The organism is Zobellella iuensis, from assembly GCF_016746085.1.
GTDB classification, from domain to species: Bacteria; Pseudomonadota; Gammaproteobacteria; order Enterobacterales; family Aeromonadaceae; genus Oceanimonas; species Oceanimonas iuensis.
Genome location: NZ_JAERTZ010000015.1, coordinates 1 through 57671, shown reverse-complemented (window position 1 = coordinate 57671; position 57671 = coordinate 1). Strand labels below are relative to the sequence as shown.

Below are 57671 nucleotides of genomic sequence, written 5' to 3'. Positions count from 1 at the left end.
GGGCGAATACTTCCTGGTGGTGGCCGGTACCCTGCTGCTGCACGCCCTGGTGACCTACGGCCTGATGCTCAAGACCTTTACCGGCCTGAGCCCGCTCACCTTCCTGAAGAAGATGGAAGACGCCATCATGTTCGCCTTTTCCACCGCCTCGTCCAACGCCACCATACCGGTGACCATGGAAACCACCACCCGCCGCATGGGCGTGGAAAACCGGGTTGCTTCCTTCACCGTACCGCTGGGCGCCACCATCAACATGGACGGCACCGCCATCATGCAGGGGGTGGCCACCGCCTTTATCGCCCAGGCCTTCAACATCGACCTGAGCTTCGGCGACTACCTGATGGTGATCCTGACCGCCACCCTGGCTTCCGTCGGCACCGCCGGCGTACCCGGCGTGGGCCTGATCATGCTGGCCATGGTGCTGAACCAGGTCGGCCTGCCGGTGGAAGGCATCGCCCTCATCATCGGGGTCGACCGCCTGCTCGACATGCTCCGCACCGCGGTCAATATCACCGGCGACTCTGTGGTGACCTGCATCGTGGGCAAGAGCGAAGGCGCCATGGACCTGGCCCGCTTCAACGACCCCCATTCCGGCGAGAAGGAAGAACAAATCCGCTTCCCCCGTCGCGACGGCGACACCGCCAGCGAAGCCTCGGCCAGCAAGGCCTGACAGAGCTCCCCGCACAACACCGGCGCCCTAGGGCGCCGGTTTTATTTATGGGCATCAATGCTTGAGACGCACGACCAGCTCGTAGAGTTCGTCGGCCACCGATCTCAGCCCCTTGATGCTGGTTGCGGCTTGCCCCGCCTGCGCCAGGCTTGAATCGGTCAGAGTGGAAATGCTGACCACCTGGCGGTTGATGTCTTCCGCCACATGGGCTTGTTGCTCCACGGCGGCAGCCATCTGCATCGACATGTCGGCAATGTGTCCGACCGAGGAAGAGATACCGGCCAACATCTCTTCGGTTTCCACCACTCGAGCCAGCCCCGCTTCGGCACTGGTTTTACCCCGCTCAGCCACTTGCACGGATGCACCGGCCCGCTGCGCCAGCGCCGCCACTACCTGGTGGATCTCGCCGGTGGAATCCCGGGTACGGCTCGCCAGTTGACGAACCTCGTCCGCCACCACGGCAAAGCCTCTTCCCTGTTCGCCGGCCCGGGCGGCTTCGATGGCGGCATTCAGCGCCAGCAGGTTGGTCTGCTCGGAAATAACCTCGATCATCTGCGCCACCCGCGCAATTTGCGTGCTCTGTTCCGACAACTGCCGCACCGAGCCGCCGATCTCGTCCACTATCTGCTTGAGTTCGGCAATCGCCTCCCGGGTAACCCCGGCCACCGCCCTCCCCTGAGTGGCCAGCTGGTTGGCATTATCGGCCTGAACTGCCGTTTCCTGCACATGGGAAGCAACATCCTTGATGGTCGCGGTCATCTCGTGCATGGCCGTCGCTACCTGCTCGGTTTCCTGTCGCAGGCATTTCATACTTTCACGCGCCTGCTGCGACAACGACAACCCGGCTTGGGAGCGCCCCGCCACCTGTTTCGCGGCATCCTCGATACGGGTGATGATGGTGTTGAGGCGGGCCTTTTCGCTGCGGATGCCGACTTTCAGCCGGCCCAGCATGCCCTGCTCCCGACTATGGGTGCGAACGGTCAGTTCATGGCGAAAGGCATCGCCCAGCAACTCGTCCAACCCCTGCATGGCCTGGTGGTGCCGGTAGCTCACCCAGCCCCCGAAGACCGTCAACGACAGGATCAGCACTGCCAGGGCGGCCGGCGGCTTGCCGCTCAGGAACAGGCCCGCCGCCAGCGCCAGCCCCACGGCCAACACCAGCCAGGGGTGGCCAAGCACATTGGCCCGGCGAGACAGCGGCCCTTTGGCCAGCCGGGCATAGAGCCGCTCGGCACGAAGAACGTCTTCCCGGCAAGGGCTGGAGCGCACCGATTCATACCCGACCACCCTGCCCTGCTCGGTAATGGGAGAAACATAAGCATCCACCCAGTAATAGTCACCGTTCTTGCAGCGGTTCTTCACCATGCCCATCCAGGGGACTCCCGCCCTCAGGTGGTCCCACATCACCCGGAAGGCCTGGGCCGGCATATCCGGGTGGCGCACGATATTATGAGGTTTACCTAGCAACTCATCGCGGCTGAAGCCACTGGCCGCCACAAAGGCATCGTTGCACGCCACTATGCTACCCTGCGTATCGGTAACGGAAATCAGGCGTTCATGCTCGGGGAACAGGCGCTCGCGGGAGCTTATGGGGAAATTCAGTCGCATCGTATTGTCCTGGGTCAAAACCATCTGTTCGGGTGAGATAGCGGCACCCTCTTCGCCGTTGAGCGGCATCACTCACCTCAACAGCGGCTATCCATATCCGGACACCGCCTCAGGCGGGCCCATGTCCGTGTCCGTGTCAGCCCAAGCGCTTTTCCGGGCGAAAGGGCACCACCTCGTGCGGGGAGCAACGTTTGGCAAACCAGGTTTCGAAGTCTTCGGCCGTCATCGGCTTGCCGATAAAGTAGCCCTGGCCCAGGTTGCAGCCCATCTCGAGCAGCATCTGCTGGTGCTGCTCGGTTTCTATCCCCTCAGCCACCACCCTCATGCCGAGCGACTGCCCCAGGCTGATGATGTTCCTGACGATGGCGTAGGCATTGGGATCCTGGTGCATCTTGCCGACGAACATGCGGTCGACCTTGAGTTCACTGAAAGGGATCTGGTAAAGCTGGGTGAAGGACGCGTGGCCGGTGCCAAAATCGTCGAGCGAAAGATCCACCCCCATGATCCGCAGCCGGGTCATGGTTTCCAGCCCCAGCATCAGGTTACCCACCTCGGCCGTTTCCGTCAGCTCCAGGGTCAGCAGGCTGGGATCGAGTTGGTGCTCGGCCAGCAGCCGGCTGGTGATGTCGCACACATCGGTGCGGGAAAACAGCACCGCCGACATGTTGATCGCCATGGTTACCCTGATGCCCGTCGACTGCCAGCGGGCCAGCTGCGACATCGCCATTTCCATCACCCGCCAGGTGATGGGGGCGATGTGACCGTTCATCTCGGCAAAGCGGATGAACTTGTCCGGCGGGATGATGCCCAGATCCGGATCTTTCCAGCGCAGCAGGGCTTCCACCGAGACCGGGGTGGCGGAAGACAGGTCGATCTTCGGCTGGTACATCAGGAAAAAGTGATCATTCTCGAGTGCCGAATTGAGGGAGTCGTTGCTGACCGGGTTGGAAACCCGATCCAGTTGCGCCACCAGGGTGGTCAGATCCGTCAGCTTGAGCGGCTTGGGCAGAAAGCCGATCATGTTGAGGTCACTGGCCTGCCCCACGGTGATCACGCTGTTGGCGGTGCGGACATCGCAGCTGCTGATGATCAGTACGGGCGCGGTCAGCTTGATGCGGTGCAGGTATTGCAGCACCTCCAGCCCGTCCCGCCGGCCTAAATTGAGATCCAGGATCACCAGTTCCACCTTTTCGCTCGCCAGGTGCAGGCTGGCCTCGCCCAGCGACGGGAACAGCTCGACCCTGTGCCCCTTTTTCTCCAGCAACATCCGGGTCAGGGTTCTGATTTCAACGTCGTCGTCGATCACTACGATATTCAGTGCCATAGGGAAAACCTGTATGACTTGATAATAAAGACGAGCCTGGCCAGGTGCGGCCGGCGCTCAGCCGTTTCCGGCGCGTTCCGCCGTGCCGTCAAACCACAGCGCCAGCGACTTTTCCGTTTGCAGCAAAAGCTCATCCAGCTCCTCAAGCAGCCGTTCCAGAGAAAACGCCTGCCGGTGGCCGAGTTCCTCCTCGTAACGCTGCGCCAGCCGACTGATCCCGCTCAGTCCCAGGGTACCGGCGGCGCCTTTCAGCGAGTGCAGCTCGCGGGACAACAGAGGGAAGTCCTCCTCCCCGGCGGCCCGGGTCAGCAGTTGCCGGCGTTCCTCCAGCCGCTCGAAGAACATGGCGATAAGCGCATGGGCACTTTCTTCTCCCAGCTCCCCGGACAAACTCTGCAGCATGTCGCCGTCCAGCAAGGGCGCCATGCCCGGCACATTCGGCCTTGCCGGCGTCGGCCAGGACGCGGAAGGCACCGCCTCCTCTGCGGGGAGCCTGTCTGACGGCACCGCGGTGAGATGGCGAGCCAGCGTGCGGTTCAATACCTGGGGATTGACCGGCTTGCTCAGATAGTCGTCCATTCCCGCCGCCAGGCAGCGCTCCCGTTCCCCGGCCATGACGTTGGCGGTGATGGCGATGATCGGCAACGGCTGACCGCCGAGCTGAAGGCGCAACCGGCGTGTGGTTTCCAGACCGTCCATGCCGGGCATCTGCATGTCCATCAGTACCAGGTCAAAATGCCGTTGCCGGCACAGGGCAAGGGCCTGTTCGCCGCCATCGGCCACCGTGACCTGGTGCCCCTGCTTGCCGAGAATGGCTTTGGCCACTTCCTGGTTGACCGGATTGTCCTCCACCAGCAGCACCCTGGCCGGTGGCGCCGCCGGTTCCTCCGTACTCGCCGCCCGCGCCACTACGCCGTCCGGAGCCACCGCCAACGGCAACTCGAACCAGAAATGGCTGCCCAGGCGGGGTTCGCTGAACAAGCCGATCTCCCCGCCCATCGACTCCACCAGCCGCTTGCAGATGGCCAGCCCCAGGCCGGTGCCACCATGCCGGCGCGAAGAGGATGAATCGGCCTGCATAAAGGGGTGGAACAGCCGTTGCTGCTGGCCGTGCGCAATGCCGCAACCGGTGTCATAGACCGAAAAGCGCAGCAAGCCGGCGGAGGAACTTTCGATCCGCAGGGTAACCCGCCCTGTCTCGGTGAACTTGAACGCATTGGAGAGCAGATTGATCAATACCTGGCGGACCCGATCGACATCGAACAGCAAGCTGTCCGGCACTCCGTTCTCAACGTCGTAGATAAAGTCGACCCGCTCCGCATTGTCCCGGGCGTCGAACAGGGCGGCCAGACCGGCCACCTCGGCACGCAGGGATACCGGACTCGGGTTGATCACCAGTTTGCCCGCCTCCACCTTGGAGTAATCGAGGATGTCGTTGATCAGATGCAGCAGCAATTCGCCGCTGCTTTTGATGGTGGATCCATAGTGACGGCTGCGCTCATCCAGCGGCTGTTCGAGCAGTAGGCTCGACAGGCCGATGATGGCGTTCATCGGGGTCCGGATTTCATGGCTCATGGTGGCCAGGAATTCGGACTTTGCCTTGTTGGCCGAGTTGGCCTGTTCGACCGCCACACTCAGTTGGCCGGTCAGCCGCTCCAGCGCATCCCGTTTCTCGCTGCTGAGTCGGTGCTCCTTGAACAGGTTGCGCAACACCATCACGATGGACAGGCTCATAAACAGCAGTAGGGCGAAGATATAGCCATACAGCCGGATGCTGGTCTCGTATTCCCCGCTTTTCAGCTGGTAGACAAAGCGGTTGGCCTTGAGCAGCAGCATCTCGCTGTCTTTCTGTACCTGGCCCAGGCGCTGCTGTATGCGCCCGATCAGGGCTTCGTCTTCCTCGAAGCCCGAATCCTGCCACTGCAGGAAGTCCTGATCGATCGCCTCTATGGCCGCAGTGATCCCGGCCGCCAGCGCCTGGCCACCATCGACCCGCTCCATCAACCGCGCCACCTGCCCCTGCCTGAAGAGAGCAATTCGGCTGTAGAGGATGTCGAATTGCAGCACCAGATCGTCGGCGGGCAGGTTCTCCCGATCGGTCAACGCCAGCTTGAACTTGGCGAGTTCCCGATCCAGCTGATAGGCCGCCCAGACGCCGTCCTCGATCAAGCGGGACTTGAACTGGTTCTGGTTCCACACCAGCACGCCGCCGATCACCATGACGGTGACGAAACAGATCAGCGCCGCCAGGGCGGAAACTTTGATTCGCAGGGGCAGGGTGCGCATTTATTCGACGACGATCTCTTTGATCTGCCACACCGAGCGGGACAGGATATTTTCGTTCATCAAGGCCGGGTGCTCATCGAAGGGATAGATGATAAACAGGGGGCCGTGCTCCCGCACGCTCAGGGTCTTGCCATCGCGGCTCATCGCCAGTATGACCTCGTAATCGTGAACATCCCGCACCGGCACCTCGGCCTGATAGTCGTTCAGGGCGATCACCCGCAGGGTGCTGCCTTCTGCCCCCACCGCCTCCAGCAGCGCCCGTACCAGAGGGCCGGAGAAGGTCGACGCTTCGTCGTACCAGGGCGTCTTGGTGAGGGTATCGCGCTGGGACAGCGCCAGCAGCATGGTGCGATCGAATTCGGCGGTACCGTCAGTGGTATTGGTGTCGGTAATGGCGCCGGAGACCCTGAGCAACACCGGCCCCCGGGCCGGCTCCAGGGCCAGGGCGGGAATAGAGGAAACCAGCAGCATCAGGCCGGCGGCAAGGGTTTTCAGCATGGGGACGGCTCCGTAAAAACAGGATGGAGCCGTGATTATATAAGCAAGTCCGAAAAAAAAATGTCAACAAATGTGTCCTGGCCCGGCGTCCTGTTCAGCCCTGTTGCTCCAGGCGATAGCCCAGTTGATAAACGGAGCGCAGCTGGAAGCCGAAGTCGCCGTTCAGGCCCAGTTTCTTGCGCAGGCGGGAGACATGAGTGTCCAGGGTACGGGTGCCGATGCTCTCGTCCAGCCCCCATACCGAACGCAGCAACACGTCCCTATGCAGCAATTCACCGATGCGCTGCAGCAGGAGCACGGCCAGATCGAACTCCCGGTTGGTCAGGCGGATGGCCTCGTCGTTGATAAAGAGGCTGCGGGCCTGCAAATCCACTCGGTAGGCCCCCACCCGGTAATGATCCGAGGTTGCCGGCGGCACCACCCGCCGGGCCAGGGCCTGCACCCTGGCCTTCAGTTCACCGGGACGCACCGGCTTGGCGATAAAGTCATTGGCCCCGGCCTCGAAGGCCGACACCAGGCTGGTTTCGTCGTTCCTGGCCGTGATCACCATGGCCAGTACCTGGTGGCCCTGGCGCCGCAACTGCCTCAGCAGATCGATACCGCTGATATCAGGCAGGTTCCAGTCCAGCAGCAGCACGTCCGGTACCGACTGGGCCAGCGAGCGGATAAAGGCGGAGGCATCCCGGTAACCGCTGCACAGATAGTCCGCGCCCAGGCACAAGCGCAGGTAATCGAGCTGATCGGCATCATCCTCCACGATGGCGATCCTGACTGTTCCCTGGTTCGAGCGAGCTTCTTGCACATGACCACCACTGTTGTTAATCGCCGACACACCGGGTGCGGAGCACCATATATCCAATAAAAACAGAAGCTAAGGGAATTCTATCCAAAAGAACAGCAAAATAAGGCAACACTCTTGCCGCATCCTCCATGCTTCCTACATATTGGGATAGCGGGGGCCACCGCCCCCTTCCGGCGCCGTCCAGCTGATGTTGCCGGCCGGATCCTTGATATCGCAGCTCTTGCAGTGCAGGCAGTTCTGGCCGTTGATCTGCAGCCGCTCGCCAGCGGGCCCGGCGACGATTTCATAGACGCCGGCGGGGCAGTAGCGCTGGGCCGGCTCGGCGTACCGGGGCAGGTTGTCGCGCACCGGCAGGGCGGGATCCGCCAGTCGCAGGTGGCAGGGCTGATCCTCCCGGTGACCGACGTTGGCCAGGTGGACGGACGACAGCCTGTCGAAGGACAGCACCCCGTCCGGTCTGGGATAGTCGATTTTGCGGCTGGCGGCGGCCGGCTGCAGCCCCTCGGCGTCGCCCCGGCGGCAGTGCAGGGTAAAGGGCAAGCGGCCGCCGAACAGCGTCTGCTCCGCCCAGTTGAAGGCCCCGCCCGCCCAGGGCCCCAGCCGGCGCAGCGCCGGACCGGCGTTGCGGCCCCGGTACAGCTCGTCGAACAACCAGGAGTCCCGGTAACGGCGTTCGAAGTCGACCAGCTCCCGGCCGCCCTCGTCACCTTCCGCCAGCGCCCGCCCCACCGCTTCCGCCGCCAGCAGGCCCGACTTCATCGCCGTATGGCTGCCCTTGATGCGGGCCACGTCCAGGGTGCCCGCGTCGCAGCCGATCAGCAGGGCCCCCGGCATCGTCATCTGCACCAGTGCATTGAAGCCGCCCTTGGCGATGGCCCGGGCGCCGTAGGCCACCCGCCGGCCGCCCTCCAGTTGAGCCGCCAGCAGCGGGTGGGTCTTGAGCCGCTGGAATTCCTCGAAGGGACTCAGCCAGGGATTGCGATAGTCGAGGTCGACGATCAGGCCCACCACCGCCTGCCCGCCCTCGCCGTGGTAGAGGAAGAAGCCGCCGCCGGCCTCGCCGCCGAGCGGCCAGCCCGCGCCGTGGATCACCCGGCCGGGCCGGTATTTGGCCGGATCCAGCTCCCACAGCTCCTTCAGCCCCAGGCCGTAGTGCTGGGGATCCCGGCCCCGGTCCAGGCCGAAGCGGGCGATCAGCTGCTTGCCCAGATGGCCCCGACAGCCCTCGGCGAACAGGGTATAGCGGGCGCGCAGCTCCATGCCCGGCATAAAGCCGGGCCCGGGCTCGCCGTCCCGGCCCCGGCCCATGTCGCCGGTGACGATGCCGGCCACGGCGCCGTCCTCCCGGTAGAGCACCTCGGCGGCGGCAAAGCCGGGGTAGACTTCCACCCCCAGCGCCTGGGCCTGCTCCGCCAGCCAGCGGCAGAGGTTGCCCAGGCTGACGATATAATGCCCGCCGTTGTGCAGGGACTCCGGCACCAGGGCGGCGGGCAGCCGCCGCGCCCGGTGCGCGTCGCGCAGCAGGTAGAGCTCGTCTTCCGCCACCCGGGTATGCAGCGGCGCCCCCCGCTCGCGCCAGTCCGGGAACAGCTCGTCCAGCGCCCGGCTGTTGAATACCGCCCCCGACAGGATATGGGCGCCCACCTCGGCCCCCTTCTCCACCACGCAGACGCTGATGCCGCGGCCCTCGGCCCTGGCGTCCAGCGCCAGCCGGCAGGCCGCCGCCAGCCCCGCCGGCCCGGCCCCCACCACGACCACATCGAATTCCATAAACTCCCGTTTCATACCGCTCTCCCTGACCCGCCCCCTTACAGCAGCCGTTCCAGCTCGGGCAAGACCTCGAACAGATCCCCCACCAGGCCGTAGTCCGCCACCTGGAAGATGGGCGCCTCCTCGTCCTTGTTGATGGCGACGATCACGCCCGAGTCCTTCATGCCCGCCAGGTGCTGGATGGCACCGGAAATGCCCACGGCGATATACAGCCGGGGCGCCACTATCTTGCCGGTCTGGCCCACCTGCAGATCGTTGGCCACCATGCCCGCGTCCACCGCCGCGCGGGAGGCGCCGACCGCGGCCCCCAGCTGGTCGGCCAGGCGATACAGCAGGTCGAAACTGTCGCGGCTCTGCAGGCCGCGCCCGCCCGCCACCACCACCCGGGCCGCGCCCAGCTCCGGCCGTTCGGACCGGTTCAGCGCCTCGCCGACCACCCGCGACAGGCCGCTATCGGCGGGGCTGTCGATGGCCGTGATGGGGGCGGAGCCCCCCTCTGCCGCCACCGGCTCGAAGGCCGAGGCGCGCACCGTGATCACCTTGACGGCGGCGCCCGAACGCACCGTGGCGATGGCGTTGCCCGCATAGATGGGCCTTTGATAGGTTTCGGCGTCGAGCACGGCGGTGATGTCGGACACGGGATCCACCCCCAGCAGCGCCGCCACCCGCGGCATCAGGTTCTTGCCGTTTGCACTGGCCGGCGCCAGCAGGTGGGAATAGTCCCCGGCCAGCCCGGCGACGAGCGGCGCCAGGTTTTCGGGCAGCGGATGCCGGTGCCAGGGCGCGTCCGCCAGCAGCACCCGGGTCACGCCCGGGATCCCGGCGGCGGCCTCGGCCGCCTCCCGGCAGTCGGCCCCGGCCACCAGCACCTGAATGTCGTCGCCCAGTTGGCGAGCGGCCGCCAGGGTGTTGAGGGTCGCCTCGCCCAGCCGGCGGTGGTTGTGTTCGGCAATAACCAGAATAGCCATCAGATCACCTTTGCTTCGTGTTTGAGTTTGTCGACCAGCTCGGCCACGCTGCCCACCCGGACTCCGGCCCGGCGCGGCGCCGGCGGCTCCACCCTGAGGGTGGTCAGGCCGGATGCCGGCTCGACGCCGAGCCCGGCGGCGGCGAGCACCGCCAGGGGCTTGCTCCTGGCCTTCATGATGTTGGGCAGGGAGGCGTAGCGCGGCTGGTTGAGCCGCAGGTCGGTGGTGATCACCGCCGGCAGGGCCAGCTCCAGGGTCTGCAGGCCGCCGTCCACCTCCCGGGTCACCCGCACCTTGCCGTCGGCGAAGGCCAGGGCCGAGGCGAAGGTGCCCTGGGGCAGGCCGGCCAGGGCGGCGAGCATCTGGCCGGTCTGGTTGTTGTCGGAATCGATGGCCTGCTTGCCCAGCAGCACCAGATCGGGCTTCTCGCGGTCGACCACCGCCTTGAGCAGCCGGGCCAGGGCGAGGCCGCCGAGCTCGGCGTCGGTCTCCACCAGCAGGGCCCGGTCGGCGCCCAGCGCCAGGGCCGCGCGCAGCTGCTCCTGGGCCTGGGCCGGGCCCACCGATACCACCACCACTTCCCGGGCCAGGCCCTGCTCCTTGAGCCGCACCGCCTCTTCCACCGCGATCTCGCAGAAGGGGTTCATGCCCATCTTGACGTTGGCCAGCTCCACGCCCGAGTGATCGGGCCTGACCCGGATCCTGACGTTGTAATCGACGACCCGTTTAACGGTTACCAGTACTTTCATCGCAATACCTCGGTTTCAATCCCAAAAACAGCGGCCGGCCATGCCGGCCCGCGCCATGCCTCAAATCACCGCCTCCGCCCGCAGGCGGCGGATTTCGGCCTCGTCCAGGCCGAGCCGCTCCGCCAGCACCCGGTCGGTGTCGGCCCCGAGCAGGGGCGGCGCGCGCCGGCAGGCCAGCGGGGTGGCGGACAGGCGGATGGGGTTGCCCAGCAGCCGCAGGCCCGGGGCGAGGGGGTGGTCCAGCTCCAGCACCATGCCCCGGTGGCGGAGCTGGGGATCGGCGAACACCTGATCGACGGTGTTGATGGGGCCGCAGGGCACGCCCGCCGCCTCCAGCCGGTGCAGCCAGTCGGCCGTGGTCCGGCCGCGCAGCACTGGCGCCAGCCGGGCGAGCAGTTCCTCCCGGTGCGCCACCCGGCCCCGGTTGCCGGCGTAGCGTTCGTCGCTCGCCAGACCGGGGCAGGCCGCCGCCTCGCAGAAGGCGCGGAACTGGCCGTCGTTGCCCACCGCCAGCAGCAGGTGGCCGTCGGCGGTGGCGAACACCTGGTAGGGCACTATGCTCGGGTGGGCGTTGCCCATGCGCGCCGGTACTTTGCCCCCGACCAGGTAGTTGTTGGCCTGGTAGGACAGCAGGGAGGTGGCCACGTCGAGCAGCGCCAGGTCGATGTGCTGGCCCTCGCCGCTGCGCTCCCGGTGGGCCAGCGCCGCCAGTATGGCCAGGGCGGCGTAGAGGCCGGTGCACAGATCGGTGATCGCCACCCCCGTCTTCATGGGCTCGCCGTCCGCCTCGCCGGTGATGCTCATCAGGCCGCTCATGCCCTGCACCAGCAGGTCGTAGCCGGGCCGGTCGGCGTAGGGGCCGTCCTGGCCGAAGCCGGTGATGGAGCAGTAGACGAGCCGGGGGTTGAGCGCCTTCAGGGCCGGGTAGTCCAGGCCGTAGCGGGCCAGGCCGCCGCGCTTGAAGTTTTCGATGACCACGTCGGAGACGGCCGCCAGCCGGCGCACCAGCGCCTGGCCCTCGGGCCGGGTGAGGTCGATGGTGACCGACGCCTTGCCCCGGTTGGCGCTCAGGTAGTAGGCGCTCTCCGGGGTGGCGGCGCCGTCTTCGTCGGCGAGAAAGGGCGGGCCCCAGCGACGAGTGTCGTCCCCCTCCCCCGGCCGTTCCACCTTGGTCACCTCGGCGCCCAGGTCGGCCAGCAGCTGGCCGGCCAGGGGCCCCGCCAGCACCCGGCTCAGATCCAGTACCTTGAGTCCGTGCAATGCGCTCATCACGCCTCCTTGCCGCCGGCGCTAGAACGCCGCCAGTCCGGTCTGTGCCCGGCCCAGGATCAGGCCGTGAATGTCGTGGGTGCCCTCGTAGGTGTTCACCGTTTCCAGGTTGATCATGTGGCGGATCACCTGGAACTCCTCCGAGATGCCGTTGCCCCCGTGCATGTCCCGGGCCACCCGGGCGATGTCCAGCGCCTTGCCGCAGTTGTTGCGCTTGATCAGGGACACCACCTCCGGCGACCAGCTGTTTTCGTCCATCATGCGCCCCACCCGCAGGGCGGCCTGCAGCCCCAGGGCGATCTCGGTCTGCATGTTGGCGAGCTTCAGCTGCACCAGCTGGGTCGCGGCCAGGGGCCGGCCGAACTGCTTGCGGTCCAGGGTGTACCGGCGCGCCGCCTGCCAGCAGAACTCGGCGGCGCCCATCACTCCCCAGGCGATGCCGTAGCGAGCCTTGTTCAGGCAGCTGAAGGGCCCGCCCAGGCCGCTGGCCCCGGGCAGCAGGTTGGCGTCCGGCACAAAGGCGTCGTCGAGCACCAGCTCGCCGGTGATCGAGGCCCGCAGCGACAACTTGCCCTTGATCGTGGGCGCGCTGAAGCCCTTGGTGCCGCGCTCCACGATAAAGCCCTTGATTTTGCCCTCGTGGGCGTCGGAGCGGGCCCAGACGATCGCCAGATCGGCGATGGGGCTGTTGGTGATCCACATCTTCTGGCCGCTCAGCAGGTAGCCGCCGTCCACCTGGCGGGCCCGGGTCAGCATGGATCCCGGATCCGATCCCGCGTCCGGCTCGGTCAGCCCGAAGCAGCCGATGAGTTCGCCGCTCGCCAGCCGGGGCAGGAAGCGCTGCTTCTGCTCCTCGCTGCCGAAGGTGAAGATGGGGTGCATCACCAGGGAAGACTGCACGCTCATGGCGGAGCGGTAGCCGGAGTCGATCCGCTCCACTTCCCGGGCCACCAGGCCGTAGGCCACGTGGCTGGCACCGGCGCAGCCGTATTCCACCGGCAGGGTGGCGCCGAGCAGGCCCATCTCGCCCATTTCCCGCAGGATCTCGGGATCGAAACTTTCCTCGGCGTAGCCGGCGATCACCCGGGGCGCCAGCCGCTCCTCGCAGTAGTGCCGGGCCGCGTCGCGGATCATCCGCTCCTCGTCGGTCAGCTGTTCATCCAGTAAAAAGGGGTCTTCCCATGTCATGGGTCGCATTGCCGTTCTCCTTGTCTGTCCCTGTTCTGCCCAGCTTGTCGCATTTATCGCCAGACTAAAAAGATATAATTGGTATACGAGAGTTAACAATTTGATCTGGCTCGCCATGGATTTGAGGCAACTGCGTTATTTCGTGACCATAGTGGAATCGGGCTCCTTCTCCCGGGCGGCGGAGCTGCTGTACGTGGCCCAGCCGGCCCTGAGCCGGCATGTGCGGGAGCTGGAGGAAGAGTTCGGCTGCGCCCTGCTGGTCCGCTCGGCGCGGGGCATCTGCCCCACCGACAGCGGCCGGCACCTGGTGCGGCGCGCCAAGGCGCTGCTGGCCGAGGCCGCCGGGCTGCGCGACGAGGTACGCGGCATCGAGGCCAACCCCTCCGGGCCCGTGGTGGTCGGCATTCCCACCTCGCTCGGCCCCCTGCTCAGCGTGCCGCTGGCGCTGCAGGTGCGCCAGCGGCTGCCCGAGGTACAGCTGCGGCTGACCGAAGGGCTCTCGGGCCATATGCAGGAATGGCTGCAGGACGACAAGCTGGATCTCGGCCTGCTGTTCGACTGCGAGGGGCACCCGGGCCTGGCCGCCGAGGAGGTCGCCCGGGAGCGGCTGCGGCTGATCTTCCCGCCCGGCGACGACCGCTTCGCCGGGCGCGACCGCCTGCCCCTGGCCGAACTGCTGGCGCTGCCGCTGATCCTGCCGGGCCGCCCGCACCGCCTGCGGGAAGAACTGGAAAGCGCGGCCCTGCTGCTGCACCGCCCGTTGCGGGTGGTGCTGGAAATGGACGCCCTGGACCAGATCAAGGCCCTGGTCGAGGCCGGTGCCGGCTACTCGGTGCTGTCCCGGCGGGTGGCCGACGCGCCCCGCCCCCTGCCCTCGCTGCCGATCACCGAGCCGGAAATAGAACGCCGCATCTACCTGGCCCATGCCCGCCACAAGCCCCTGAGCGTGGCGGCCCGGGCGGTGCGGGCACTGCTGCTGGCGCTGATTGGCGAGATCCGGGACAGCGGCGACTGGTATTAGCCGCGGCGACACGGCCATAACCGGTCATGGGCCCGATAAGGCGCTAACCTTATCGGAGTGGTGACAAGGCACCCTGTCCAACCCTTTTCCGGAGGTTCCATGAGCAATATCCAATGGTCGGCGAGCTTCGGCTCTTCCCGCGACTGCCCGCTGGTGGAGGGCGAGCGCCAGATACAGCGCATAGCGCCGCGCCTCGCCGACGTGGGCGGCATCCCCGTGGCCCGCGCCGTCCCGTCCAAACAACGGCGGCTGATCGGCGCCTGGTGTTTTCTCGATCACGCCGGCCCCGCCGACTTCGCCCCGGGCGAGCCCGGCATGCGGGTGGGGCCCCATCCGCACATCGGCCTGCAGACCTTTACCTGGATGCTGGAAGGCGAGGTGCTGCACCGGGACAGCCTGGGCCACCGGCAGGTGATCCGCCCCGGCCAGGTCAACCTGATGACCGCCGGCCACGGCATCGCCCACACCGAGGAATCGGTGCCCGGCCAGGGCCGGCTGCACGCCGCCCAGTTGTGGATTGCCCTGCCCGAGGCCGACAAGGACACCCCGCCCCGTTTCGATCACTACCCCAGGCTGCCCGCCTGGTCGCAGGGCGGCGTCGACTTCACCCTGCTGGTGGGCGACTACCTGAGCCACAAGGCCCCCACCCTCAGCTTCTCGCCCCTGCTGGGCATGGATCTGCACAGCCCCCGGGGGGCGGAGCTGAGCCTTCCCCTGCGCCCGAAGTTCGAATACGGCCTGTTCGTGCTGGAAGGCCAGCTGGCGCTTGGCGCAGAACACTTTGCGGAGAACGAGCTGGCCTACCTGGGCCTGCACCGGGAACAGCTCACCCTGACCCTGGCCCCCGGCGCCCGGGTGCTGCTGGTGGGCGGCGAGCCGCTGGACGAGGACATCTACATCTGGTGGAACTTCGTCGGCCACAGCAGGGACGACATCGCCCGGGCCCTGGCCGACTGGAACGCCGGCACTGAACGCTTCGGTGTGGTGCAGGGCTACGACGGCGAGCCATTGCAGGCGCCACCGCTGCCCTGAGGCTGGAGGACGGCATAAGTGGTTCGGTCGAATAAATTCGGCCCTACCACGAAAGCCCATCTGTTATGCGGAACCAACCCCTCAACCCGCCGTTGCGGCCGGCTCAGCCGGCCCGCCGTTTCGGCTCCTGGTGGCAGCAGGCCCGGTTGCGGCCATGGCGCTTGGCCTGGTAAAGCGCCCGGTCCGCCAGCTCGACCAGGGTGTCCATCGCCATCTCCTGCCCGGGCGCCAGGGTGACGGCGCCCACGCTCAGGGTCTGGCGGTCGGAGATGGGGGAAAAACCGTGGGGAATCGCCAGGGTGCGGCAGCGGGCCAGAATATCCTGGCCCAGCTTGTGTTCTTCCCCCGGGATCAGGTTGGAGAACAGCAGCATGAACTCGTCGCCGCCGTAGCGTCCGACCACCCCCTGGTATTCCCCGGCCAGCTCAGCCAGCATGCCGGCAACCGCCTGCAACATGCGGTCACCGGCCGGATGGCCGTAGTTGTCGTTGTATTCCTTGAAATAATCCACGTCCACCAGCAGCAGGGTCACGCCGTGATGGTGCGCCCGCGCCAGCCGCCACTGCCGCTCCAGCAGCCGCCAGATCCCGCGCCGGTTCCAGATGCCGGTCAGGGTATCCCTGTAGGCCTGGAGGGCTTCGCCCCGGGCCTGTTTCTCGGCCCTGATGCTGCTTTTCAACTGGAACAGCTGGAACAGCAGCACGCCCCCGCTCAGCAGCAGGGGCAGCAGCAACACCGACTCGTACAGCAGCAGGGTCCGGCGGTGGCTGCCGTAGTCGTAGTCCACCCCCAGCATGCCCAGGAAATCGCCGTCACTCAGGTACAGGGGGGCATAGGCGGTGAGGTACTTGCCCCAGCGATCCTCGCTGGCGAGCCAGCCGGGCTGGCGCCCGGCAAACAGCGCCCGGTTCCGCTCGCCGAGCAGGCCGTACCTCTCCTTCTCCGGGAAGAGCCGCACCTGCCACGCCGCCTCCTCCTCGGTCACGGCGTCGAGCAGATAGAGGATATCGAGCGGGGTGCCGGCGGCGGCATTGAACACCTTTTCCTCGCCCGGCTCCACCCGGAACGGCGCCGCCGGCCCCAGATCCACTTCCACATAGATGTAACGGATATCGGCCAGCGCCATCAGCTCGCGGGCATCCCGCTCGAATTCCCGGTTCAGCGGATGCTGCTGCAAGGAGGCATAATCCAGGGGCAGCAGCTCCGCCACCTGCTCCCGGCCCAGTACCAGCTGGCGTGCCATACCCGCCGCCAGCGCCATCATGCTCTCCCCCAGGCTGCGTTCGAACTCATGCCGCACCAGCGGCCGGCCCCACACCAGGATCAGGAATACGCACAGCAGCCACAGCCAGAACGGCCACCAGGCTCTTTTCATCGGCTCCGTCTTGATCACCCTGAACAACATCCCCAGTTCCGCATCCTGCCCTCCTCCCTTCAAGGGCCCCCGGCCCTATTGCCGCCCGGCACCATGACAAGGCGGGGGATGATAATACGAACCCCAGCGCAGAACCTTGTCCCACCTCAGATAAATCACACCACAGCTCCGCTTTCATGGGTCTCGGCCATTGCCCTGCGCGGCCGAAACGAGGATGATGAGGCAACCCGCTGATTTTTGAGGAAAGGAATGGATTCAGCCTCAAACCTAGGCCACGGCCGTGGCATAGGCCATAAAATAAGATTCTTTTGGAGCCTTTTTTTGGGCCTGCCGATCTGGTTCAGCCTGGCAACCCCTGTGCTGGCCAGCGAACACCCGGTTGAACTGAGCGCGTCCGAGCGCGCCTACCTCAACGCCCACCCCGGCGTTTCCCTCTGTGTGGATCCGGACTGGTTTCCGTTCGAGGCTATCGACAAGCACGGCCAGCATGTGGGCATCGCCGCCGATCTGATCGCCATGGTGGCGGCCAACACCGGGCTGCAGGTCCGGCTGCATCCCACCCAGACCTGGGAGGAAAGCCTGATCGCCTCCCGGGCCGGCGACTGCCTGGCCCTGAGCTTTCTCAACCAGACCCCGGAGCGGGAGCAGTGGCTGATCTTTACCGAGCCGCTGCTGGAAGATCCGAACGTGCTGATCACCCGGGAGGAGCATCCCTTTATCTCGGACGTATCCAGCCTCACCGGCAAGACCATAGCCCTGCCCTACGGCACCGCCATGGCCGAGTTTTTCGCCCGCGACTTCCCCCATATCGAGATCATCTATACCGACTCGGAAAGCGAAGCGCTGCGGCTGGTGTCGGAGCGCAAGGTGGACATGACCCTGCGCTCGCTGATCATGGCGGCCCATACCATCAAGAACGAAGGCTGGTTCAACCTCAAGGTGTCCGGCCAGATCCCGGGCTACAACAACCGGCTGCGCATGGGGGTGCTCAAGTCGGAGCAGACCCTGCGCGACATCCTCGACAAAGGCATAGCCACCCTGACCCCCGAGCAGCGCCAACAGATCATGGGGCGGCACACCGCCATGAACATGGTGTCGCAGGTGGTGACCGACTACACCCTGGTCTATGCCCTGGGCGGCACCCTGACCGCCGTGCTCGCCACCAGCCTGTTCTGGATGCGTCGGCTGAACGGCCTCAACCGGCAATTGAAGATACTGGCGCAAACGGATCAGCTCACCGGGCTACCCAACCGCCACGCCCTCAACGACATCTTCCACAAGGAGCTGAGCCTGGCCCAGCGCTACCGGCGGCCACTGGCGGTGATCATGCTCGACCTGGACCACTTCAAGCACATCAACGACGAGCAGGGCCACCTGACCGGCGACAAGGTGCTGGTGGATTTCAGCCGCCTGCTGCGGCATAACCTGCGGGAAGCCGACAGCCTGTGCCGCTGGGGCGGCGAGGAATTCATGCTGCTCTGCCCGGAAACCGATGCCGGCCAGGCCCAGGAGCTGGCCGAACGGCTGCTGGCCGCGGCCCGTGGCCATGCCTTTCCCGGCACCGGCAGGGTCACGGCGAGCGCCGGCATCAGCACCGCCACCCCGGCGGACAGCGTCGAAACCCTGGTGCAGCGGGCGGACGCCGCCCTCTACCAGGCCAAGGCCGAAGGACGGGACCGGGCCTGCCTGCGGGTTCACGACGCCGCGGCCTGAGCCGGGGCGGCAATAGCCACACAAACCGTGCATAAAAATGCCCTGAATTTGCTTAAGTCACCATCAATTAGTCGAACCAGTCGACAGAATTCGCGCAACCCCCTTAAGTCTTGTGCGCGAACGTCATACAATGCCTGCCGGAAATTCAATCCAGCGGCGTTGGCCGGCGGCCGGCACCCACCACAAGTGGACGCCACGCCGAGCCGTTGATCCCCCATCTATCAAGCAGGGAAATAGCGAAATAATGACAACTAAAGAATCGACCATCGTCTACACCTTGACCGACGAAGCCCCGGCCCTGGCCACCTACTCCTTGTTGCCCATAGTGCGCACCTTCACCAGCGCCGCCGGCATCAAGGTCACCCTCAGCGATATCTCTCTGGCCGCCCGCGTCCTGGCCGCCTTCCCCGAGTACCTGAGCGAAGAACAGCGCGTGGCCGACGGCCTGGCCGAACTGGGCGAACTGACCCAGGATCCGAATGCCAACATCATCAAGCTGCCCAACATCAGCGCCTCCGTGCCCCAGCTGCGCGCCTGCGTGGCCGAGCTGCAAGCCCAGGGCTATGGCATTCCCGATTTTCCGGAAGAGGCGAAAACCGACGAAGAAAAAGCCATCCGCGACGCCTACTCCAAGATCCTCGGCAGCGCGGTCAACCCGGTGCTGCGCCAGGGCAACTCCGACCGCCGCGCCCCGGCCGCGGTAAAAGCCTTCGCCCGCAAATACCCCCACTCCATGGGCGCCTGGAGCAAGTCCTCCCGCTCCCACGCCGACTACATGAACGGCGGCGACTTCTTCTCCAGCGAACAGTCCGTGACCATGGACAAGGCCCAGACCGTGCGCATCGAGTTCGTGAACAAGGCCGGCCAGGTCGAGCTGAAAAAAACATTGCCGCTGCAGCAGGGCGAGGTGCTGGACAGCATGTTCATGAGCAGCAAGGCGCTGCGTGACTTCTTTGAAGGCACCCTGCAGGACTGCAAGGAAAGCGGCGTAATGTGGTCCCTGCACGTCAAGGCCACCATGATGAAGGTGTCCCACCCCATCGTATTCGGCCACGCGGTCAAGGTGTTCTACCGGAACGTGTTCGAGAAATACGGTGAGCTGTTCGACGAACTGGGCGTCAACCCCAACAACGGCATGAACAGCGTGCTGGAGAAGATCAAGACCCTGCCCCAGTCCACCCAGGACGAAATCGAGCAGGCCATCCACGACTGCTACGAGCACCGCCCGGAAATGGCGATGGTGGACTCCGTCAAGGGCATCACCAACCTGCACGTGCCGAGCGACGTCATCGTCGACGCCTCCATGCCGGCGATGATCCGCAACTCCGGCCAGATGTGGGGCCGCGACGGCAAACAGAAAGACACCAAGGCGGTGATGCCCGAGAGCACCTACGCCCGCATCTACCAGGAAGTGATCAACTTCTGCAAGACCAACGGCGCCTTCGATCCGCGCACCATGGGCACGGTGCCCAACGTGGGCCTGATGGCGATGAAGGCCGAGGAATACGGCTCCCACGACAAGACCTTCGAGCTGACCGAAGACGGCACCATGCGCGTGCTGGACGAAGCCGGCCAGGTACTGATGCAGCACGACGTGGAGAAGGGCGATATCTGGCGCGCCTGCCAGACCAAGGACGCCGCCATCCGCGACTGGGTGAAGCTGGCCGTGACCCGCGCCCGCAACTCCAATACTCCGGCCGTGTTCTGGCTGGACGCCGAGCGCGCCCACGACAACGAACTGCGTAAAAAGGTGGAAGCCTACCTGCAGGAGCACGACCTGAGCGGACTGGACATCCACATCATGTCCTACAACGAAGCCATCCGCTTCTCCATGGAGCGCATGAAGCGCGGCCAGGACACCATCTCCGTCACCGGCAACGTGCTGCGCGACTACCTGACCGACCTGTTCCCCATCATGGAACTGGGCACCTCCGCCAAGATGCTGTCCATCGTGCCCATGCTGGCCGGCGGCGGCATGTACGAAACCGGTGCCGGCGGCTCCGCGCCCAAGCACGTGCAGCAGCTGATGGAAGAAAACCACCTGCGCTGGGATTCCCTGGGTGAATTCCTGGCCCTGGCGGTGTCGCTGGAAGAGCTGGGCATCAAGGAAGGCAACGAACGCGCCAAGATCCTGGCCAAAACCCTGGACAAGGCCACCGAGCTGCTGCTGGACAACGGCAAGTCCCCGTCCCGCCGCGCCGGCGAGCTGGACAACCGCGGCAGCCATTTCTACCTCGGCCTGTACTGGGCCCAGCAGCTGGCCGCCCAGACCGAGGACGCCGGCCTGGCCGCCCACTTCGCGCCCCTGGCCAAGGCCCTGGCCGAGCACGAAGCCAAGATCCTGGAAGAGCTGAACGCGGTCCAGGGCAAGTCTGCCGGGCTGCAAGGCTACTACCATGTCGACCCGGCCGCGGTGGAGAAGGTGATGCGCCCCAGCGCCACCCTCAACCAGGACCTGGCCGCCCTGAACGGCTAAGCCGGAGCAGATCCTGACAAAGCCCGCGGCACTGCCGCGGGCTTTTTTATTTCCCCCTTCCCCACCCCGCTAATCCTCGTCCATGGCGGCGAAGCGTTCGGCCAGGTGGTCGAGCAGGGCCCGTACCGAGGGCAGCAGGCAGCGGCGGGAGGGATAGACCGCATGGATGATCTCCCGCCGCGGCTGCCAGGCCGGCAACAGCCGGACCAGGGCGCCGCCGGCCAGCGGCTCGCGCACCATCATCACCGGCAGCTGCACCAGCCCCACCCCGGCCAGGGCCGCCGCGCGCAGGGCGAGCATGTCGGTGGTCACGAAGCGGGGCCGGTGCAGTATCTGGGCCTGGACCTCGTCCGGGCCGTACAGCTCCCAGCTGTACAGCTCCTGGGGCGCGCCCAGGGCCAGGCTCGGCAACCGCCCCAGCTCCGCCGGTACCCGCGGCTCGCCCCGCTCCGCCAGCAGCGCCGGGCTGGCCACCAGGCACTGGGCCCGGTCGGCCAGGGTACGCATCACCAGTTCGGAGTCTTCCAGCGGCGGCGGCCGCACCCGGATGGCCACGTCTATGGCCTCGCCCACCGGATCGACCCGCCGGTTGGTGGCGTCCAGGTGCAGGGTCACCTGGGGGTAGCGCCCCATGAAGTCGGCCAGCATCTGGCCCACATGGGCGTGCAGCAGGGCGATGGGACAGCTCAGTCGCACCACGCCCCTCGGCTCCGCCTGGGTCGAGGCCACCAGATCCCGGGCCGCTTCCGCCTCCACCAGCATGGCCTTGCAATGCCCGTAGAAACGCTGCCCCACCTCGGTCACCGAGAAGTGGCGGGTGGAGCGCTGCAGCAGCCGCGCCCCCAGCCGCTCTTCCAGCAGGGCGATACGCCGGCTCAGCTTGGACTTGGGGATCCCCAGGGCCCGCCCCGCCGGGGAGAAGCCGCCGTGATCGACCACGGCGGCGAAGTAATAAAGGTCGTTGAGATCCTGCATGGGCCTCTCGCTCCTTTTCTGCCCTATCGTTCCTTATATAGAACACTGATTCTCAAATCCACCCTCTACCGCTTTTTCGTCCCACGACTAGAATTTCCTACATCATCCATTTACGGGAGAGAAGCATGAAACGAGTCGCCGGCATCTACAGCGCGCCGCGCGCCCACTGGGTGGGCGACGGTTTCCCCGTCCGCTCGCTGTTTTCCTACCACAGCCATGGCGCCGAACTGAGCCCCTTCCTGCTGCTGGACTACGCCGGGCCGGCCCACTTTCCCGCGGCCGAGCGGCCCAGGGGGGTGGGCGAGCACCCGCACCGGGGCTTCGAGACCGTCACCATCGTCTATCAAGGCGAGGTGGCCCACCGGGACTCCACCGGCAAGGGCGGCGTCATCGGCCCCGGCGACGTGCAGTGGATGACGGCGGGGGCCGGCATACTGCACGAGGAGTTCCACTCCGAGGCCTTCACCCGCAGCGGCGGCGAGCTGGAGATGGTGCAGCTGTGGGTCAACCTGCCCGCCATGGACAAGATGACGCCCCCCGGCTATCAGGCCATCGCGAACGCCGCCATTCCCGATATCGATCTGGGCGCCGGCCGGCTGCGACTGATCGCCGGTGACTTCGCCGGCCATACCGGGCCGGCCCGTACCTTCAGCCCCATGCAGGTGTGGGATCTGCGCCTGAACCGGGACGGTTACCAGGAATTCAGCCTGCCCGCCGGCTGGACCACGGCCCTGGTGGTGCTGAAGGGCACCGTGCTGGTCAACGGCCAGAGCCTGGCCCGGGAGGCGCAACTGGTGCTGTTCGAGCCCGACGGCGAGCAGATCAGCCTGGAGGCCAACGACGAGGCGACCCTGCTGCTGCTGAGCGGCGAGCCCCTGGGCGACCCGGTGGTCGGCTACGGTCCCTTCGTGATGACCAGCGAGGCCGAGATCCGCCAGGCCATCGACGACTTCAACAGCGGCCGCTTCGGCGCCATGAACTGACCCCGGCGGCGGCAAACGCCGCCGGGCCACACAGTGCCTCAGGGCACACCACCATCGAGGAGCAAGACCATGAGCAAGCCCTACGTTCGTCTGGACAAGAAGGATGCAGCCGTACTGCTGGTCGACCACCAGGCCGGCCTGCTGTCGCTGGTACGGGACATAGAGCCGGACAAGTTCAAGAACAACGTGCTGGCCCTGGCCGACCTGGCCAAGTACTTCGAGTTGCCGACCATACTCACCACCAGCTTCGAACAGGGGCCCAACGGCCCCCTGGTGCCGGAGCTGAAGGAGGCCTTCCCCGACGCGCCCTATATCGCCCGCCCGGGGCAGATCAACGCCTGGGACAACGAGGACTTCGTCGCGGCCATCAAGGCCACCGGCAAGAAGCAGCTGATCATCGCCGGCGTGGTCACCGAGGTGTGCGTGGCCTTCCCCGCCCTGTCGGCGCTGGAGGAAGGCTTCGAGGTGTTCGTGGTCACCGACGCCTCGGGCACCTTCAACGAACTGACCCGCGATGCCGCCTGGGAGCGGATGTCCGCCGCCGGTGCCCAGCTGATGACCTGGTTCGGGGTGGCCTGCGAGCTGCACCGGGACTGGCGCAACGACATCGAGGGCCTGGGCACCCTGTTCTCCAACCATATCCCCGACTATCGCAACCTGATCACCAGCTACAATACCCTGACATCGGGTAAATAACCGGGCCCCGCTCTGGCCGGCGCCGGACTTATCCCTCCGCCAGCCGCTCCGCCAGATCCTGCGCCAGCGCCACCATGGTCATGGTCGGGTTCCAGGAGCCGCTCCTCGGCCAGAGCGCCCCGCCGGTGACATAGACGTTGTCGACCCCGACGGGCCGGTAGTCCAGCCCCACGGGGGCATCCTCGCCGCCGATCCACAGGCTGGAGCCCTCGTGCACCAGCCCCGGCACCCGCCGCTGGGCCACCGCCGGCCGCTCCGTCCGCCACACGCCCTGGTCCGGGCTGCCGTGCCAGTATTCCACCGCACCGGCGCCCTTGGGCGACAACGCCTGCTCCAGCATCTGGAAGGTGCCTTCATCCATGGTGTCCCAGGTGGCATCGTCGACCTCGTTGGCCAGCACCTGCAGGGTCACGTTGGTGGTGGGGTCTTCACCGTCGTTGCGCAACAAGTGGTTGTCCGGATTCTGGTAGTCCATCTCGCCCAGCACGGCGCACACGAACACCAGGTGATCCGGCGAGCTTTCCAGCTGGGCCATGGAGGCGGTGGCCACCACATCCGGTGCGTAGCGGGCCGCCTTCTGGGCATTGACGGCGGGGTGCCGGTCGGACAGCACCGACAGCTGCACATGGTACTGCATGCCCGCCGGGCTTTTGCCCGCCATATAGATGGCGGCCAGCTCGAGATCGTTGAGCTGCTCGGCAAAGGGGTAGTCGCGCCGGGGCACCCGGGCCACGATCGCCGAGATAAAGTGGGCGGTAAAACGCCGCCCGGCCGCCTTGACCTGGGGGAAGGAATTCAGCACCAGGGTGGTGGGCGGCAAGGTGCCCATCGCCAGGATCAATTTCGCATCCCCCACGTTCACCACCCCGCGGCTGGTTTCCAGGGCCGTGGCCCGGCCATCCTGCTGCAGGATGCGCTCAACCTTGCACTGGGTGGCGATATCCAGCGGGCTGCCCTTGGCCTTGCCGGCCAGTTGCCGCTGCCGGTCGGCCAGCTCGAGCAGCTCGCTCGGGGTGGAATACTTGGCGAAGTCGAGCCCTTCCTGGGCCCCGGCCCCCACCGCCAGCGGCGCCGCCATGCAGCGGGTGGCGGATGTTACCCGCTGCAGGTTTTCCTGCAGCCGGGTCTGCAGGGCCTGCTGCATCAGGCCATACACCGGCCGGCTGGCCGACAGCCGCGTCAGGGTCGTCGCGCTGTGCTTCGCATCGATCTGGTCGGCCGGCACCACGTTCAGCAGGGCCTCGGCCGACTCGAAGTGGCGCTGCGCCGCCCGAACCGTTTCCTCCGGCCAGCCAGCCATCTCGTCGTCGGTGGGGCGGGGGCACCAGGCGCTCCACATGATGCTGCGGCCGCCGAAGAAGGGCACCATGCCGTGCTGCCACTGGATATGGCCAGGCGGCTGGTTGATGCTGTTCGCGGACAGAGTCCAGGGAAAGGTCTCCGACAGGCCGCCCAGGGTCTGCTGGTAGGGCAGCGGCAGGTTCTGGAAATGCTCGGGCAGGAAGAAGGGCCCCCGTTCCAGGATCAGGATCCGCTTGCCGGGATCCTTGCGCAGGGTGCGTTCGGCAAAGGCCAGGGCACAGAAACCGCTGCCGATGATGATGTAGTCGTACTGCCGCTCTTCCCGGGCGAGCTTCCAGTCGGTTTCCGACAGGAAAAAGACGTGATCCATCACCTTCTGCGGGGTCGGATCCTGGGGGCCCGGGGTGGGAAAACCGTAGTTGAAGTTAGTCGATGCCGAATAACTCATAGTCTGTACTCCCTGTGCTGTTGTTGTTATGTGAACGCATTTACAGAAATGCATCATTCAGGGTAGTTGCTGCCGGTCAGAAGACCAGAATGAGGCTCAAAAAAGCTTCAACACGCCCTTTCCGGTTCCGGCGCTCGTAGTCGCCACCGTCTTCCTTTCTCCCTACGTCTGCTATGGTTACATCTCACCTTCCCAGGGCGCCTGCCGCGCCACCGGACAGGAAATCCCGACCATGCGCCAGCGTCTTGCCCCCGGCGAAGTCCTCGCCATCGCCCTGATCCTGCTGCCCCTGGCCGTTGCCCTGCCCCGGCTGTGGCTCGGTTATGGCTCCGGCTGGAGCGGCGCCCTGACCCTGCTGGGCCGGTTAAGCGGCATTCTGGGGCTGGCCATGATGCTGGTGACCGCCGCCCTCAGCGTCCGCCTGCCCGCCCTGGACGCCTGGTTCGGCGGCCTGCCCCGGTTGTGGCGGCTACACCGCCGGCTGGGCTTCGGCGCCTTTATGCTGCTCCTGCTGCACGTGCTGCTGCTCGCCTTCGCCGCCCTGCCCCAGTCCCTCGCCATGGCGGTGGCCCTGCTGTTTCCGCCCCCGGCCGACTGGCTCACCTGGGCCGGCTGGCTGGCCCTGCTCCTGCTGGTGATCTTCCTTGCGCCCACCTTCCAGTTTTTCGGGCCCATCCACTACCAGCACTGGAAGCGGCTGCACCTGCTGTCCGTCCCCGCCCTGGCGCTGGCCTTGCTCCATACCCTGCCGCCGCTGGCCAGCCCCTGGCCCTGGTGGCTGCTCGCCGCCCTGGCGGCCCTGGCCCTGCTCTGGCGCAAGGGGCTCTCGCCCTGGCTGGCGAGAAAACCCTACCGGGTTACCGAGGTCAGAGCCCTGGCGCCCGACGTGGTGGAGCTCGCCCTGCGCCCCGAGCGCCGCCCGCTCCGCCACCGGGCCGGGCAGTTCGTCTACCTCAGCCCCCTGGATAAGGGCCTTGCCGCCGGCCGGGGCGAGGAGCATCCCTATACCCTGTCCTCGGCGCCGGGGGCGCCCGAACTGACGCTGGGCATCAAGGCCCTGGGCGATGCCAGCCGGGCGCTGCAGTCCGTCGCCCTGGGCAGCCGGGTGCTGCTGGAAGGCCCCTACGGCGCCTTTTTCGAGCAGGCCGATCCCGGACGGAAACAGCTCTGGCTGGGCGGCGGCATCGGCATCACCCCCTTCGTGGCCGCCGCCCGGGCGCTGGACGCTGGCCCCGGCAAAGAGGAAGAGGTGGTGCTCTGCTACCTGGCCAACCGCCCCGAGCGTGCCTACTACCTGGAGGAGCTGGCCGGCATCGCCGCCCGGCATTCGTCCCTGCGCCTGGCACCCCACTATTTTTCCGAGCAGGGCCCGCTCGCGCTCGACTTTCTGGCGCAACAGTGCCCCGACTTCCGGGAGCGGGAGCTGCTGATCTGCGGCCCGCCGCCCATGATCCACCACCTGCTCCGGCTGCTCGCCGGGGCCGGGGTGCCACGCGCCCACATCCACACGGAGGCCTTCGACTTCTTATGAACCTCAACAAAATAGCCTACACCGCCCTGGTCGCCTTTAGCGCCGCCATCGCCACCCTGGTCATCAGCCATGGCCTGCTCGGCACCCGGGCCGACGCCACCGAACCGCCCCGCGTCGCGCCCATCAGCCGGGAAGAGCTGGCCCGCCATAACAGCCGCGACAGCTGCTGGAAGGCCATCGACGGCAAGGTGTACGACATCACCGCCTATATCCCCGACCATCCCAGCCCGGAAGCGGTGCTGCTGGCCTGGTGCGGCAAGGACGCCAGTGAAGGCTGGCACAACAAGCGGCCCGGGGTAGCCCACAGCGGCGCCGCTTCCCGGCTGCTGGCCGGCTACCTGATCGGCGAGCTGGAAGGGGGCCCCGCACCGGAGCCCGGCCTCCCGCCCGCTCCGGTCGGCCGCGCCGCCCACCCGGACGGCAAGCTGCTGCTCGAGCTGGCTCCCGGCACCTACCTGGACGGCCGCTACCGGGGCAGCTTCCTCGATCGGGGGGAAATGCAGGTGGGAATGCAGTTCGATCTGCGCGACGGCCGGCTGACCGCCCTGGAATACCGGCACCTGGCCTACGGCGGCATCGACTACCTGGCCCTGGCCGAAGACGCCCCCCTCTCTCCGGTGACCCGCCAGTACCGGCAGGTGGCCGACTACCTGACCGGCAAACCGCTGCACCATATCTTCGATCTCTACCAGCCGGAACAGGTGGTAACCGACATCGACGGCTACACCGGCGCCACCCTGCGCACCAGCAAGGTGATCTCGGCCATCCGCGACGGCCTTAACCGGGGGGTCTATCAGTGGCCCGGGGAATAAGGATGGGACTACCGTCATCTCCGCGAAGGCGGAGATCTATGACATCTTGCACTGGACGAAGTGGCCGAGACGCTCTGACGCCGACGACGATCAGCGCCGGGCCCGGCGTACATTGACCAGCATGGGGCTGCCGTTGGCCGGATCCTGGGTGATGTCGCACTCTATCCCGTACAGCTCGCGCACCAGGGCCGGGGTGAGGATATCCCGGGGATGGCCGTGGGCGATGATGCGGCCGTCGCGCATGGCCACCAGCTGATCCGCGTAGCGGCAGGCGCTGGCCAGATCGTGCACCACCATGGCCACCGTCTTGCCCCGCGATGCCAGGGCGCGGATCAGCTCGAACACCTCTATCTGGTGGCCCAGATCCAGCGCCGAGGTGGGTTCGTCCAGCAACAGCAAAGGGGTGGACTGGGCGATGGCCATGGCAATCCAGGCCCGCTGCCGCTGGCCGCCCGACAACTGGTCCAGCACCCGCTGCTCCAGCTCCTCGAGATCCGCCGCCGCCAGCGCCTCGCTCACTATATTCCGGTCTTCCTCCGACCATTGGCTGAGCCAGCCCTGGTGGGGCTGGCGGCCGAAGCGCACCAGATCCAGCACCGTCATGCCCTCGGGCGCCGAGGTGTGCTGGGGCAGCAGCGCCAGCCGGCGGGCGATCTCCCGGCTGGGCCGGCGATGGATGTCGGCCCCGTCCAGCAGTATGCTGCCGCCGCGCGGGCGCAGCACCCGGGCCAGGGCATTGAGCAGGGTCGACTTGCCGCAGCCGTTGGGCCCCACTATGGCGGTGACCTGGCCCGGCGCCAGTTGCAGCTCCAGGCCGTCGATGATCACCTGGCGGTCATGGGCCACCACCAGCTCATGGGCCGACAGCGTGGCCTGCTGTTCATGGCCGAGCAGGGATTGCAGGGGGACGGCAGCATTCATCAAGGACGACTCCTGAAGGAAGGATTCAACAACATCCACAGCAGGTAAGGACTGCCCACCACGGCGGTAACAATGCCGACCGGGATCTCCAGCGGCGCCAGCAGCAGCCGCCCGGCCAGATCCGCCAGCAGCATCATCAGGGCGCCGGCCAGGGCCGAGGCCAGCAGGGGCACGCCCCGGTGGCGGCACAGCATGCGGGCGATTTCGGGGCCGAGCAGCGACACCAGCCCCACCGGGCCGGCCACCGCCACCGCCAGGCCGGTGAGCCCCACCGACAGCGCCAGGCACTGGCCGCGCACCCGTTTGAGATTGAGGCCGAGGCCGATGGCCACCGGCTCGGACAACTGCAGCACTTGCAGTGCCCGGGCCAGCCGCAGCGCCAGCATAAAGCCCAGCAGCAGGCCGGCGCCGAGCAAGGCCGTGGCCTCGGGCGAACGGGCGTTGAGGCTGCCCACCGTCCAGGGAAAGGCGACGTTGGCCTGATCGATGGCCACCCGGCTCAGCATCAACTGGGTGACGGCGCCGGCGATGGCGCCCACCCCCAGACCGACGATGATAAAGCGATAACCCCGGGTGCCGCTGCCGCCGGCCAGGCCGAATACCAGCACGGTGGCGGTCACGGCGCCCACCAGGGACATGGCGGAAGGCGCCAGCGAAGTCACCAGCCCCACCACCGAGGCCACCGCGAAGGCGGTGGCCGCGTTGTCGATGCCGATGATGCCGGGCGTGGCCAGGCGGTTGCCCGCCAGGGTCTGCATCAGGCAGCCCGCCAGGGCGAAGGCCGCCCCCGTGGCCATGCCCGCCAGCACCCGCTGCAGGCGCAGCTCCTGCACCACCAGCCGGTGCAGGGGCGGCGCCTCGCCCCAGAGGGCGGCCCAGACTTCGGCCGGGCTCAGGGTCACGTTGCCGAGGCCGAGCGCCGCCGTGGCGGTGGCGGCCAGCAGCACCAGCAGCACCAGGTTCACCCAGAGGCCGCGGCGGGAAAGCAGCAGGCTGAACTCGCGCCCGCCTGACCGCCAGCTCAGGGGCCAGTGGTCATTGAGCAGCAGCGTCGATACCTTTGGCCTGAATTCCAGATTCATGCAGCATCCTAGGTTACAGAGAAGGCAGGCGCCGGCCGCGCACCACCGCCAGCAGCACGGGGGCGCCGATCAGCGCGGTGAGCACGCCGATGGGCAGCTCCGCCGGCGCCACCAGCAGCCGCGACAGGGTGTCGGCGGTGATGACGATGATGGGGCCGAGCGGCAGGCAGAGCCAGAGGGTACGGCGAATATCGGGTCCGGCCAGGGCCCGGGCCACGAAGGGCACCACCAGGCCCACGAACAGGATGGGCCCGGCCACGGCGGTGGCCGAGCCCACCAGCAGCGCCACTATCAACACCGCCAGCAAACGCACCCGCCCCGGCTTGTGGCCCAGCCCCTGGGCCACGCTTTCTCCCAGGGCCAGTGCCGCCAGCGGGCGCACCACCACCAGGGTGAGCGCCAGAGCCAGGGCAAGGGAAGGGAGTATTTGCCACAGGTGCTCCAGGCTGCGCCCGGCCACGCTGCCGATGACCCAGAAGCGGATTTCGTCGGCGGTGCGCTGGTCGAACAGCAACAGCAGGGACGTCAGCGCCAGCAGCAGGCTGGAGAGGGTGGCGCCCGCCAGCACCAGACGGATGGGGTCGTTGCCCACCCCGTTCAGGCGGGCCGCGCTCAGCACCAGCAGGCAGCCGGCCAGGGCGCCCGCCTGGGCCACGTGCACCGTCAGGGTGGCGGTACTGGCCCCCAGCATCAGCGCCAGGGTCACGGCAAAGCCGCTGCCGGCGCTCACCCCCAGCAGGCCGGGCTCGGCCAGGGGATTGCGGGCCAGGGTCTGCATCAGGGCGCCGGCAGAGCCCAGCGCCATGCCCACCACCAGCCCGACCAGGGTGCGCGGGCCGCGCAGTTCGGCCACCACGAAACGGGCCTCGTCCGAACCGGCCCCGAACAGCACGGCCAGGGCCTGGCCCGGGCCGATGTTACCGGCCCCCAGCAGCAGGCTGGCCAGGCACACCAGCAACAACAACAGGCCCGCCGCCAGCATCACCGACAGCAGGGGACGCCGGGCGGCAGCGACAACGGCCACGGACTCAGCGCGCCGCTTGCTCGAGCGCACGCTCGACGTCGTCGAGAATGGCGTGGGCCGCCAGCGGACCGGTGGCGCTGGTCCAGATCTGACCGTCGACCGGGAACACCCGCTGCTGTTGCACCACCTTCAGGCGAGCGAAGGCGGGCGACTGCTCGGCGGCGGCCAGGGCCTCACGACCGTCGTGGTTCAGGGTGGCCAGGAACAGCCAGTTGCCGTCGACAAGCGACAGGTTTTCCTGGCTCAGGGGCGAGCTGTGGGGCAGGCCCTCCTTGACGATGCCGCCATCCTGCATGTCGAAACCCACCGCCTTCAGCAGGCTGGAGGTGAACAACCGGGACGACATCATCATGGCTCCCTGGGGCATCCAGCGCGCGAGCGACGCCTTGCGCCCGTCGGCCGGCACCGACTGCTCGAACCGTTGCGCCAGGCCGGCGGTGCGCTGGTCCAGCTCGGCCAGCACCTTATCCAGCTCCGCCTCCCTGTTCAGGGCCCGGGCGAACAGGCGGGCTTCCTCTTTCCAGGCACCGTCCTGGAACATGTCGACATCCGCTACCACGGTCGGGGCTACCGCCGACAGCAGGCGGTACTGCTCTTCCGGCAGGGAGGAGGAAGCCAGGATCAGATCGGGCTGCAGGGCGATGACCGACTCCAGGTTGATCTCGCGGGCGGTGCTCACGATGGCAACGCCGTCGGCCTTGTCTTGCATATAGCTGGCCACGCCATCGCCGCCCCGGGTGGCCACGGCGCCCAGGGGCGCAATCCCCACCGCAAAGCTGGTGTCCAGGGCCCCTTCGTACAGGGTGACCACCCGCGCCGCCTCGCCATCGATGCTGAGCTCGCCGAAGCGGGTGTCCAGGGTGCGTGCCTCGGCCAGGGCCGGATTCGACAGCAGGGTGCCCAGCACCAGGGCGGCCGCCTTGAAAACTCGGGCAGAAGGCGCGGGAAGAATTCCTGACATAACGTATCTCCAACAAGACAGGGTGAGCAAAGATGGCCGCAGGACCGGACTCAGCAGGCGCCGAACATAAAAAGCCGGATAATGATAATGGTTTGCGTTAACAGTTCAAGGGGAAAATCTGAACAAGGGGTTCCAGATCTGGAACGGAGCGGTAGCCCTCAGGAGCCGGACTCTACCTGGCCGCCCGGCCGGCAACGCGGGCGAGCAGCGCCCTGAGCCAGCCCTCGCCGCTGACCAGCACCACCCCGGCGATCACCAACAGGGCGCCGGCCAGAAACTCCGGCTCCAGCGGCTCCCGCAGCAGCCAGGCGCCCAGCGCCACCCCGAACAGCGGCGTCATAAACGACAGCACCACCACCCGCGAGGCCAGGTAATGGCGCAGCAGCCAGAACCAGATCAGGAAGGCGGCGAAACACACCACCACCGACTGAAAGGCCAACCCGGCCAGGGCCCGGGGCGTGGCCGAGAAGTACAGCTGATCCAGCAGCAGGGCGCTGGCCAGCAACAGCACGAAGGCCACCACCAGCTGATAGAGCAGGGTCTGACTGGCCGACGCCAGCGCCAGCCGCGAGGTGCGGATCACCACCGTGGTGGCACCCCAGGCGGCGCCGGCCAGCAACGCCAGCAAATCGCCGGCCAGGCTGCCCTGCCCGCCCCCGGGCCCGAGAAAAGCCAGGGCGATGCCGCCCAGGGCCAGCAGTATGCCAGCCCACTGCGGCGCCGACAGCCGCTCCGACGCCACCAGGAAATGCAGCGCCAGGGCGGTGAACACCGGCGAGGTGTAGAGGAACACCACCGCGTGAGAGGCGGAGGTAAAGCGCAGCGCCTCCCCCAGGAACAGGTATTCCAGGGCGAACAGCACCCCCACCACCAGGCCCGGCTTCCAGTTGCCGTCGGCCAGGGCCGGCCGCTCCCTGCTCCAGAGCATATAGAGCAACACCAGCACGGCGGCGATGCCCGAACGCAGCGCGAGCTGCAGCACCGGGGAAATATCCCCGGCGGTGGCCTTGATCACCACCTGCTGCAAGCCGAGGCAGAGACAAAAGGCGATCATCAGGCCGACCGCCTGCGGGTCCAGCGGTTTACGGGTATCCATGGGGGCTCCGGGGTATAAACAATCCGACCCCTATTGTGGCACTGTCGGTTTCAATGGATATAGCTAGAATATGACATAAGATAACGGTAACCCGACAAGACCCCAAAGCAAGCGACGCGGAGTCACGGGGTTAAACTCCATCCGCAAACCATGGACCCCCGCCTTCGCGGGGGTGACAAGGAAGACTCGGGGGTGACAAGGAATACTCGCGAGTGGAACAGACTCCGTCATGCCCGCGCAGGCGGGCATCCAGGGCAGGCGACGCGGAGTCATGGGGTTAAACTCCCGCCACCACACGGTAGAGGTAACAGCCAGATGGAAAAATACGGGAACAACCAGGGCGCGGGTCCGCCGCCGGCCGAACGGCAGTTGCACCAACCGCCATTCAGCGAGCGCTTGCCCGCCCCCATCTACTTTCGCGCCGCCGCCATGCCGGCGGCGGCGAGTTACCCCCAGCACCGCCACCCCTGGGGGGAATTCGTCTATTCCTACAGCGGGGTGATGGAAGTGCGGGTGGGCCATCGCCAGTACCTGGCACCCTCCCAATACGGGCTCTGGCTGCCGCCCAAAGTGGAACACCAGGGCTTCAACCGCCAGGAAGCCTGCCACTGCTCGCTCTATGTATCGGCCGAACTGTGCCGGCGGCTGCCGGCCGTCCCCTGCGCACTCACGGTGACCCCGCTTATCGGCGCCCTGCTGGAGCAATTGCGGCAACGGCCGCCCCGCCAGCCCTATTCGGAGGAAGACAGCCGGCTGCTGCAGGTACTGGTGGACCAGTTGGCCGCCACCGACTGCGCCGGCAGCTATTTGCCCGGCTCGGACGATCCCCTGCTCGGCCGGGTGCTGGCCATGCTGGAAGCCGAGCCGGGCGACAACCGCCCGCTGGCGGAGCTGGCCCGGGCCGTGCACAGCACCGAGCGCACCCTGCTGCGCCGCAGCCAGAAAGAGCTGGGCATGTCCCTCACCGAATGGCGGCAGCGGCTGCGAGTGATCCGGGCCATGACACTGCTGGAAGAAGGCCGCAAGGTGGAGAGCATCGCCCTGGAGCTGGGCTACGCCGGTGCTTCGGCCTTTATCGCCATGTTCCGCCGGCTGATGGGCATGACTCCGGACGAATACCGCAAGAGCCTCAGAACCGGGGGCTAAGGCAGCGGGCCACGCCCACTCGGTGTTGAAAAATAACCCAAGGCTGGCGATATGGCCGGTTTTTGATACTCTTCTTAACCCCAGGTTAAATCCAGAACAACAAGGAGCTGACGCCCCAGAGGCGCAGACATAACAATGAAGAGAGCACTTATTTCCACGGCGGTGGCGGCCGCCGTGGCAGCCAGCCTTTACACCGCAAGCCAGTATTATATCGGTACCCAAATCAGCGCCCAGGTGGACGCATGGCGGCAGCAGGCCGCCGCCCACAAAGAACTCTGGGTGACCCGGCTGAACTATGAACAGGGCCTGGGCGGCGGCACCCTGCACTACGACATCAGCTATCGCCCCCTGCCCGGCAACCCCCTGCACGAACTGCTGGCCGAATGGCAGCCCACGCCCGAACTGAGCCTGCAGGGCAGCCTGCCGATTGAGCACGGCCCCTGGCTGGGCGCCGAGGGCCCGGGGCTGGCCCGGCTGGAATACCAACTGCCCCTGCCCGACGCGGCTCGCCCCTGGCTGCCCGACTACCCGGGCCAGGCCGCCATGCTGACCCTGACCGGCGTACAGCAGTGGGATGGCAACAGCAGCCTCCGGCTGCAGCTCATCGATTACCGCGGCCATCTGGCCCAGCCCGGCGCCGGCGGCCAACTGGATCTGGCCCTGGCCGACAGCCACCTCAACGCCCACTGGCAGCCGCGGCAACAGCGGCTGCAACTGCAGGGCCAGATAGGCGAGTTCGCCCTCGGCCTGCCGGCCAGCGCCGAGCGCTTCAGCCTGCAGCAACTGAGCCTGAGCATGGATGCCACCGCGGCGGGCCGATACCTCTGGCTGGGCGACAGCACCCTGGCCCTGCAACAGCTCAGGTTCAGCAGCCAGGAAGCGCGCTTCGGCCTGCAGGATGCCCTGTTCCGCACCCATACCACGCAAGAGCAGCAGCACCTGAACAGCCACACCGAGATCGCCCTGGGCGGCCTCAGCCTGCCCGCCCAGCAACTGGGCCCGAGCCGGCTGCGCTTTACCCTGAACCGGCTGGAAACGGCCCCCTACCAGGCCCTGCTGCAGCGCCTGGAACAGTTCGATCCCAACCAGGATCCGGACGCCGAATGGCAGCATATCCAGCCCCTGCTGGAACGCCTGCTGGCCTACCAGCCGGAGTTGGGCATAGATGAATTCAGCCTGTCGCTGGCGGCCCCCTACGACACCACCGCCAACGCCACCCTGCGCTACACCGGCACGGGCAAGCTGGATCCGGAGCAACTGCCCCGGCAGTTGCAGTTTTCCGCCCGGGCCCAGGCCAGCGACGCCGCCTTTCAGCAGTTCCTGAGCTTTATGATTGCCGAAGAATCCCCGGGCCTTTCCGCCCAGGAACAGCACCAGCTACTGGCGGCCAGCACGACGCAGATGAAGGCGCTGCTGCTGCAAACCCCCTTCGTGGTGCAGCAGGCCGAGCAACTGCAGGCGGAGATAGTGCTGGAAAACGGCGAGGTCAGCGCCCACGGCCAGCCGGTCATGACTGCCGACCAGTTGCTGGAAGCCTCCGGCCTGGGCAACGGCTAGGGCACCGTTCGGCCTGCTGCAACTCCTGTCGGCGCCCGTTTAGGTGGCGCCGATTCGTTTATTTTACTAAACATCTTAACGACAGCGACAACAAGGAGCCGTTATGTCCAAAAGCCTCGAGGATGTGATCGTCATGGGCCGCCACGCCGTGCCGGCCGAGACCATTACCCCCAACCCGGACACCCTGCTCGCCGGCCACCCGGTGCAGAGCCTGGCCAACCACTACAGCAGTGCCGACGACCGTTTTCACGTGGGTACCTGGAGCAGCGAGCCGGGCCGCTGGCGCGTGAACTACACCGAACACGAATACTGCAAACTGCTCAGGGGCCTGGTGATACTGCACGACCAGGCCGGCAGCAGCCTGACGCTCACCCCCGGCGACGACTTCATCATCCCCGCCGGCTTCCGGGGCGAGTGGGAAACGGTGGAAGCCTGCGAAAAAATCTACGTGATCTACCAGCCCTGATGGCCAGGGTGGCGCGACCGAACAAGCAGGAATCGGCGTAACGATAACATTCGGTTGGCGGAAGAAAGGCGGGGGTGGCCCCCCGCCGGGGGTCAGAAGATACTGGCCGGCGGCCAGTTGGGATTATCGGTTTCGTCCTCTCCCACGTCCGAGTCGAGATGGGCCGCAATCGCCGCCGGCACATCGGTTTTCTCCAGCGTCACCTCAACCACGTAGTTCTGCGCCGGGTTGGCCCGGATCTCCGCCATCACCGAGGCCAGCTGATCCAGGCTGCCGACCTTGTGTCCCTTGCCGCCGAACACCTCGGGCAGCTTGCTGTAGTCCCAGGCGGGCAGCTCATTGTAGGGATAGACCTTGTTTTGCAGCGGATCCGGATAGTCCTGCCGGCCGTCGCCCTGACGGAACGGGTTCGGGTTCACCAGCTTCTGCTCTATGCCGTAGATACCGTTGGCCAGCACGAACACCACGGTATTCTGGCCATAGGCATGGTGATCCGACACCGCCTGGCAGGTTTCGTGAAAGGCGCCGTCGCCCACCACCACCACGGCCCTTTTGTCCGGACAGGCACATTTCACCCCGGTGGCGGCGGCCACCGAATAGCCGATGGCCAGCCAGGCCGCCTGGGCGACGAAGCCACTCTGGGCGGCGATGGGTACGCTTTGTGCGCCGATCAGCGGAAAACCGGCATCCACCACCAGCACGTCGTCTTCGGTCAGCCAGCCGCCCAGGGCGTCGAAAAAGCTGTCGTAGCCCAGTTGCACCGGGCCCGCCTGCATGCTCGCCTGTACCCTCCGGCTCAGCCGCAAGCCGCTGAGGTGACGGCTGGCGGCCCGTTGCTCCAGGGCCTGGATCAGCCGCTCCATGTAGGCGCCCAGCAGCACGCTCGGATAATACTCGGCGCCGACGAAGAGGCTGTTCTGGCAGGCCAGCAGCGTTCGGTCACCGCGGATATTCTGGTTCCCGGTATCCTTGCCGATGGTATTGGCGCCCACCCCGAGCAGGACGCCGTCGCTGCCGACCAGGCTATTGATCTGCTCCATGGTCAGGGTATAGCAGCCCTCGAAATAGGGGTGCCGCTCCGACAGCACCGACTTGCTCCAGGCGCTGGTCACGAAATGGATGGGGTGCCCCGGGGTGGCCAGGGTCCGGTTGAGGACCTCCATCAGCCGGGCGAAGCTGTCCTGCAGGCCGTAACGCTGCAGCTCTATCCCCGCCCAGACGATGGCCTTGTCGGCCTTGACCAGTTTGTCCAGGGTCGCCGCCACGGCGGCGTCGACCTCGCTGACCGTGATGATGTCTTCCCGCCCGGAGCCCAGCCGGCCGACCGGTGCCCGGCAGGGCGCGCGCCAGACATCCTCGCAGATTTCCAGGTAGCCGGGGCGGTGCTCCGTCAGCATGGCGGTCAGTACCGAGTCTATCTGGTAGATGGCCTGCCGGGCATTGGTGATCCGCTCCGCCGCCACCGTGATGGGGCGGAACATGTTGATGTCGACAAACTCGTAGCCCGTGGTATGGGAATAGAGCAGCCCCGTGTTCTTTTCCGTGCTGTCCTCCTTGTTGGTCGGCGCACCGTTGATCAGCAGCACCGGCACCTGCTCCACGAACGAGCCGGCAAGGGTGTTGAGAATGCTGAAGGCGCCCACGCTGTAGGTGACATAGGCGGCGGCGAACCCCGTCAGCCGGCCATAGGCATCGGCGGCATAGCCGGCGCACAACTCGTTGGCATTGCCCGAAATGCGTATCGGCGAATTATCGTCGGCCAGAATGGTATCCAGCAGGGGGGCGGTGTAATTGCCCGCCACCCCGAACATCTGCTTCAGCCCCAACTGCTCCAGCCTGAGCTTGAGGTAGCGGGCGACCGTTATATCCTGTTCCATTCCCGCCTCCTATTGCTTGACCATGGTGTTGATGGTGACGTGGGGCCAGGTGATCAGGTTATTCGGATCCGCCTGGCCAAACTTGAGGTGGAAGACGAGATCGATGATCTGGGTGTACTGCAGCTGATCGAATTCCTGCCCCGTTTTGGTGTTGCGGACCTTCTCGAGCCAGAACACCGCCTGCATCCGGGTGGCGTTGGCATGCTGGACGATAAAGGGGATATTGTTGATGCCGCCGGCCTGGGCCGAGTCCAGCACCAGGGTCTTTGTTTCCAGGATCTCGAAGCCCTCGCCGGCCTGGATTTCCAGATCATGGCGCAGGGTCGCGTTCGGGTTGCCGACATTGATGCCCGGCTGCGGCGCCAGGTAAGGGTCGAGATAACCGAGCGGCGCGCCCTGGCCGATATCCGGGGGCAGGCTGGAGATATCCGGGATCGCCGGTGCCCCCTGGTCGACGAAGGGCGGCTTGCCGAGCAGCATGATGGAATCGCCGTGGGGAATGGTGCCGCTGCGCGCAACGTTGAATTCGGGCGGCGGCTGGGTCTGGCTGCTGTTGTCGACGAGCTCGGACAAGTTCATGAACATACCATTTTCAACATGCAGGGCTTCGCCCGTGTCCTTGTTGAACACCCGCTGCCGGTATTCCGCCGCCGCGATGAACTGGTCGACGCTGCCGCCCCGGTTGCGGGCGGGCGCCCCCGCATTGCGCACCTCCAGGGTCTCGGCATAGGGGAGGACCAGCAGCCTGAAGGCCCCCTGGCTTTGCGGGGTGGAACCTTTGGACGGCAGCGCTATGATGTTCCAGCCCTTGTTGCCGAACCAGCTGCCTTCGAGGTCGTTGAAAAACTGCGTGGTGAGCTGGGACGGCGTCAGGCTGGCGACCGGCGCCTGCGCCAGCAGCTGCTGGCCCAGATCCTGACTCAGCAGCCGGCTGGAGGCGCCGCCGAGGCGCTGAAACTCGTTGGTATCGAATGGTTTCATGGTGACCCCCTTATTGCTGATCGAAATAGCTGAGGGTGACCGCCCCCACCAGATTTTCGGCACCGGCCGGCCGCTCGCTGCGTTCACGGGCCTGGCCGCGGCCCGGCTCGAAGCCGGGATCGATATATTCCCTGATCAGGGCCGTGGCCCGTTGCTGGTACGCCTCCCGCACGGCGCAGGATGGCGACTGGCCGTGTTGTTCTTCAAACACCTGGCTGACGGGGGCCAGGCCGAAGGCCTTTTCCAGCACCAGGTTGGCCGAACGCAGCGCGCCTTCCACCCAGCCCTGGTAGTCCGAAAAGGCTTCGCCGCAGGTATAGATGTTTTCGATGGGCTCGCAGAGGAAGGCCATCACCTCCCGATCGTCGGCCCCCACCGCCCACTGGTGCACGCCAAAGCCGAACGCCTGGCTCGCGTTCACGTTGAAACGGGTGGTGCCGCTCCAGATCCGGGCGCTGGTCAGGATGGGCGTGGGCACATAGTGGGTGTTGAAGAGCTTGCCGAACAGGCGGGTGGCCTGCTCCACCACCGCCTGCGAGGCGGCATACAGGGTTTGCGGCCGGCGCTCGGTGAATTCCCGCTGCAGCGGCGAGTCGAACAGGGCCCCGTTGCCCTGCAGCGTTTGCCAGTAGTTGATGTTCAGGTAGTCGCAGTAAATGGTGAGCGCCGCCGGCCGCTGGTAGCGCGACTGGGTGATTTTTTCGAGTTTCTCGGCCACCTCGGGCGACGGCTGTTCACCCTGCTGTTGCAGCCAGTCGCTGTATTCCAGCGCGGCGAAGCTGGCCTGATCGATGGCGTAAAAGGGGTACACCGAGCCCAGCGGGGTGTCCGAGAAGTTGGGGCCGAACGCCACCTCGGGCTGGCCGCTCATCTTGTTGCCCCACCAGGCCTTGTCGTAGTAGAGGTTGATCTTGAGCAAGGGCTGGTTGCTGCTCGTCTGCAGGGTGTTCCACAGCTTTTCCGACTGTTCCGGCGGCAGTTCGTTAAGCAGGTTGGAGCCCACGAAGAGTTTTTCCAGGGCGAGCCGGGGCAGGCCCAGAATGACCTTGTTGGCCGTCATCTCGCCGAACCTGACCTGGTTGAACTCGTCGGTGGTCTGGTACTTGAGCAGGTAGCCCTGCCCCGACGCCGGCCTGCCGATGCTCAGCAGCTGGGTTTTGAGGTAGATGCGCTCCTTGCCGACTCGCGCCACCAGGGCATTGGGCAGGGTGCTGAAGCCGTTCGCCAGGGTTCTGAACTGGGGATCCGCCGGAAACTCTTCCAGCAGCTGGTAGGCGACGCCGGCGTTCATCTCGGAGAGAAAGGTGCCGTTGAAGCCGGCCGCCCGGTAGAGCATGGTGATGCATTCGTTGGAATAGCCCATGTCGCTGAACAGGTTCCACAGGGTCCAGTCCTTCATCTTGATGCCCTTCCACTGGCAATCCAGGCGGAACTGCTGCCAGAACTCGGGGCCCCGCTGTTCGGGCCTGGCGCTGAACTCCGGGTTGGCCTCCAGGATGCGGTTGAACACCGTATTGATGATGGCGCCGGGGCTGGTTCCCTGCTCGGCCGGCTCCAGGTTATACAGCTGCGACCAAATGGCAAAATCGTCCTCGGCCGACTCCGCGTTGTTGAAGCTGTGGCCGCGGAACAGCAGCCGGTTATTGCCGCCGCTGTTCATGGGAAAGGGGACAATCTGGTCATCGATATTCAGCATCATGAACAGGCTCATCAGATTGTCCATTTGATCGAAGGTAAAGCGCATTCCCCCTTCTTCTTCCTTCACCTCGGCGTCGCCAATTTTCACCACGTCGGAATCCAGCCGCCCTCCCGTGCGGTTGGCGCTGTCGATAATAAAAACATCGGCCTGGGGATCGGCGTCCAGAATACGCCAGGTGGTATAGAGGCCGGCCATGCCAGCGCCGACGACCAGCGTATCGGCATGGGTGGGCATGGGATTGCCGTGCAGAAGATCACGTAGGGTAAAGTGTGTCATAAGATAGCTCCCGGCTTTTTTATTGGATGAATTGGACGGATAGAGCCTGGCCTGCAAAAACGCGGGCCAAACCCGTTCGTCCGGAATATTCCGAAAAAACTCACCATGGTTGGATTACGGCTTACTTCCGGCGACTTGACGGAAACGAATTAAAATACAGCCTGCAACACCGTTTTGACGGCAGCGTGAACACAGCAAACTGTATTTTATCAGGGGGAAATACAGGCAATTCGAAGAACGATAAGACGGCCTCTCCCTGTACATGACATATTTGTATAGGAAGGATTTTTGAATAGCGCAAATGGCCGCTTATATTAAAAAGTTATATTAAGCGAAGACACCTGGTTCGACCAGCGGCGGACCTTGTCCCCTCATACCGGCCTGTACCGGGAGTGAATGCGGTTATACCGCCGGCCCGATCCGCGACAACAGAGGAAAAGATCCGTTCGAAACCACCCCTACCCTAAAAGCGCCGGGCACGCCCCGCCGCCGCTTGTGCCCGGCCTCGAATCGGTCCAAACTGCGGTATCCAGGCGCGATCCAGGCAATGGACGCCGCCGCGCTTGTGCCAACATCCACCAAAGGACGTAACCATGGATGAACGCTCTCTTCCCGCCGGACAGACAGGCGGGGCAGCCAAGGCCCCTCCGGCCGGAGGTGACGCGGCCCCGATGACAATCATGCCCCATATCTCCCTGAACAACTTCACCGACCTGCTGGTGGATGCCATCTGCGTGGTTGATCCCCAGGGCAATTTTCTGTACGTGAGCGCCGCCGGAGAACAGATTTTCGGTTACCGGCCCGACGAAATGATCGGCAGGAACATGCTCGACTTCATCCATCCCGGCGACAGGGAAAGAACCCTGAACGCCGTGGACGACATTATGGCCGGCCAGCCCAAGCCCCATTTCGAGAATCGCTACCTGCGCAAGAACGGCAGCACCGTCCACATCATGTGGTCCGCCCGCTGGTCGGAGTCGGATAAGATCCGGGTGGCCGTGGCCCGGGACATCACCGAACGAAAACGCGCCGAGTCCCGGCAGGCGGCCATCTACGCCATTGCCGACGCGGCCAACATTCTGGGCGATTTGGACGGGCTGTTCCGGCGCATCCACCAGGTGGTGGACGACCTGCTCTGTGCCAGCAACTTTGCCGTTGCCCTTTACCACGCCGACACCCGGCAACTGGACTTTCCCTACCGGGCCCATCCCGATGGCATGGCGCCCGAGGTGACCGCCCTGATCAGCCGGGTGCTCAAAGAGCGGGTGATAGAGCGCGGCCAGAGCCTGCTGCTGAGCGCCGACGAGCTGCGATCCCAGTTTCACGCGCCCGTAGGCCCGAACATCGCCCATTGGCTCGCCGCCCCGATCCAGTCGAACCACAAGATACTGGGGGCGCTGCTGGTGTTGGGGCCGGCCGAACATGCCTGCTTCAGCGAGCAAGACAGGGAGCTGCTCCAGTTTGTAGCGGTGCAGGTGGCCACGGCGATGGAGCGCAAAAAAAACCTGCTCCGGCTGGAGCACATGGCCCGGTACGATCCGCTGACCGACCTGCCCAATCGCACGCTCTTTCTGGAACACCTGCAAACGGCGTTGAAAAAGGCGCACAGAGCCAACACCAGGCTGGCGGTGTTGTACCTGGATCTCGACAAGTTCAAGCAGGTGAACGACACCCATGGCCACATGGCCGGCGACCGGCTGCTGCAGGAAGTGGCGCGTCGGCTGGCCGCCTGCGTGCGGGAGGCGGATACCGTGGCCCGGCTGGGCGGCGATGAATTCGTGGTGCTGCTGGAAGACATTCAGCAACCCGAAGATGTCGCCCCGGTCACCCGCAAAATTGAGCAGGCCCTGGCGGCCCGCTACGAGCTGGCCGATGCCTCGCTGCATATTTTCCCCAGCATCGGCATGGCCATCTATCCGGACCATGGCAACTCGGAGCTGGAGCTGATGGGTCACGCCGACGGCGCCATGTATAGAACCAAGAAAGGGGCGGCGGCCAACAGCCGGCCGGCAGCGGGCAACTGAAGGCCCACACCCTTACCGTGTATTTCGCCGCGCGCGACCCGCGCATGCCAATGGCGGTGCGGGCCCTGGCGCTGCTGGTGGCCGCCTATGCGCTGAGCCCCATCGATCTGATCCCGGACTTCATCCCGGTGCTCGGCTACCTCGACGATCTGCTGCTGGTGCCGCTGGGCCTGGCCCTGGTGGTGCGGCTCACGCCCCCGGCGGTGCTCGAGGCCGCCCGCGCCCGCGCCCGGCAGGCCGCCGACAAGCCCATCAGCTACACGGCGGCGGCCGTGATCATCCTGCTGTGGCTGGGCGCCCTGTGGCTGGCGGCCCGCTGGGCCATGGCGGCCATGGGCATCTGACCCATGGCCCGCCGTTGCTGGCGGTGGTCGCCATCGTGTTCCAGCCCCTGAGCGGCTACACAGCAATAGCGCTGCCTGATTGGTAAACTAGAGGGTGTCGTAGGGTCGACTTCAGTCGACCGAACCACGGCACCGGTGCGGGATGAGCCCATTGACATGAACCTTGTTACGGAGCTCCGATCGGCCCTGCCGGCAAGGTCGTTGTTTGGCATGACCTTTTTCCATCATAATTACATCACTTGAGCATTGGCTTTCACTTCAAAGAGCAGCGTTATCCCGTGGATAGTTTTATTCAGATGTTCAGCAATCCGGCCCTGATATGGACACTGGGCATTTTCAGCCTGGTGTGCTTTATCGGCTCCTTGATTGTGATCCCCTGGCTGGTGCTGCGGATCCCGGCGGATTACTTTTCCGACGAGTACCGCCACCGGGTGCCTTGGGCCGAGCAGCACCCGGTGATCCGCTGGGTGCTACTGATCCTGAAGAATCTGCTGGGCCTGGTGCTCCTGCTGATGGGCATCGCCATGCTGGTATTACCGGGGCAGGGCTTGCTGACCATACTGATCGCCCTGGTGTTTTTGAACTTTCCGGGCAAGTACCGGCTGGAACGCCGGATTTTTATGATGCCTTCCGTGCGCCATGCCGTGGGCTGGCTGCGCCGCCGGGCCGGACGCCCGCCATTGGTTTTTAAGGATTAGGCAGCAGAGAGCGCGACCTTAACCTTCACCCTTCTGCCCCTTGTTTGCTCCCCCAGCCTTGCGCCGGTTTGTGCCAGCCTGTGCGCCTCTCAAGGGCGGATACGGAGCCGGCTGTTTCCCTGATCACAGTCCCACTACCACCCAAGGCAAAGGGACTATTTTGCATTGCCTTTTGCAGCACTGGCGGTTAACAATAAGAGCCAAACGGGGAAGCAGGGATGCGCTATGCCAAGATCAGCGACGGGCGGTAGCGTGGAAAATTTTAACAACTTATACAGTGTTAATGACAGAAAATACTGTATCTGTCTCGATTACACTCATCGGATGTCTTGTTTTCTCCATCACGATTTATAAAACCCATTTTAGATCATAAGCTTATAATTTAGCCTTGCACGTAAATGCGCCTGATGATGGAGTTATTGAGCCGTCCCGATTCTTACAGCAAGCTGGATACGAAAAACCTATACTTTTCTTTTAATATCAACACATTAGAATCGCTTAGGAAAACTGGACCGATGAGTAAAATCGTGCCAGGTCAATATACAATTGTTATGCAGTCAACAGGAAGGAGCATTGATGGCAATTTTTGACCTATTTTCGAAAAGGCAAAAAGCCCTAAGGGGTGATGTCCCTGATGTTTATACCTACGATGACTTGCCAGATGCTTTGAGGGTGCAGATCGTTCACATTTGGTCAGATGCGCTTGGTAGTGATGAAAATTATTATGACCAATATGGATGTGGCCCTAACGTACAATCGGCTTACAAATTTATCGTAGATACTCTGTGTAGAGAATATGGGATGTTTCAACTCCCTACAGCTGAAAAGCATCGTGGGAGAATGTATTTAACTGAATTAGCCAATTACCTACTGCAAGTTGACGATATTGAAAAGCAGCTAGATATCGTGGAGTTGAGCTTTAGGTACATTGATCGTCTTACACGAAAATATGAATACTTAAATAAACGGAATGCCTCCGAAAGTGTGGATGATGCAATCAATGAACTAAATGCTAGATTCAAGGAGCATGGAATAGGGTTTCAGTTTGTTGAAGGTGAAATTGTTCGAGTAGATTCTGAGTTGCTCCATTCTGAAACTGTAAAACCAGCACTGCGGTTGCTCAATGAGAAAAACTATAAAGGTGCCCAGCAGGAGTTTCTAAGTGCGTACGAGCATTATCGGCATGGTAAGAATAAAGAGGCGCTAAATGATTGTTTAAAATCATTTGAAAGCACCATGAAGGCCATTTGTGATAAACGAAAGTGGCCATATCAGCCCAATGCTACCTCGAAGGTGCTAATCCAGGTGTGTTTTGATAATGGTCTCGTCCCATCTTTTTGGCAGCAGCAGTTAAGTTCATTACGAAGTATGCTGGAAAGTAGTATCCCAACTGGCCGAAACAAGCTAAGCGGCCACGGTCAAGGAACAAACCCAACAACCGTGCCCGATTATCTGGTTGCATATATGCTGCATATGACAGCGTCAACGTTGGTATTTTTAACCACAGCCGAGAAGAATCTTGCATAATCGGGTAGCCGAGGGTTTCTAACCCTCAGCCCCCACAACACCCTGCATGCGGGTCCGCACAGGGCGTTTCACTTGGAATGGTGAAGCTTGATCCATCCATCACGCAACGCATATAAACCCTGGGATTTCAGGTAGGCGTTGTTCAGCGCTTCCTGTATTCCCGGTGTCTTTGAGCTGCGCCATGGGCCTTTGCTGGTGATGCCACACGCCACTGCCGACTGTACGCGTACGCCGAGTTTCATCAGTTGCCGTACCTTGGTGCGTGGCTTGCGCCACTGACGCCAGTACGCCATCCGTACCCGACGCCGGATCCAGTTATCCAGATCGACGCAGAGCTGATAGCAGTTGGCGATGCCAAAATAGTTTATCCAGCCCCGCAGGTACTGGCTGACTTTGAACAACCGATAACGCATCGATACGCCCCAGTTGCGGTTCGTTAACCGTCGAACCTGCTGCTTGAACTTCAGCAGGGTTTTTGGGTGCCACTGAATGCGTCCGGCCCGGAAGGTAAACCCCAGGAACTGGCTTTCAGTGGTGTTAACGACACGGCTTTTGGTTGGGTTGACCACCAGTTTCAAACGGTGTTGCAGGAAGTGGCCGATGCTGCGCAGCACCCGCTCGCCGGCACGCCGACTCTTCACCAGAATGGTAAAGTCGTCGGCATAGCGGGCGAACCGGTGGCCGCGTTTCTCCAGCTCTTTGTCCAGCGGATCGAGCATGATGTTGGCCAGCAGGGGAGACAGTGGTCCACCCTGTGGCACCCCTTCTCGGCTCTCGTGATGGCGCTGGTTGTCGACAACCCCGGCTCGCAGGTAGCGGCCAATCAGATCCAGTAAACGTTTATCCTGGATCTTGCGGCCAAGACAGCACATCAGTAGGTCGTGATTGACCCGGTCGAAGAACTTTGACAGGTCAACATCCACGGCGAAGCGCCGTCCTTCCTTGATGATGCCCTGCACCTGCTTCACCGCCTGCTGCCCATTGCGACCCGGACGGAATCCAAAGCTGTGCTCCGAGAAGCCGGGATCGAAAATGGGCGTGAGGATCTGGGCGATGGCCTGCTGGATCACGCGGTCGATAACGGTGGGGATCCCCAGTTGGCGTTTGCCGCCATCCGGTTTGTCGATCTCCACCCGCCGTACCGGAGACGGCCGATACCGACCGGTTTCCAGTTCGGTGACCACGCTTTTCCAGTGACCGGATTTGGCCCAGGCGGGGAACGCCTCGATGGTCATGCCATCGATACCCGGCGCGGCTCGCAGCTTTGCGCTCGGGCTTCCTTCAGACCCCGCCTCGCGGCAGAGCCCTTGCCTTCGGCTAGTAGTTATCGTTCAATGGATGAAAGTGAAGGAAATCAACCACTCACAGGGAACAGTATGATCAGCACAGCTCTCCATCGACGTTGGTTCTCCTACAGGGGACTTTCACCCCATCAGTTCATGCCCATGCCGGGCGTACACAAGTTGCTGCACGCGGAAAAATTACTCGCTGCGCTCGCTATTTTCCGGTGAGCAAGGCGTTAAACGTCAAAAAACGATACAGGAGATTCAGGATGATTAACCGTTCTTTCCTTTTAGAAAAAGCTCATGACGTGAGCGTAGTAGAAAATGAATCTTGGTTTTATGATAATCAGGCTGATATTAATACCATTCCTGTAAACGGAAAAAGTACGCCAGTATGCATGTCTTCTGCAATGGTTACCGGCTCGAAAACCGAGGCGGCACCCGGTGATGATGATCCAGATCCTGATGTAGAATTTATGTACTAATATTCAGGGGAAAATTTATGAGTCTCCTAAATCAATCATTTCTCCTGTCAAGATCTGTTTCCTTGCTTCCAGAGATGGATATGGGGCGTTCTTATGATAAGGAACTAGATCTTAATTATTATTCTGTAGATGGCAAAGATATTCCAGCAGTGCTACTAAGTGGCAGCTTGACTACTCAATCTAAGACATTTGCCGCCCCAGGCGACGATGATCCTGACAGAGAGGCAGAAAGTTGCTATTAATCGTATCGAATAAAACTGACCTTGCCACTGATTACTTGATTGTTCGCCTGCATGAGAGAGGTATTCCATTTTTAAGAATAAATACCGAAGACTATCTATTGTCGTGGGATGTATGCTTTTCAATAAAGGAAAGTGCGACTCATGTAGAGATAAGAAAAGATGGTCAAGAATCACTGCCGGTGGAATGTTTTACAGGAGCTTATATCCGGCAACCTAAAATACCTGATTTAAATATAGCTGATGGTGATAAGGAGTTTGCGAAGAGAGAGGTAGGAGAGACACTAAAGTCTATATGGCGAGCAATAGACGATAGTATTTGGCTAAATGCACCGCGCAGACTTTTGCTGGCTAGTAACAAGCCAGAGCAGCTCACTATAGCCAATTCCATTGGTTTTAAGGTTCCTGATACCTATGTGGGAGCCAACTACGAAAGCATTAAAAAATTCTACCAAGCACATTCAGGCAAAATAATTGCAAAAGCAGTTAAGCATGGATTTGATTTTGATGGGTATAAAGCGCGAGTTGCGGCAACTCAGAAGATAGATGAAGCGTCATTGGCTAGCATTAAGTGCTACGCTACTATACCAATGATTTTTCAAAATCATATAGAAAAAGAGTATGACATAAGGGTTATAGTTGTCGGTAGCGATGTCTTTGCTACGGCAATTGAATCTCAAGACCATGAAGAAACAAAGACCGATTGGCGACTATCTGATTGTTACAAAATACCGTTGAAGCAGTATAAAATTAATTTGCCACAAAAAATTGTAAGTTTGTGTTTGGAAATGACTGAGAAGTTCAATTTAAGGTACTCGGCTATTGATCTGGTCCTTGGGAAGGATGGCGCTTATTATTTTCTGGAGTTAAATCCAAATGGCCAGTGGGCTTGGGTTGAGCAGCTGGGAATACATAATATTAGAGATAGTATTATTGATGCGTTGGTCGTTAATAAAGGTCGCATGTGAATGAAGTCAATAAGCACTATAAGAGAAATGCTGTCATCTGACGATATTAATGTTGTTCGGAAGTGCCAAGAATTTGTGGATGAGAGGGCAAGCTTAGAGCGTATTCGTGGTGAATCTGCAGAGCGAAGAGCAAATATTATATTAAGTACTCTCGGCGCCTCTTCGGCATTCTTGGTTTTTATGGCTTCTAATCTTTTAGGTGATCCGGAGAAGGTCGGATGGATCGCTATTATACTGTATGCGGCTGCTGCATTGTGGGTCTCTAGATCAGTTTGGTATTGCATAAAAAGTATACGCACCCAAAGTCGCTACAGGTTAACAGAGGAAAGTGTGTTTGAGGTTCAGGATAAAAATGAGATTGATGCCATTAAGGATTTTCTAAGCGGCAAAATATGGGAGCTTCAGTGCTCAGTTCAGCCAAACACTGAGCGGCTTTTTTATGTTCAAAGAGCACAGCGGGCCTTAATAGTCTTTGTAGGTATTCTTTTACTTCTTGGTGTGGTGGTGATTGTCCGAAATTACTTATCCATTCAGCCTGGCCCTTGTGTTTTATTTTTTGTTTCAGCGCTTGGTGTCATTTTTTGGTTCTTTGGAGACTATTTTATTGAGAAAAGTGGAATATGGAATCATGGAAAATAGGTTTGCCATTGCAACGTTTAACAAAGCATTGCAGCGGACAAGCCGCTGAATGCGACGTTAAGCATCAAAGCGAACATGTGCGATGAATAGAGAAAAATTTGAAAATGAGTTAAAAATCCAACTATCAAGTAATAGCGTTGATATTTCATTTTTAAGAAGATGGTTTGATAAAACTCTGGAAAGTCTGCGATCTATTTCTGAACAACGGTCGGAGATTTCTCATCCTCGCCATAGAGGCGATGCTAGAGAAATAGATATACAAGGTGTTTTTGAGAAAATATTTCCTGACGCACTTCCCCTTAGAAAAGGGTTCGTTCTGAATAGTCATACGACAGTGAGTCGAGAGCAAGACATAATAGTAACCAGCGGTGATACTGCTGGAACCTTGATTCAAGCGGGAGAAGTATCATATTTCCCCATTGAGTCTTGCTTGGCATCAATTGAAGTCAAATCAAACTTAACCTTGCCAGAAATTAGAAAAAGTATAATAAGCTGCGTAAGTGTTAAGAAACTCTTATATGGCGATGGATTCTCAAATGAGAGAGCGGATGAACAAAAAGATGAATTTTGTTATGCCATATTTTCCTATGGATATTCCAAAAGCCTTTCTCATGCAGCAGAGCAATTTAACACTTTGTTGAGTGATGTGCCTTTCCATCTTCGGCCAAATTTAATCTATATTTTGGGGAAAGGCCTGCTTATACCTGGTCACGAGGCAGGCCTAGAGCTGAAATATGAGCAAATGTTCTATCAAGGAGAGTTCCGTGCTTTGCCAAGTCTTGGGACCGCGTTCATCAAAAAAACGGAATCCTACGCATTCCTCTGGTATGTCACCAGTATTATTGATCACTGTTTAAATGAAAAGTCTAATAGGAAACCACCTTCGTATCTCTCATACATCGTTAACCCTATTTGTTTTCAAAGCTTATTCGAACGGAAGATCAAGGAAGAAAATCATGAACAATATCAAAGCATAATCAAGAATCTGACTGAATCCGGAGAAATATAAATGCTTAATCGGGTAGCCGAGGGTTTCTAACCCTCAGCCCCCACAACACCCTGCATGCGGGTCCGCACAGGGCGTTTCACTTAGAATGGTGAAGCTTGATCCATCCATCACGCAACGCATATAAACCCTGGGCTTTCAGGTAGGCGTTGTTCAGCGCTTTCTATATTTCCGGTGTCTTTGAGCTGCGCCATCGGCCCTGGGCAGCTCTTGTTTTTTGCTCCGAACTCTCGTCAAAGAAGCAAAAGGAAGGACCTACCCCCTTACCATACTTACCCATACCGGCATTATTAACAAAAAGTAGATTAGGGGGTTGACTTTGATTCCCTACATCACCAAATATTACTGTCTCAACATGACCTTCACTTTGGGGAAAACGATGGCAACAACAATTTATGCGATGTACAACAACAAAGGCGGCGTTGGTAAAACAACACTTGGATTTAACTTGGCCGCTGAGTATGCAGCTCGTCATCCCAAAACCCAAGTGCTAGTGATCGACTTATGCCCGCAGGCAAATATCTCTCAATATCTACTAGGTGGAGGAGACAAGGGGTACGCTCGAAACCAGCAACTACAATCCAAAAGAACACGTAGCAACGTAGTTGGTTTTTTAGACTGGTTGCTTGCAGGAAATTCAGGATTTACTAGTATACCTCAGTCGTTCAAAACTAGAGTTCATACTTTCAACGATGTGATCAGTGATAATTTATTCTTAATTGCAGGAGATTCGTTTCTTGAATCGCTGGCTCTGTCATTAAACTATGCCGTGATTAACCCTGCAAACAGGCAGGCATGGCAGCAGTACATGACTGCATTTCGTCGGCTTTGCGATCTTGAACATGAAGCCGACTATGAAGATCTCGTAGTTTTCATTGATTGTAATCCGAGCTTCTCAATATACACTCAAATGGCTCTTGTTTCATCAGACAAGCTTATCATTCCAATGATGGCGGACTACTCTTCTTTGGAAGGTTTGAAGGGTATTATGACTCTTCTGTATGCACATTATCCAACCGCAGCCGCACAAACTTACGCTGAGAAATTTATAACGTTCCATTCTCAAGTTTCTGAAAATAAGTTGTCTCTTCCTCAGATGGAACGATTTGTTTTTAACAATTACACAACTAACAATGGTGTTGCAACTGCATATGATGCAATCAAAGATGCTTTGTGTGATTTTGCATACAAGCAATTTGTCAAACATCCCAACCTGTTTTCGTCACCAGTTAATCCAGTTAACAATGTGGATGACTGGAAGGTGTTGTATTTATCTGAAGTGAAAGACTTCCATACCTCAGGAAAAGTCTCGGCAACACTAGGTATCCCTTTGTTGAATTTACCTGCACAGACGCATTACACAATGCCAAACGGGGAAATTGTACAGGTTGTAAGGGCGCGTTACGAAGAGGCTCGGAGTCACATTGATGACTTGGTTAATTGGTTCTAACCATCAGTAATCTTGGTTATCTACGTAGGGGCGCAGCCCCTTTTTCATGGTTCTTTCAACAAAAACACAGGTCCTGAGGTCCTGGGCTCTGGTCTTGCTTTTGACTATACCCCCCAGCCCCGGATCCTTTATCCAGCGGGCATAACCTGAGTTCTCGATATGTATATCGGCTATCTATCAAAGCAAACCGGTGCATCGCGCAAGGCGATTTATCTCTATGAAGAAATGGGTCTTATCCCGACTCCCCTGCGCAAAGGCAAGTATCGTGTCTATGCGCCGGAGGTCGTCGAGATCGTCAAGACCATCAAGTGCGCGCAGTCGCTTGGCTTCAAATTGAAGGAGCTGGCTGAAATACTTCAGAGCACCTCCGCCCGGCAGTGGCCGAACCTCGAGGGCATTGCCGAACAGCTCGATTGGAAACGACGCGCCCTGCAAGAGCAGATAGATTCCGCAACAACACAGATCAGACTGTTGGACGAACTCCGGCAACGCCTGGCGGAGTCGCCTTCTGTATGGGAATGCGAAAAAAGCCGTTGACTCTTCCCCTAGGGGCAAGCCCTAGACTGCTGTCTCTACCAGATAAGGAGCCAGCATGAACAAACGTATTCTCGTCATCCTCGGACATCCCTTGGAAGATAGCCTTTGCGGTGCCCTCGCCCAGGCCTACTCCAAGGGTGCCGAGGTATCGGGCCACGAAGTCAGAACCCTCTCCCTGGGCAAACTGGTATTCGACCCTATCCTCCGCGACGGCTACGCGAAAATCCAGGAGCTGGAGCCCGATCTGCTGGCGGCTCAGGAAGCGATGTCCTGGGCGCAACATATCGTCTTCGTCTACCCGATCTGGTGGGGTTCAATACCCGCCCTGCTGAAGGGCTTCTTCGACCGCATCTTCCTGCCGGGATTCGCATTCAAGTTCCGCGAGGGCTCGCTGATGGTGGATGGCCTGCTGGCCGGCCGCTCGGCGCACCTTCTGGTCGCCATGGACACGCCCCCCTGGTATTACCGATGGATATACCGGATGCCGGGGCACAACCAGATGAAGCGCACTATTCTCGAGTTCTGCGGCATCAAGCCCGTTGCTGTTACAAGTTTCGGCCCGGTGAAAGATTCAAGGCCCAAGGTGCGGGAGCAATGGTTATCCAGGGCCTTTACCTATGGTTCGAATGCCTAACCCATCATCCCACCCAACTCCCCCTCACTTCATCCCCAATCGTTTCGCCAGTTTATGCAGGTTGCTGGGGTCTATTTCCAGCAGGCGGGCGGCGGCGGCCCAGTTATGGTTGCTGGCGTTTAGCGCCTGTTCTATGGCCTGGCGCTGGGCGTGGTTGGTCGCGTCCTGCAGGCTGGCCGGGGGCCGGGTCGGCGCCTGGCCGGCCGGGGCCGCCGCTGGCGTGGTGGCGTTGTTCTCCGGCCGGTGCAGGTCGCCGGAAAGGTCCAGCAGCTCCGGCTCCAGGGTGATGATGTCTTCCCGCGCCGCACCCCGGCCCAGGGCCTTGATGGCGGCGCGGCTTATTACATGCTCCAGCTCGCGCACGTTGCCGGGCCAGCCGTACTGGCACAGGGCCTGCTCGGCGGCGGGGGAAAGCCGCAAACTGCGCACCCCCAGTCGGCCCCGGTTCAGCTCCAGGAAGTGGCCGGCCAGCACCAGCACGTCACTGCCCCGCTCGCGCAGCGGCGGTATCGGCACCGGATACACCGACAGCCGGTGATACAGGTCGGCACGAAAGTGGCCGTCGCGCACGCTGTCGTGCAGCTGGCGGTTGGTGGCGGCAATCACCCGCACGTTCACCTTGCGCGGGGCGTCCTCCCCCAGCCGCTGGATCTCGCCGTTCTGCAGGGTGCGCAGCAGCTTGGCCTGAATGCCGAGCGGCAGCTCGCCCACCTCGTCCAGGAATAAGGTGCCGCCGTCGGCGGCCTCGAACCGGCCGGGCCGGGCGTTGCCGGCGCCGGAAAAGGCACCCTTTACATGGCCGAACAGCTCGCTCTCGGCCAATGATTCGGGCAGGGCGGCGCAGTTCACCTGCACCAGCGGCCGGTCGCGCCGGCGGGATTTCTGGTGCAGCCGGCGAGCGAACAAGTCCTTGCCCACCCCGGTTTCGCCGGTCAGCAGCACCGGCAGCTCCGAGTCCGCCACCAGATCCAGCTCCTGCAGCAGCCGCTTCAACTGGCTGCTCTGGCCCAGTATCTCCCCTTCCATCCGCTCGCTCTGCAACGCCGGGGCGTCTTGCCGCGCCAGCCGCAGGCCGCGGATGTCCTGCTCCAGCCGGGTCACCCGCACCGCCGCCTCCACCGTCAGCGCCAGCCGCTGTAACTGCTCGCGGGCATCCCGGTCGAAGGTGCCCGCCTCCAGGGCGTCCAGGGTCAGGGCGCCCCATAAATCCCCTTCCAGATACAGGCTGATGCCCATGCAGTCGTGCACCGGCAGCGCCTCGCCCACATGGTGCTCCAGCAGGCCGTCGTAAGGGTCCGGCAGGGTCGAGTCGGGCGGAAAGGCCACGGTGCCGCGGCTGGCGAGAATGGCCGCCAGCCGCGGATGCTGGGCCACCACAAAGCGCCGGCCCAGGGCCTCGCGTACCAGGCCCTCCACCGCCACCGGGCTCAGCACCTCCTCCTGCAGCTTGAGCAGGCACACGGCGCCGCAGCGAAAGTGTTCGCGCAGGGTGCGCACCAGGCTTTGCAGCCGTACCGCGCTGGGCAGTTCGGTGGTGAGGTCGGCGAGCAGGATGTCGTAGAGCATGGGTATTTTTTACCTTAACAGGGTTTTATTTACCCTAATTGAACAGGGTATTTTTTACCATCAAAATATTAATTACTTAAAAATCAATAAATTAAAAACTGGCACAGGCATTGCTAAATAGGTAGCCATAATACCTCAATCAAGGAGCAATACCATGAGCCTGCTTGACCATTCCCTCGGCTCACTGGCCAGGGACATCCCCGGCGCCACCCGCGTCTTTCACCAGTACCGGCTGGACTTTTGCTGCGGCGGCCACACCCTGCTGCGCGACGCCCTGGCCGAGCGCGGCCTGAACGCCGCCGAGCTGCTGGCCCGGCTGGAGGCGCTGCCGGCGCACCAGGCCGGCGAGTGCAACTGGGCCGAGGCCGACACCGATGCGCTGATCGACCACATCCTGGCCCGCTACCATGATGTGCACCGGGAGCAGTTGGTGGAGCTGCTGCGTCTGGCCCGCCGGGTGGAAGCGGTGCACGGCGACAGCCCCGACTGCCCCAACGGCCTGGCCGATCATCTGGACGCCATGCGCCAGGAGCTGGAAAGCCACATGCAGAAGGAAGAACAAATCCTGTTCCCCATGCTGCGCCGGGGCCTGTTCGATCCGGCCCGCGGCCCCATCAGCGTGATGCGCATGGAGCACGACGACCACGGCCAGGCCCTGGCCCGGCTGCTGGCGCTGACCAAGGATCTCAGCCTGCCGGCGGAGGCCTGCAATACCTGGGAGGCGCTCTACACCGGCCTGGAAGAGCTGCACACCGATTTAATGCAACACATCCATCTGGAAAACAACATCCTGTTCCAACCATCCCCGCGCCAGGAGGTGCACCATGGCTAACTATCGTCGCCTGTGGACGATACTGCTCGTCGTTCTCGGCTTTACCTTCGCCATTCTCGGCTATTTCGGCCGCGAAGTTTACCGGGTGGCGCCGCCCATCCCCGCCCAGGTGGTCACCGAGAGCGGCACCCTGCTCACCACCAAGGACGGCATTCTCGACGGCCAGACCGCCTGGCAATCGGTGGGCGGCATGCAGCTCGGCTCCATCTGGGGGCATGGCGCCTACCAGGCGCCGGACTGGACCGCCGACTGGCTGCACCGGGAGCTGGAAGCCTGGCTGGAACTGGCCGCGCAAGACGAGTTCGGCACCGCCTTCCATAACCTGGAAGACGAACAGCAGGCGCTGTTGCAGCACCGGCTGAAGCGGGAATACCGGTTCAACAGCTACGATGCCGAGGCCGACGTGCTGGTGGTGTCCAACCGCCGGGCCGCCGCCATGGCCGACACCGCCGCCTATTACGACAAGCTGTTCAGTGACGATCCGGCCCTGCGTGGCACCCGCCAGAGCTTCGCCATGAAGGAGAACACCCTGCCCAGCAGCCAGCGCCGGGCGGACATGAACAACTTCTTCTTCTGGACCGCCTGGGCCGCCGCCACCGAACGCCCCGGCAGCGAGGCCACCTACACCAACAACTGGCCCCACGAGCCGCTGATCGACAACAAGCCCACCGCCGAGAACATCATCTGGTCCATCGTCAGCGTGGTGCTGCTGATCGCCGGCGTGGGCGGGCTGATCTGGGCCTGGGCCTTCCTGCGCAAGGAAGAGGAGCACGAGCCGGCCGCCCCGGCCCGGGATCCGCTCACCAGCTTCAAGCTCACCCCCTCGCAAAAATCCCTGGGCAAATACGTGTTCCTGGTGGTGGCCCTGTTCACCTTCCAGGTGCTGATGGGCGGCCTCACCGCGCACTACACGGTGGAAGGCCAGCATTTCTACGGTTTCGAGCTGTCCAAGTGGCTGCCCTACACCCTGGTGCGTACCTGGCACCTGCAAAGCGCCCTGTTCTGGATTGCCACCGGTTTCCTCGCCGCCGGCCTGTTCCTGGCGCCGATGATCAACGGCGGCAAAGACCCCAAGTTCCAGAAACTGGGGGTAGACGTGCTGTTTTGGGCCCTGGTCGCGGTGGTGGCGGGCAGCTTTATCGGCAACTACCTGGCTATCGCCCAGATCATGCCCGCCAACCTCAACTTCTGGCTGGGTCACCAGGGCTATGAATACGTGGATCTGGGCCGCCTGTGGCAGATCGGCAAGTTCGTGGGCATAGTGCTGTGGCTGGTGCTGATGCTGCGCGGCATAGTGCCCGCCCTGCGCCAGCCCGGCGACAAGCACCTGCTGGCCCTGCTTACCGCCTCTTGCGCCGCCATCGGCCTGTTCTACGGCGCCGGCTTCTTCTACGGCGAGCGCACCCATATCTCCGTCATGGAATACTGGCGCTGGTGGATAGTGCACCTGTGGGTGGAAGGCTTCTTCGAGGTGTTCGCCACCACCGCCCTGGCCTTTATCTTCTGCAGCATGGGCCTGGTGTCCAAGAAAATGGCCACCACCGCCAGCCTGGCCTCGGCCTCGCTGTTTATGCTGGGCGGCATTCCCGGCACCTTCCACCACCTGTACTTCTCCGGTACCACCACCCCCATCATGGCGGTAGGCGCCACCTTCAGCGCCCTGGAAGTGGTGCCGCTGGTGGTGCTGGGTTACGAGGCCTGGGAAAACTGGCGCCTCAAGCACCGCGCCCCCTGGATGGAAAACGTGAAGTGGCCGCTGACCTTCTTCGTGGCGGTGGCCTTCTGGAACATGCTCGGCGCCGGCGTACTGGGCTTTATGATCAACCCGCCCATCGCGCTCTACTATATCCAGGGCCTGAACACCACGCCCACCCACGCCCACGCGGCGCTGTTCGGGGTGTACGGCTTCCTGGCCCTGGGCTTCGCCCTGCTGGTGCTGCGCTATATCCGCCCCAACCTGGTGTTCAACGAGTCGCTGATGAAAACCGCCTTCTGGTGGCTGAACGGCGGCCTGGTGCTGATGCTGTTCACCAGTGTGCTGCCGGTGGGCATCATCCAGTTCGTGGCCAGCGCCAGCGAAGGCCTGTGGTACGCCCGCAGCGAGAGCTTTATGCAGCAGGGCCTGCTGCAAACCCTGCGCTGGGTGCGCACCTTCGGTGACATCGTGTTTATCATCGGCGCCCTGGCGGTCAGCTGGCAGGTGGTCATCGGCCTCTGGCCGCGCAAGGCCGAAGCCGAAGGCGTGACCGAGCTGGCCAAGTAAACGGAGGCGTCGACCGACGTCGCCCCTGTAACAGGCATAAGCCTCAAAACCAAGCCCCGGCGCCAATGGCGCCGGGGCTTTTTATTGCGGGCGGGGCTTGTAGGGTCGAATTTATTCGACCAACCCCCGGAGCCGTTGGTGGATTGGTCCACTAAAGTGGACCCTACATCAGACCAAACCACGGCGCCGGTGGCGGTGGCGGTGGCGGTGGCGGGATGGTCCATTGATATGGATCTACGGCGGGGCTTGTAGGGTCGAATTTATTCGACCGAACACGGCGCCGTTGGTGGATTGGTCCACTGAAGTGGACCCTACATCAGACCAAACCACGGAGCCGGTGGCGGAATGGTCCATTGATATGGATCTACGGCGGGGCTTGTAGGGTCGAATTTATTCGACCGAACACGGCGCCGTTGGTGGATTGGTCCACTGAAGTGGACCCTACAACGGACCAAACCCCGGCGGCGGTGGCGGGATGGTCCACTAAAGTGGACCCTTGTATGTTGAAGCGAGATGAACTGATAGAGTTAAAAACAGTTACCGGGGAGGCCGTTGGACCCTGGAGGCAGCATTCGCTGACCTCGCACGTAGAGT

The 57671-nt window shown here is 62.9% G+C and carries 48 protein-coding genes (1 of these 48 running past the window's edge); 25 read left to right on the top strand and 23 right to left on the bottom strand.

The window, feature by feature from the left end:
• A protein-coding gene (locus JKV55_RS06520; protein ID WP_202083414.1) for a dicarboxylate/amino acid:cation symporter crosses the window boundary here: on the top strand, window positions 1-670 show its final stretch. It extends 671 nt beyond the left edge of the window; the window shows 670 of its 1341 coding nt (coding positions 672-1341); its start codon lies off the left edge, out of view; it ends in the stop codon at window positions 668-670.
• A 54-nt stretch (window positions 671-724) separates the two neighbouring features.
• Here JKV55_RS06520 and JKV55_RS06515 read toward each other — a convergent pair whose 3' ends face one another.
• From JKV55_RS06515 to JKV55_RS06470, 10 genes are all read right to left on the bottom strand, one after another.
• Complete coding sequence (locus JKV55_RS06515; RefSeq protein ID WP_202083413.1) at window positions 725-2278, bottom strand: methyl-accepting chemotaxis protein; 1554 nt, start codon at window positions 2276-2278, stop codon at window positions 725-727.
• Between the two features lie 136 nt (window positions 2279-2414).
• Window positions 2415-3602 carry an EAL domain-containing response regulator gene (locus JKV55_RS06510; protein ID WP_202083412.1) on the bottom strand — a complete coding sequence of 396 codons (1188 nt, stop codon included), beginning with the start codon at window positions 3600-3602 and terminating at the stop codon, window positions 2415-2417.
• A 57-nt stretch (window positions 3603-3659) separates the two neighbouring features.
• Complete coding sequence (locus JKV55_RS06505) at window positions 3660-5888, bottom strand: response regulator (RefSeq protein WP_202083410.1); 2229 nt, start codon at window positions 5886-5888, stop codon at window positions 3660-3662.
• The gene (locus JKV55_RS06500) at window positions 5889-6386 is read right to left on the bottom strand and encodes a putative pterin-binding protein (RefSeq protein ID WP_202083408.1); all 498 of its coding nucleotides are present in this window, start codon (window positions 6384-6386) and stop codon (window positions 5889-5891) included.
• A gap of 94 nt (window positions 6387-6480) precedes the next feature.
• Complete coding sequence (locus JKV55_RS06495) at window positions 6481-7143, bottom strand: response regulator transcription factor (RefSeq protein ID WP_202083406.1); 663 nt, start codon at window positions 7141-7143, stop codon at window positions 6481-6483.
• 180 nt (window positions 7144-7323) lie between these two features.
• Window positions 7324-8973: an electron transfer flavoprotein-ubiquinone oxidoreductase gene (locus JKV55_RS06490; protein ID WP_202083404.1), complete on the bottom strand. Its 1650-nt coding sequence runs from the start codon at window positions 8971-8973 to the stop codon at window positions 7324-7326.
• A gap of 23 nt (window positions 8974-8996) precedes the next feature.
• Window positions 8997-9926: an electron transfer flavoprotein subunit alpha/FixB family protein gene (locus JKV55_RS06485; protein ID WP_202083402.1), complete on the bottom strand. Its 930-nt coding sequence runs from the start codon at window positions 9924-9926 to the stop codon at window positions 8997-8999.
• Window positions 9926-10675 carry an electron transfer flavoprotein subunit beta/FixA family protein gene (locus tag JKV55_RS06480; protein WP_202083401.1) on the bottom strand — a complete coding sequence of 250 codons (750 nt, stop codon included), beginning with the start codon at window positions 10673-10675 and terminating at the stop codon, window positions 9926-9928. Before JKV55_RS06480 ends, JKV55_RS06485 begins: the two co-directional genes overlap by 1 nt.
• Window positions 10676-10735: 60 nt before the next feature.
• Window positions 10736-11944, bottom strand: coding sequence for a CaiB/BaiF CoA transferase family protein (locus JKV55_RS06475; protein ID WP_202083399.1), 1209 nt, complete (start codon window positions 11942-11944; stop codon window positions 10736-10738).
• A gap of 21 nt (window positions 11945-11965) precedes the next feature.
• A complete protein-coding gene (locus JKV55_RS06470; RefSeq protein WP_202083397.1) occupies window positions 11966-13141 on the bottom strand; it encodes an acyl-CoA dehydrogenase in 1176 nt (391 codons plus the stop codon).
• A gap of 106 nt (window positions 13142-13247) precedes the next feature.
• On the opposite strand from JKV55_RS06470, the gene JKV55_RS06465 reads away from it, so the two are divergent.
• Together JKV55_RS06465 and JKV55_RS06460 are read left to right on the top strand one after the other, a co-directional pair.
• Window positions 13248-14153 (top strand): LysR family transcriptional regulator, encoded by a 906-nt coding sequence (locus JKV55_RS06465; protein WP_202083395.1) that lies wholly within the window; start codon window positions 13248-13250, stop codon window positions 14151-14153.
• A gap of 99 nt (window positions 14154-14252) precedes the next feature.
• On the top strand, window positions 14253-15185 hold the full coding sequence (locus JKV55_RS06460; protein ID WP_202083393.1) for a pirin family protein: 933 nt from the start codon (window positions 14253-14255) through the stop codon (window positions 15183-15185).
• Window positions 15186-15288: 103 nt separating this feature from the next.
• On the opposite strand, the gene JKV55_RS06455 is transcribed toward JKV55_RS06460, so the two are convergent.
• Window positions 15289-16560 (bottom strand): GGDEF domain-containing protein, encoded by a 1272-nt coding sequence (locus JKV55_RS06455; RefSeq protein WP_202083391.1) that lies wholly within the window; start codon window positions 16558-16560, stop codon window positions 15289-15291.
• Between the two features lie 321 nt (window positions 16561-16881).
• On the opposite strand from JKV55_RS06455, the gene JKV55_RS06450 reads away from it, so the two are divergent.
• Together JKV55_RS06450 and JKV55_RS06445 are read left to right on the top strand one after the other, a co-directional pair.
• On the top strand, window positions 16882-18273 hold the full coding sequence (locus tag JKV55_RS06450) for a diguanylate cyclase (RefSeq protein ID WP_202083389.1): 1392 nt from the start codon (window positions 16882-16884) through the stop codon (window positions 18271-18273).
• A gap of 244 nt (window positions 18274-18517) precedes the next feature.
• A complete protein-coding gene (locus JKV55_RS06445) occupies window positions 18518-20749 on the top strand; it encodes an NADP-dependent isocitrate dehydrogenase (RefSeq protein ID WP_202083387.1) in 2232 nt (743 codons plus the stop codon).
• Window positions 20750-20818: 69 nt separating this feature from the next.
• Here the strand turns inward: JKV55_RS06445 and JKV55_RS06440 are convergent, their stop codons facing one another.
• The gene (locus tag JKV55_RS06440) at window positions 20819-21724 is read right to left on the bottom strand and encodes a LysR family transcriptional regulator (protein ID WP_202083385.1); all 906 of its coding nucleotides are present in this window, start codon (window positions 21722-21724) and stop codon (window positions 20819-20821) included.
• A 125-nt stretch (window positions 21725-21849) separates the two neighbouring features.
• On the opposite strand from JKV55_RS06440, the gene JKV55_RS06435 reads away from it, so the two are divergent.
• Both JKV55_RS06435 and ycaC read left to right on the top strand, forming a co-directional pair.
• Window positions 21850-22707 carry a pirin family protein gene (locus JKV55_RS06435; RefSeq protein ID WP_202083383.1) on the top strand — a complete coding sequence of 286 codons (858 nt, stop codon included), beginning with the start codon at window positions 21850-21852 and terminating at the stop codon, window positions 22705-22707.
• A 69-nt stretch (window positions 22708-22776) separates the two neighbouring features.
• Window positions 22777-23403: an isochorismate family cysteine hydrolase YcaC gene (gene ycaC / locus JKV55_RS06430; RefSeq protein WP_202083382.1), complete on the top strand. Its 627-nt coding sequence runs from the start codon at window positions 22777-22779 to the stop codon at window positions 23401-23403.
• Between the two features lie 28 nt (window positions 23404-23431).
• Here the strand turns inward: ycaC and JKV55_RS06425 are convergent, their stop codons facing one another.
• Entirely contained in the window at window positions 23432-25153 is a 1722-nt protein-coding gene (locus JKV55_RS06425; RefSeq protein ID WP_202083380.1) for a GMC oxidoreductase, read from the bottom strand.
• Window positions 25154-25385: 232 nt separating this feature from the next.
• On the opposite strand from JKV55_RS06425, the gene JKV55_RS06420 reads away from it, so the two are divergent.
• Together JKV55_RS06420 and JKV55_RS06415 are read left to right on the top strand one after the other, a co-directional pair.
• The gene (locus tag JKV55_RS06420) at window positions 25386-26684 is read left to right on the top strand and encodes a ferredoxin reductase family protein (protein ID WP_202083378.1); all 1299 of its coding nucleotides are present in this window, start codon (window positions 25386-25388) and stop codon (window positions 26682-26684) included.
• Window positions 26681-27496 (top strand): cytochrome b5 domain-containing protein, encoded by an 816-nt coding sequence (locus JKV55_RS06415; RefSeq protein WP_202083376.1) that lies wholly within the window; start codon window positions 26681-26683, stop codon window positions 27494-27496. The genes JKV55_RS06420 and JKV55_RS06415 overlap by 4 nt, the downstream gene beginning before the upstream one ends.
• Before the next feature lie 90 nt (window positions 27497-27586).
• Here the strand turns inward: JKV55_RS06415 and JKV55_RS06410 are convergent, their stop codons facing one another.
• The 5 genes from JKV55_RS06410 to JKV55_RS06390 all read right to left on the bottom strand — a co-directional run bounded on the left by JKV55_RS06410 (window position 27587) and on the right by JKV55_RS06390 (window position 32580).
• Window positions 27587-28417 (bottom strand): ABC transporter ATP-binding protein, encoded by an 831-nt coding sequence (locus tag JKV55_RS06410; protein WP_202083374.1) that lies wholly within the window; start codon window positions 28415-28417, stop codon window positions 27587-27589.
• Window positions 28417-29499 carry a FecCD family ABC transporter permease gene (locus JKV55_RS06405; RefSeq protein WP_202083373.1) on the bottom strand — a complete coding sequence of 361 codons (1083 nt, stop codon included), beginning with the start codon at window positions 29497-29499 and terminating at the stop codon, window positions 28417-28419. The genes JKV55_RS06410 and JKV55_RS06405 overlap by 1 nt, the downstream gene beginning before the upstream one ends.
• A 13-nt stretch (window positions 29500-29512) precedes the next feature.
• On the bottom strand, window positions 29513-30523 hold the full coding sequence (locus JKV55_RS06400) for a FecCD family ABC transporter permease (protein WP_369409625.1): 1011 nt from the start codon (window positions 30521-30523) through the stop codon (window positions 29513-29515).
• 4 nt (window positions 30524-30527) lie between these two features.
• Window positions 30528-31484, bottom strand: coding sequence for an ABC transporter substrate-binding protein (locus JKV55_RS06395; protein WP_202083371.1), 957 nt, complete (start codon window positions 31482-31484; stop codon window positions 30528-30530).
• 172 nt (window positions 31485-31656) lie between these two features.
• Entirely contained in the window at window positions 31657-32580 is a 924-nt protein-coding gene (locus JKV55_RS06390; protein WP_202083369.1) for a DMT family transporter, read from the bottom strand.
• 315 nt (window positions 32581-32895) lie between these two features.
• On the opposite strand from JKV55_RS06390, the gene JKV55_RS06385 reads away from it, so the two are divergent.
• The 3 genes from JKV55_RS06385 to JKV55_RS06375 all read left to right on the top strand — a co-directional run bounded on the left by JKV55_RS06385 (window position 32896) and on the right by JKV55_RS06375 (window position 35749).
• Window positions 32896-33726 (top strand): AraC family transcriptional regulator, encoded by an 831-nt coding sequence (locus tag JKV55_RS06385; protein WP_202083367.1) that lies wholly within the window; start codon window positions 32896-32898, stop codon window positions 33724-33726.
• A gap of 135 nt (window positions 33727-33861) precedes the next feature.
• Complete coding sequence (locus JKV55_RS06380; RefSeq protein WP_202083365.1) at window positions 33862-35283, top strand: YdgA family protein; 1422 nt, start codon at window positions 33862-33864, stop codon at window positions 35281-35283.
• Between the two features lie 103 nt (window positions 35284-35386).
• Complete coding sequence (locus JKV55_RS06375; protein ID WP_202083363.1) at window positions 35387-35749, top strand: cupin domain-containing protein; 363 nt, start codon at window positions 35387-35389, stop codon at window positions 35747-35749.
• A gap of 92 nt (window positions 35750-35841) precedes the next feature.
• Here JKV55_RS06375 and JKV55_RS06370 read toward each other — a convergent pair whose 3' ends face one another.
• From JKV55_RS06370 to JKV55_RS06360, 3 genes are read right to left on the bottom strand one after another with little or no spacing between them, the layout of a single operon-like run.
• Window positions 35842-37626 (bottom strand): alpha-keto acid decarboxylase family protein, encoded by a 1785-nt coding sequence (locus JKV55_RS06370; RefSeq protein WP_202083361.1) that lies wholly within the window; start codon window positions 37624-37626, stop codon window positions 35842-35844.
• A gap of 9 nt (window positions 37627-37635) precedes the next feature.
• The gene (locus JKV55_RS06365) at window positions 37636-38607 is read right to left on the bottom strand and encodes a heme-binding protein (protein WP_202083360.1); all 972 of its coding nucleotides are present in this window, start codon (window positions 38605-38607) and stop codon (window positions 37636-37638) included.
• Between the two features lie 10 nt (window positions 38608-38617).
• Window positions 38618-40582, bottom strand: coding sequence for an FAD-dependent oxidoreductase (locus JKV55_RS06360; protein ID WP_202083358.1), 1965 nt, complete (start codon window positions 40580-40582; stop codon window positions 38618-38620).
• A gap of 671 nt (window positions 40583-41253) precedes the next feature.
• Between JKV55_RS06360 and JKV55_RS06355 the strand changes: the two genes are divergently transcribed.
• From JKV55_RS06355 to JKV55_RS06340, 4 genes are all read left to right on the top strand, one after another.
• Window positions 41254-42606 carry a diguanylate cyclase domain-containing protein gene (locus JKV55_RS06355; protein ID WP_202083356.1) on the top strand — a complete coding sequence of 451 codons (1353 nt, stop codon included), beginning with the start codon at window positions 41254-41256 and terminating at the stop codon, window positions 42604-42606.
• Between the two features lie 44 nt (window positions 42607-42650).
• Window positions 42651-42950: a DUF1232 domain-containing protein gene (locus JKV55_RS06350; protein ID WP_202083347.1), complete on the top strand. Its 300-nt coding sequence runs from the start codon at window positions 42651-42653 to the stop codon at window positions 42948-42950.
• A 278-nt stretch (window positions 42951-43228) separates the two neighbouring features.
• On the top strand, window positions 43229-43648 hold the full coding sequence (locus JKV55_RS06345; protein WP_202083345.1) for a PGPGW domain-containing protein: 420 nt from the start codon (window positions 43229-43231) through the stop codon (window positions 43646-43648).
• A 576-nt stretch (window positions 43649-44224) separates the two neighbouring features.
• Entirely contained in the window at window positions 44225-45175 is a 951-nt protein-coding gene (locus JKV55_RS06340; RefSeq protein WP_202083343.1) for an abortive infection family protein, read from the top strand.
• Window positions 45176-45243: 68 nt separating this feature from the next.
• Here JKV55_RS06340 and ltrA read toward each other — a convergent pair whose 3' ends face one another.
• The gene (ltrA, locus tag JKV55_RS06335; RefSeq protein WP_255511246.1) at window positions 45244-46437 is read right to left on the bottom strand and encodes a group II intron reverse transcriptase/maturase; all 1194 of its coding nucleotides are present in this window, start codon (window positions 46435-46437) and stop codon (window positions 45244-45246) included.
• A gap of 290 nt (window positions 46438-46727) precedes the next feature.
• Here ltrA and JKV55_RS06330 point away from each other — a divergent pair, with 290 nt between their 5' ends.
• The 7 genes from JKV55_RS06330 to JKV55_RS06300 all read left to right on the top strand — a co-directional run bounded on the left by JKV55_RS06330 (window position 46728) and on the right by JKV55_RS06300 (window position 52416).
• Window positions 46728-46943: a hypothetical protein gene (locus JKV55_RS06330; RefSeq protein WP_202083340.1), complete on the top strand. Its 216-nt coding sequence runs from the start codon at window positions 46728-46730 to the stop codon at window positions 46941-46943.
• A gap of 232 nt (window positions 46944-47175) precedes the next feature.
• Window positions 47176-48150: an MvdC/MvdD family ATP grasp protein gene (locus tag JKV55_RS06325; protein WP_202083338.1), complete on the top strand. Its 975-nt coding sequence runs from the start codon at window positions 47176-47178 to the stop codon at window positions 48148-48150.
• Window positions 48151-48789: a hypothetical protein gene (locus tag JKV55_RS06320; protein WP_202083336.1), complete on the top strand. Its 639-nt coding sequence runs from the start codon at window positions 48151-48153 to the stop codon at window positions 48787-48789.
• An 82-nt stretch (window positions 48790-48871) separates the two neighbouring features.
• The gene (locus tag JKV55_RS06315) at window positions 48872-49798 is read left to right on the top strand and encodes a DUF6602 domain-containing protein (RefSeq protein WP_202083334.1); all 927 of its coding nucleotides are present in this window, start codon (window positions 48872-48874) and stop codon (window positions 49796-49798) included.
• 376 nt (window positions 49799-50174) lie between these two features.
• Complete coding sequence (locus JKV55_RS06310) at window positions 50175-51245, top strand: ParA family protein (protein WP_202083332.1); 1071 nt, start codon at window positions 50175-50177, stop codon at window positions 51243-51245.
• Between the two features lie 159 nt (window positions 51246-51404).
• The gene (locus JKV55_RS06305; RefSeq protein WP_202083330.1) at window positions 51405-51782 is read left to right on the top strand and encodes a MerR family transcriptional regulator; all 378 of its coding nucleotides are present in this window, start codon (window positions 51405-51407) and stop codon (window positions 51780-51782) included.
• Window positions 51783-51837: 55 nt separating this feature from the next.
• The gene (locus tag JKV55_RS06300) at window positions 51838-52416 is read left to right on the top strand and encodes an NAD(P)H-dependent oxidoreductase (RefSeq protein ID WP_202083329.1); all 579 of its coding nucleotides are present in this window, start codon (window positions 51838-51840) and stop codon (window positions 52414-52416) included.
• A 24-nt stretch (window positions 52417-52440) separates the two neighbouring features.
• Here the strand turns inward: JKV55_RS06300 and norR are convergent, their stop codons facing one another.
• Window positions 52441-53982, bottom strand: a complete 1542-nt coding sequence (gene norR, locus JKV55_RS06295) for a nitric oxide reductase transcriptional regulator NorR (protein ID WP_202083327.1) — start codon at window positions 53980-53982, stop codon at window positions 52441-52443.
• Window positions 53983-54136: 154 nt separating this feature from the next.
• Here norR and ytfE point away from each other — a divergent pair, with 154 nt between their 5' ends.
• Both ytfE and JKV55_RS06285 read left to right on the top strand, forming a co-directional pair.
• Window positions 54137-54814 (top strand): iron-sulfur cluster repair protein YtfE, encoded by a 678-nt coding sequence (gene ytfE, locus JKV55_RS06290; protein ID WP_202083325.1) that lies wholly within the window; start codon window positions 54137-54139, stop codon window positions 54812-54814.
• On the top strand, window positions 54807-57077 hold the full coding sequence (locus JKV55_RS06285; RefSeq protein WP_202083323.1) for a nitric-oxide reductase large subunit: 2271 nt from the start codon (window positions 54807-54809) through the stop codon (window positions 57075-57077). Before ytfE ends, JKV55_RS06285 begins: the two co-directional genes overlap by 8 nt.
• Window positions 57078-57671: the final 594 nt, after the last annotated feature.

What these genes read in the sequence shown, in the direction of transcription:
- JKV55_RS06515 (WP_202083413.1), bottom strand. Translation starts at nt 2,278, where the DNA reads ATGCGACTGAATTTCCCCATAAGCTCCCGCGAGCGCCTGTTCCCCGAG.
- JKV55_RS06510 (WP_202083412.1), bottom strand. Translation starts at nt 3,602, where the DNA reads ATGGCACTGAATATCGTAGTGATCGACGACGACGTTGAAATCAGAACC.
- JKV55_RS06505 (WP_202083410.1), bottom strand. Translation starts at nt 5,888, where the DNA reads ATGCGCACCCTGCCCCTGCGAATCAAAGTTTCCGCCCTGGCGGCGCTG.
- JKV55_RS06500 (WP_202083408.1), bottom strand. Translation starts at nt 6,386, where the DNA reads ATGCTGAAAACCCTTGCCGCCGGCCTGATGCTGCTGGTTTCCTCTATT.
- JKV55_RS06490 (WP_202083404.1), bottom strand. Translation starts at nt 8,973, where the DNA reads ATGAAACGGGAGTTTATGGAATTCGATGTGGTCGTGGTGGGGGCCGGG.
- JKV55_RS06485 (WP_202083402.1), bottom strand. Translation starts at nt 9,926, where the DNA reads ATGGCTATTCTGGTTATTGCCGAACACAACCACCGCCGGCTGGGCGAG.
- JKV55_RS06480 (WP_202083401.1), bottom strand. Translation starts at nt 10,675, where the DNA reads ATGAAAGTACTGGTAACCGTTAAACGGGTCGTCGATTACAACGTCAGG.
- JKV55_RS06475 (WP_202083399.1), bottom strand. Translation starts at nt 11,944, where the DNA reads ATGAGCGCATTGCACGGACTCAAGGTACTGGATCTGAGCCGGGTGCTG.
- JKV55_RS06470 (WP_202083397.1), bottom strand. Translation starts at nt 13,141, where the DNA reads ATGCGACCCATGACATGGGAAGACCCCTTTTTACTGGATGAACAGCTG.
- JKV55_RS06465 (WP_202083395.1), top strand. Translation starts at nt 13,248, where the DNA reads ATGGATTTGAGGCAACTGCGTTATTTCGTGACCATAGTGGAATCGGGC.
- JKV55_RS06460 (WP_202083393.1), top strand. Translation starts at nt 14,253, where the DNA reads ATGAGCAATATCCAATGGTCGGCGAGCTTCGGCTCTTCCCGCGACTGC.
- JKV55_RS06455 (WP_202083391.1), bottom strand. Translation starts at nt 16,560, where the DNA reads ATGAAAAGAGCCTGGTGGCCGTTCTGGCTGTGGCTGCTGTGCGTATTC.
- JKV55_RS06445 (WP_202083387.1), top strand. Translation starts at nt 18,518, where the DNA reads ATGACAACTAAAGAATCGACCATCGTCTACACCTTGACCGACGAAGCC.
- JKV55_RS06440 (WP_202083385.1), bottom strand. Translation starts at nt 21,724, where the DNA reads ATGCAGGATCTCAACGACCTTTATTACTTCGCCGCCGTGGTCGATCAC.
- JKV55_RS06435 (WP_202083383.1), top strand. Translation starts at nt 21,850, where the DNA reads ATGAAACGAGTCGCCGGCATCTACAGCGCGCCGCGCGCCCACTGGGTG.
- ycaC (WP_202083382.1), top strand. Translation starts at nt 22,777, where the DNA reads ATGAGCAAGCCCTACGTTCGTCTGGACAAGAAGGATGCAGCCGTACTG.
- JKV55_RS06425 (WP_202083380.1), bottom strand. Translation starts at nt 25,153, where the DNA reads ATGAGTTATTCGGCATCGACTAACTTCAACTACGGTTTTCCCACCCCG.
- JKV55_RS06420 (WP_202083378.1), top strand. Translation starts at nt 25,386, where the DNA reads ATGCGCCAGCGTCTTGCCCCCGGCGAAGTCCTCGCCATCGCCCTGATC.
- JKV55_RS06415 (WP_202083376.1), top strand. Translation starts at nt 26,681, where the DNA reads ATGAACCTCAACAAAATAGCCTACACCGCCCTGGTCGCCTTTAGCGCC.
- JKV55_RS06410 (WP_202083374.1), bottom strand. Translation starts at nt 28,417, where the DNA reads ATGAATGCTGCCGTCCCCCTGCAATCCCTGCTCGGCCATGAACAGCAG.
- JKV55_RS06405 (WP_202083373.1), bottom strand. Translation starts at nt 29,499, where the DNA reads ATGAATCTGGAATTCAGGCCAAAGGTATCGACGCTGCTGCTCAATGAC.
- JKV55_RS06395 (WP_202083371.1), bottom strand. Translation starts at nt 31,484, where the DNA reads ATGTCAGGAATTCTTCCCGCGCCTTCTGCCCGAGTTTTCAAGGCGGCC.
- JKV55_RS06390 (WP_202083369.1), bottom strand. Translation starts at nt 32,580, where the DNA reads ATGGATACCCGTAAACCGCTGGACCCGCAGGCGGTCGGCCTGATGATC.
- JKV55_RS06385 (WP_202083367.1), top strand. Translation starts at nt 32,896, where the DNA reads ATGGAAAAATACGGGAACAACCAGGGCGCGGGTCCGCCGCCGGCCGAA.
- JKV55_RS06380 (WP_202083365.1), top strand. Translation starts at nt 33,862, where the DNA reads ATGAAGAGAGCACTTATTTCCACGGCGGTGGCGGCCGCCGTGGCAGCC.
- JKV55_RS06375 (WP_202083363.1), top strand. Translation starts at nt 35,387, where the DNA reads ATGTCCAAAAGCCTCGAGGATGTGATCGTCATGGGCCGCCACGCCGTG.
- JKV55_RS06370 (WP_202083361.1), bottom strand. Translation starts at nt 37,626, where the DNA reads ATGGAACAGGATATAACGGTCGCCCGCTACCTCAAGCTCAGGCTGGAG.
- JKV55_RS06365 (WP_202083360.1), bottom strand. Translation starts at nt 38,607, where the DNA reads ATGAAACCATTCGATACCAACGAGTTTCAGCGCCTCGGCGGCGCCTCC.
- JKV55_RS06360 (WP_202083358.1), bottom strand. Translation starts at nt 40,582, where the DNA reads ATGACACACTTTACCCTACGTGATCTTCTGCACGGCAATCCCATGCCC.
- JKV55_RS06355 (WP_202083356.1), top strand. Translation starts at nt 41,254, where the DNA reads ATGACAATCATGCCCCATATCTCCCTGAACAACTTCACCGACCTGCTG.
- JKV55_RS06350 (WP_202083347.1), top strand. Translation starts at nt 42,651, where the DNA reads ATGCCAATGGCGGTGCGGGCCCTGGCGCTGCTGGTGGCCGCCTATGCG.
- JKV55_RS06340 (WP_202083343.1), top strand. Translation starts at nt 44,225, where the DNA reads ATGGCAATTTTTGACCTATTTTCGAAAAGGCAAAAAGCCCTAAGGGGT.
- JKV55_RS06330 (WP_202083340.1), top strand. Translation starts at nt 46,728, where the DNA reads ATGATTAACCGTTCTTTCCTTTTAGAAAAAGCTCATGACGTGAGCGTA.
- JKV55_RS06320 (WP_202083336.1), top strand. Translation starts at nt 48,151, where the DNA reads ATGAAGTCAATAAGCACTATAAGAGAAATGCTGTCATCTGACGATATT.
- JKV55_RS06315 (WP_202083334.1), top strand. Translation starts at nt 48,872, where the DNA reads ATGAATAGAGAAAAATTTGAAAATGAGTTAAAAATCCAACTATCAAGT.
- JKV55_RS06310 (WP_202083332.1), top strand. Translation starts at nt 50,175, where the DNA reads ATGGCAACAACAATTTATGCGATGTACAACAACAAAGGCGGCGTTGGT.
- JKV55_RS06305 (WP_202083330.1), top strand. Translation starts at nt 51,405, where the DNA reads ATGTATATCGGCTATCTATCAAAGCAAACCGGTGCATCGCGCAAGGCG.
- JKV55_RS06300 (WP_202083329.1), top strand. Translation starts at nt 51,838, where the DNA reads ATGAACAAACGTATTCTCGTCATCCTCGGACATCCCTTGGAAGATAGC.
- norR (WP_202083327.1), bottom strand. Translation starts at nt 53,982, where the DNA reads ATGCTCTACGACATCCTGCTCGCCGACCTCACCACCGAACTGCCCAGC.
- ytfE (WP_202083325.1), top strand. Translation starts at nt 54,137, where the DNA reads ATGAGCCTGCTTGACCATTCCCTCGGCTCACTGGCCAGGGACATCCCC.
- JKV55_RS06285 (WP_202083323.1), top strand. Translation starts at nt 54,807, where the DNA reads ATGGCTAACTATCGTCGCCTGTGGACGATACTGCTCGTCGTTCTCGGC.